The organism is Desulfobulbaceae bacterium (assembly GCA_015231515.1).
Lineage (GTDB): Bacteria > Desulfobacterota > Desulfobulbia > Desulfobulbales > VMSU01 > JADGBM01.
Genome location: JADGBM010000006.1, coordinates 1 through 57,671, shown reverse-complemented (window position 1 = coordinate 57,671; position 57,671 = coordinate 1). Strand labels below are relative to the sequence as shown.

The 57,671-nt window shown below is 42.7% G+C and carries 51 protein-coding genes and 2 pseudogenes; 20 read left to right on the top strand and 33 right to left on the bottom strand.

All coding sequences use genetic code 11. The features are described 5' to 3' along the window. The first annotated feature begins 77 nt into the window (after nt 1–77). Together HQK80_02255 and HQK80_02250 are read left to right on the top strand one after the other, a co-directional pair. A complete protein-coding gene (locus HQK80_02255) occupies nt 78–1,163 on the top strand; it encodes a hypothetical protein (GenBank protein ID MBF0221042.1) in 1,086 nt (361 codons plus the stop codon). A 132-nt stretch (nt 1,164–1,295) separates the two neighbouring features. Then, nucleotides 1,296–2,708, top strand: a complete 1,413-nt coding sequence (locus HQK80_02250) for an MFS transporter (GenBank protein ID MBF0221041.1) — start codon at nt 1,296–1,298, stop codon at nt 2,706–2,708. Between the two features lie 417 nt (nt 2,709–3,125). Here HQK80_02250 and HQK80_02245 read toward each other — a convergent pair whose 3' ends face one another. From HQK80_02245 to HQK80_02220, 6 genes are all read right to left on the bottom strand, one after another. Next, entirely contained in the window at nt 3,126–3,434 is a 309-nt protein-coding gene (locus HQK80_02245; GenBank protein MBF0221040.1) for a hypothetical protein, read from the bottom strand. A 155-nt stretch (nt 3,435–3,589) separates the two neighbouring features. After that, nucleotides 3,590–6,760: a DEAD/DEAH box helicase family protein gene (locus HQK80_02240; GenBank protein ID MBF0221039.1), complete on the bottom strand. Its 3,171-nt coding sequence runs from the start codon at nt 6,758–6,760 to the stop codon at nt 3,590–3,592. After that, nucleotides 6,750–7,334 (bottom strand): class I SAM-dependent methyltransferase, encoded by a 585-nt coding sequence (locus tag HQK80_02235; protein MBF0221038.1) that lies wholly within the window; start codon nt 7,332–7,334, stop codon nt 6,750–6,752. The genes HQK80_02240 and HQK80_02235 overlap by 11 nt, the downstream gene beginning before the upstream one ends. 93 nt (nt 7,335–7,427) lie before the next feature. After that, entirely contained in the window at nt 7,428–8,306 is an 879-nt protein-coding gene (locus HQK80_02230) for an HNH endonuclease (protein ID MBF0221037.1), read from the bottom strand. Nucleotides 8,307–8,342: 36 nt separating this feature from the next. After that, entirely contained in the window at nt 8,343–9,143 is an 801-nt protein-coding gene (locus HQK80_02225; GenBank protein MBF0221036.1) for a phosphoadenosine phosphosulfate reductase family protein, read from the bottom strand. 77 nt (nt 9,144–9,220) lie between these two features. Beyond that, a complete protein-coding gene (locus HQK80_02220; protein ID MBF0221035.1) occupies nt 9,221–9,379 on the bottom strand; it encodes a DUF4007 family protein in 159 nt (52 codons plus the stop codon). An 871-nt stretch (nt 9,380–10,250) separates the two neighbouring features. Here HQK80_02220 and HQK80_02215 point away from each other — a divergent pair. The 4 genes from HQK80_02215 to HQK80_02200 all read left to right on the top strand — a co-directional run bounded on the left by HQK80_02215 (nt 10,251) and on the right by HQK80_02200 (nt 11,657). Next, nucleotides 10,251–10,487: a hypothetical protein gene (locus HQK80_02215; protein MBF0221034.1), complete on the top strand. Its 237-nt coding sequence runs from the start codon at nt 10,251–10,253 to the stop codon at nt 10,485–10,487. Next, nucleotides 10,484–10,897: a type II toxin-antitoxin system VapC family toxin gene (locus tag HQK80_02210; protein MBF0221033.1), complete on the top strand. Its 414-nt coding sequence runs from the start codon at nt 10,484–10,486 to the stop codon at nt 10,895–10,897. The genes HQK80_02215 and HQK80_02210 overlap by 4 nt, the downstream gene beginning before the upstream one ends. A 179-nt stretch (nt 10,898–11,076) precedes the next feature. Then, nucleotides 11,077–11,334 (top strand): type II toxin-antitoxin system Phd/YefM family antitoxin, encoded by a 258-nt coding sequence (locus tag HQK80_02205; protein MBF0221032.1) that lies wholly within the window; start codon nt 11,077–11,079, stop codon nt 11,332–11,334. Continuing rightward, nucleotides 11,322–11,657, top strand: a complete 336-nt coding sequence (locus tag HQK80_02200; protein MBF0221031.1) for a type II toxin-antitoxin system RelE/ParE family toxin — start codon at nt 11,322–11,324, stop codon at nt 11,655–11,657. The genes HQK80_02205 and HQK80_02200 overlap by 13 nt, the downstream gene beginning before the upstream one ends. A 679-nt stretch (nt 11,658–12,336) precedes the next feature. Here the strand turns inward: HQK80_02200 and HQK80_02195 are convergent. After that, complete coding sequence (locus HQK80_02195) at nt 12,337–12,609, bottom strand: type II toxin-antitoxin system RelE/ParE family toxin (GenBank protein ID MBF0221030.1); 273 nt, start codon at nt 12,607–12,609, stop codon at nt 12,337–12,339. Further along, nucleotides 12,593–12,817, bottom strand: a complete 225-nt coding sequence (locus tag HQK80_02190) for a TraY domain-containing protein (GenBank protein MBF0221029.1) — start codon at nt 12,815–12,817, stop codon at nt 12,593–12,595. Before HQK80_02190 ends, HQK80_02195 begins: the two co-directional genes overlap by 17 nt. An 86-nt stretch (nt 12,818–12,903) precedes the next feature. On the opposite strand from HQK80_02190, the pseudogene HQK80_02185 reads away from it, so the two are divergent. Beyond that, a pseudogene (locus HQK80_02185) lies at nt 12,904–13,192 on the top strand (HigA family addiction module antidote protein). A gap of 79 nt (nt 13,193–13,271) precedes the next feature. Here HQK80_02185 and HQK80_02180 read toward each other — a convergent pair. The 7 genes from HQK80_02180 to HQK80_02150 all read right to left on the bottom strand — a co-directional run bounded on the left by HQK80_02180 (nt 13,272) and on the right by HQK80_02150 (nt 22,643). Further along, a complete protein-coding gene (locus tag HQK80_02180; GenBank protein ID MBF0221028.1) occupies nt 13,272–13,703 on the bottom strand; it encodes a putative toxin-antitoxin system toxin component, PIN family in 432 nt (143 codons plus the stop codon). After that, a complete protein-coding gene (locus tag HQK80_02175; protein ID MBF0221027.1) occupies nt 13,700–13,987 on the bottom strand; it encodes a type II toxin-antitoxin system Phd/YefM family antitoxin in 288 nt (95 codons plus the stop codon). Before HQK80_02175 ends, HQK80_02180 begins: the two co-directional genes overlap by 4 nt. A gap of 170 nt (nt 13,988–14,157) precedes the next feature. After that, nucleotides 14,158–16,413, bottom strand: a complete 2,256-nt coding sequence (locus tag HQK80_02170; GenBank protein MBF0221026.1) for a GNAT family N-acetyltransferase — start codon at nt 16,411–16,413, stop codon at nt 14,158–14,160. A gap of 2 nt (nt 16,414–16,415) precedes the next feature. Further along, the gene (locus HQK80_02165) at nt 16,416–17,435 is read right to left on the bottom strand and encodes an ATP-grasp domain-containing protein (protein ID MBF0221025.1); all 1,020 of its coding nucleotides are present in this window, start codon (nt 17,433–17,435) and stop codon (nt 16,416–16,418) included. After that, the gene (locus tag HQK80_02160; GenBank protein ID MBF0221024.1) at nt 17,432–18,418 is read right to left on the bottom strand and encodes a D-alanine--D-alanine ligase; all 987 of its coding nucleotides are present in this window, start codon (nt 18,416–18,418) and stop codon (nt 17,432–17,434) included. Before HQK80_02160 ends, HQK80_02165 begins: the two co-directional genes overlap by 4 nt. Before the next feature lie 70 nt (nt 18,419–18,488). Next, the gene (locus HQK80_02155; GenBank protein ID MBF0221023.1) at nt 18,489–19,763 is read right to left on the bottom strand and encodes a KamA family radical SAM protein; all 1,275 of its coding nucleotides are present in this window, start codon (nt 19,761–19,763) and stop codon (nt 18,489–18,491) included. 210 nt (nt 19,764–19,973) lie between these two features. Then, nucleotides 19,974–22,643 carry a pentapeptide repeat-containing protein gene (locus tag HQK80_02150; protein MBF0221022.1) on the bottom strand — a complete coding sequence of 890 codons (2,670 nt, stop codon included), beginning with the start codon at nt 22,641–22,643 and terminating at the stop codon, nt 19,974–19,976. A 323-nt stretch (nt 22,644–22,966) separates the two neighbouring features. On the opposite strand from HQK80_02150, the gene HQK80_02145 reads away from it, so the two are divergent. Continuing rightward, on the top strand, nt 22,967–25,762 hold the full coding sequence (locus HQK80_02145; protein MBF0221021.1) for a penicillin-binding protein: 2,796 nt from the start codon (nt 22,967–22,969) through the stop codon (nt 25,760–25,762). A gap of 1 nt (nt 25,763) precedes the next feature. Here the strand turns inward: HQK80_02145 and HQK80_02140 are convergent, their stop codons facing one another. Next, the gene (locus HQK80_02140; protein ID MBF0221020.1) at nt 25,764–26,240 is read right to left on the bottom strand and encodes a YaiI/YqxD family protein; all 477 of its coding nucleotides are present in this window, start codon (nt 26,238–26,240) and stop codon (nt 25,764–25,766) included. 349 nt (nt 26,241–26,589) lie between these two features. Here HQK80_02140 and HQK80_02135 point away from each other — a divergent pair, with 349 nt between their 5' ends. The 5 genes and pseudogenes from HQK80_02135 (at nt 26,590) to vanZ (ending at nt 31,022) form a co-directional block, all read left to right on the top strand. Beyond that, nucleotides 26,590–27,570: a transposase gene (locus tag HQK80_02135; GenBank protein MBF0221019.1), complete on the top strand. Its 981-nt coding sequence runs from the start codon at nt 26,590–26,592 to the stop codon at nt 27,568–27,570. Nucleotides 27,571–27,836: 266 nt separating this feature from the next. After that, complete coding sequence (locus HQK80_02130) at nt 27,837–29,804, top strand: cation:proton antiporter (GenBank protein ID MBF0221018.1); 1,968 nt, start codon at nt 27,837–27,839, stop codon at nt 29,802–29,804. Nucleotides 29,805–29,920: 116 nt separating this feature from the next. Continuing rightward, nucleotides 29,921–30,169 (top strand): annotated as a pseudogene (locus HQK80_02125) (DUF3124 domain-containing protein). Beyond that, a complete protein-coding gene (locus HQK80_02120; GenBank protein ID MBF0221017.1) occupies nt 30,121–30,627 on the top strand; it encodes an SEC-C domain-containing protein in 507 nt (168 codons plus the stop codon). The pseudogene HQK80_02125 and the gene HQK80_02120 overlap by 49 nt, the downstream one beginning before the upstream one ends. Nucleotides 30,628–30,659: 32 nt before the next feature. Then, nucleotides 30,660–31,022 carry a VanZ family protein gene (gene vanZ / locus HQK80_02115; GenBank protein MBF0221016.1) on the top strand — a complete coding sequence of 121 codons (363 nt, stop codon included), beginning with the start codon at nt 30,660–30,662 and terminating at the stop codon, nt 31,020–31,022. On the opposite strand, the gene HQK80_02110 is transcribed toward vanZ, so the two are convergent. After that, complete coding sequence (locus HQK80_02110) at nt 30,969–31,577, bottom strand: hypothetical protein (GenBank protein MBF0221015.1); 609 nt, start codon at nt 31,575–31,577, stop codon at nt 30,969–30,971. The genes vanZ and HQK80_02110 overlap by 54 nt on opposite strands. Nucleotides 31,578–31,698: 121 nt before the next feature. Here HQK80_02110 and HQK80_02105 point away from each other — a divergent pair, with 121 nt between their 5' ends. Beyond that, nucleotides 31,699–31,917 (top strand): zinc ribbon domain-containing protein, encoded by a 219-nt coding sequence (locus tag HQK80_02105; GenBank protein ID MBF0221014.1) that lies wholly within the window; start codon nt 31,699–31,701, stop codon nt 31,915–31,917. A gap of 44 nt (nt 31,918–31,961) precedes the next feature. On the opposite strand, the gene HQK80_02100 is transcribed toward HQK80_02105, so the two are convergent. The 8 genes from HQK80_02100 to pgl form a co-directional block, all read right to left on the bottom strand. Continuing rightward, on the bottom strand, nt 31,962–34,262 hold the full coding sequence (locus HQK80_02100) for a U32 family peptidase (GenBank protein MBF0221013.1): 2,301 nt from the start codon (nt 34,260–34,262) through the stop codon (nt 31,962–31,964). Nucleotides 34,263–34,273: 11 nt separating this feature from the next. Continuing rightward, the gene (locus tag HQK80_02095; GenBank protein ID MBF0221012.1) at nt 34,274–35,650 is read right to left on the bottom strand and encodes a sensor histidine kinase; all 1,377 of its coding nucleotides are present in this window, start codon (nt 35,648–35,650) and stop codon (nt 34,274–34,276) included. A gap of 71 nt (nt 35,651–35,721) precedes the next feature. Further along, nucleotides 35,722–36,249 (bottom strand): bifunctional pyr operon transcriptional regulator/uracil phosphoribosyltransferase PyrR, encoded by a 528-nt coding sequence (gene pyrR, locus HQK80_02090; protein ID MBF0221011.1) that lies wholly within the window; start codon nt 36,247–36,249, stop codon nt 35,722–35,724. A 26-nt stretch (nt 36,250–36,275) separates the two neighbouring features. Then, the gene (locus tag HQK80_02085) at nt 36,276–36,851 is read right to left on the bottom strand and encodes a phosphoribosylglycinamide formyltransferase (protein MBF0221010.1); all 576 of its coding nucleotides are present in this window, start codon (nt 36,849–36,851) and stop codon (nt 36,276–36,278) included. A gap of 13 nt (nt 36,852–36,864) precedes the next feature. Beyond that, the gene (locus HQK80_02080; protein MBF0221009.1) at nt 36,865–37,479 is read right to left on the bottom strand and encodes an IMP cyclohydrolase; all 615 of its coding nucleotides are present in this window, start codon (nt 37,477–37,479) and stop codon (nt 36,865–36,867) included. After that, nucleotides 37,466–37,891, bottom strand: coding sequence for an RNA-binding protein (locus HQK80_02075; GenBank protein ID MBF0221008.1), 426 nt, complete (start codon nt 37,889–37,891; stop codon nt 37,466–37,468). The genes HQK80_02080 and HQK80_02075 overlap by 14 nt, the downstream gene beginning before the upstream one ends. A gap of 85 nt (nt 37,892–37,976) precedes the next feature. After that, entirely contained in the window at nt 37,977–38,336 is a 360-nt protein-coding gene (locus HQK80_02070) for a PilZ domain-containing protein (GenBank protein MBF0221007.1), read from the bottom strand. Nucleotides 38,337–38,467: 131 nt separating this feature from the next. Continuing rightward, on the bottom strand, nt 38,468–39,208 hold the full coding sequence (pgl, locus tag HQK80_02065) for a 6-phosphogluconolactonase (protein ID MBF0221006.1): 741 nt from the start codon (nt 39,206–39,208) through the stop codon (nt 38,468–38,470). Nucleotides 39,209–39,400: 192 nt separating this feature from the next. Here pgl and HQK80_02060 point away from each other — a divergent pair, with 192 nt between their 5' ends. After that, complete coding sequence (locus HQK80_02060; GenBank protein MBF0221005.1) at nt 39,401–40,258, top strand: HDOD domain-containing protein; 858 nt, start codon at nt 39,401–39,403, stop codon at nt 40,256–40,258. Nucleotides 40,259–40,277: 19 nt separating this feature from the next. Further along, the gene (locus tag HQK80_02055) at nt 40,278–40,628 is read left to right on the top strand and encodes a PilZ domain-containing protein (protein ID MBF0221004.1); all 351 of its coding nucleotides are present in this window, start codon (nt 40,278–40,280) and stop codon (nt 40,626–40,628) included. A gap of 295 nt (nt 40,629–40,923) precedes the next feature. Here HQK80_02055 and ppsA read toward each other — a convergent pair whose 3' ends face one another. Further along, nucleotides 40,924–43,365, bottom strand: coding sequence for a phosphoenolpyruvate synthase (gene ppsA / locus HQK80_02050; protein MBF0221003.1), 2,442 nt, complete (start codon nt 43,363–43,365; stop codon nt 40,924–40,926). 251 nt (nt 43,366–43,616) lie between these two features. Here ppsA and HQK80_02045 point away from each other — a divergent pair, with 251 nt between their 5' ends. Beyond that, nucleotides 43,617–45,347 carry a phosphoglucomutase gene (locus tag HQK80_02045; protein MBF0221002.1) on the top strand — a complete coding sequence of 577 codons (1,731 nt, stop codon included), beginning with the start codon at nt 43,617–43,619 and terminating at the stop codon, nt 45,345–45,347. A 30-nt stretch (nt 45,348–45,377) separates the two neighbouring features. Here the strand turns inward: HQK80_02045 and HQK80_02040 are convergent, their stop codons facing one another. The 3 genes from HQK80_02040 to HQK80_02030 form a co-directional block, all read right to left on the bottom strand. Continuing rightward, nucleotides 45,378–45,842, bottom strand: coding sequence for a 23S rRNA (pseudouridine(1915)-N(3))-methyltransferase RlmH (locus HQK80_02040; GenBank protein MBF0221001.1), 465 nt, complete (start codon nt 45,840–45,842; stop codon nt 45,378–45,380). A 5-nt stretch (nt 45,843–45,847) separates the two neighbouring features. Then, nucleotides 45,848–46,228: a YkgJ family cysteine cluster protein gene (locus tag HQK80_02035; GenBank protein MBF0221000.1), complete on the bottom strand. Its 381-nt coding sequence runs from the start codon at nt 46,226–46,228 to the stop codon at nt 45,848–45,850. 152 nt (nt 46,229–46,380) lie between these two features. Then, complete coding sequence (locus HQK80_02030) at nt 46,381–46,929, bottom strand: YqgE/AlgH family protein (protein ID MBF0220999.1); 549 nt, start codon at nt 46,927–46,929, stop codon at nt 46,381–46,383. Nucleotides 46,930–47,147: 218 nt separating this feature from the next. Between HQK80_02030 and glgB the strand changes: the two genes are divergently transcribed. Both glgB and HQK80_02020 read left to right on the top strand, forming a co-directional pair. Then, complete coding sequence (glgB, locus tag HQK80_02025) at nt 47,148–49,346, top strand: 1,4-alpha-glucan branching protein GlgB (protein ID MBF0220998.1); 2,199 nt, start codon at nt 47,148–47,150, stop codon at nt 49,344–49,346. A 3-nt stretch (nt 49,347–49,349) separates the two neighbouring features. Continuing rightward, nucleotides 49,350–49,550: a hypothetical protein gene (locus HQK80_02020; protein MBF0220997.1), complete on the top strand. Its 201-nt coding sequence runs from the start codon at nt 49,350–49,352 to the stop codon at nt 49,548–49,550. Here HQK80_02020 and HQK80_02015 read toward each other — a convergent pair. Next, nucleotides 49,547–51,280 carry a PAS domain S-box protein gene (locus HQK80_02015; GenBank protein MBF0220996.1) on the bottom strand — a complete coding sequence of 578 codons (1,734 nt, stop codon included), beginning with the start codon at nt 51,278–51,280 and terminating at the stop codon, nt 49,547–49,549. The genes HQK80_02020 and HQK80_02015 overlap by 4 nt on opposite strands. A gap of 127 nt (nt 51,281–51,407) precedes the next feature. Between HQK80_02015 and HQK80_02010 the strand changes: the two genes are divergently transcribed. Continuing rightward, nucleotides 51,408–52,739, top strand: coding sequence for an HDOD domain-containing protein (locus HQK80_02010; protein MBF0220995.1), 1,332 nt, complete (start codon nt 51,408–51,410; stop codon nt 52,737–52,739). A gap of 61 nt (nt 52,740–52,800) precedes the next feature. Here HQK80_02010 and HQK80_02005 read toward each other — a convergent pair whose 3' ends face one another. The 3 genes from HQK80_02005 to HQK80_01995 all read right to left on the bottom strand — a co-directional run. Further along, complete coding sequence (locus HQK80_02005; protein MBF0220994.1) at nt 52,801–53,889, bottom strand: alkene reductase; 1,089 nt, start codon at nt 53,887–53,889, stop codon at nt 52,801–52,803. A 65-nt stretch (nt 53,890–53,954) separates the two neighbouring features. After that, nucleotides 53,955–56,669, bottom strand: a complete 2,715-nt coding sequence (locus HQK80_02000; GenBank protein MBF0220993.1) for a PAS domain S-box protein — start codon at nt 56,667–56,669, stop codon at nt 53,955–53,957. A gap of 7 nt (nt 56,670–56,676) precedes the next feature. After that, on the bottom strand, nt 56,677–57,671 hold a 995-nt coding region (locus HQK80_01995), incomplete at its 5' end, for a hypothetical protein (GenBank protein MBF0220992.1).

Genomic DNA, 57,671 nt, shown 5'->3' with positions numbered 1-57,671 from the left:
AAGCGCCAAGTAACAGCTCACCACGATCTGTCAACCCTGCGCCAACAAAACAAAATATCAAGCCGGAGAGTAAAACCATGCCAAATGATATGGAAAATGTCGATACTGCGATTGAAGCATCAAAAAAGGCTGTAGTATCACGAGAAAAAGAGATTGGAGAGTCAGCCGAAATACCTAAAGGCCCCGTTGGACTTGACATTGGAACAAGTCATATTGTCATGGCTCAGAACAAGGGCCGACAAATTCACACGGTTAAGCAGCTAAACGCCTTTTTCACAATTCCCTATTCAAAATTTACCAAGAAAATTCTGGTTGAGAACGATGTTTCGTTCTATGAAAAAGATGACCAATTTTACATCCTTGGCTTTTCAGCTGAAAACTTCGCTAAAATGTTTAATGCCAACACCCGAAGGACCATGGAAAAAGGGTTACTGAGTGCCAAAGAAGATGAGGGCATTACCGTTTTACAATCAATTATAAATACCCTTATAGAAAAAAATCCTTCTAAAGGAGAGATAATATGCTTCAGTGTACCGGGTGACCCTATCGACAGCCCCAACTCGGTCGTTTACCATGAATCAATTATAAAGATGTATTTGACCAGTCTCGGCTATAAGCCCACTTCTATCAATGAAGGCCTGGCAACTGTAATGTCCGAACTTGCTAACGACAATTTCACTGGGATTGGCATTAGTTTAGGTGGCGGTATGTGCAATATCTGTCTTGCCTACCTCTCGGTGCCGGTTATCACCTATAGTATTCAAAAAGGTGGTGATTTCATCGATACCATGGTCGGCATGTCTGTCGGTGAAAAGGCTACTACCATTAAATCAATTAAAGAGAAATCATTTAGTTTGAACAAACCGCCAAAAGGTCGTGTGGAGACTGCCTTAGAGATCTACTACATCGAACTGGTAAGCAGTCTCTTACACAGCCTTAAAGATGTGTTACTCAAAACTGATAAAATTCCTAAGATTAACACATCAATTCCGATTTCCTTAAGCGGCGGAACTGTTTTGCCCGTTGGTTTCAAAGAGTTGTTTGAAAAAACTTTAAACGAAGTTGATCTTCCGATCAATATTTCTGAAGTACGAATAGCCAAAGACCCTCTCAATACTACCGCTAAAGGTGCCATGGTTATGGCCTTATCAGAAGAAATCTAGCTTAAATATTTTCTTTTTTTATCAGGAGGGGGATGTCTCGCATGGGGCATTCCCCTTTTTTCGTCTCTCAAGAATTCTTTCATACGGAGTTTACGCCATGCTGTTAAAGGGTGCTTATTAAAATGACACATCATGAGCGATAGTCAAAACCCACCAGAAGAAGGTACAGCCAAACCGCTTACGGCATCGATCAATGATGGGATATATCATGCCATTATGCTCGGTGCTGGCGAATCCTACCTCGGCGCTTTTGGTATTTTCCTGCGAGCAACAACACTTCAGATCGGGCTACTTGCGGCACTGCCTCTCCTATGTGAAGCAATATCGCAGTGGATAAGCGCCCTTTCACTTGATCGTTTTCAAAGCCGCAAAAACATTATTTTTTTCTGGTCACTCTTCCAGGGCGCAATCTGGCTACCAGTGGCACTGCTTCCTTTTCTTTTTGGGCCGGGCAATTTTGGCACAATTTCACTTATCTGCCTGGTAACCATCAATCATATAGCAACCGGTTTCATATATCCTGTCTGGAGCAGCCTCATGGGCGACCTGGTTCCTATTAAAATTCGAGGTAGATTTTTCGGCAACCGCAACCGACTAACTGGGATGAGCAGTTTTATCAGTCTACTGCTGGCCGGCAGCATCCTCCATTTCTTCAAAAATGCCGAGCAAGCCGCCCTTGGTTTTCTTGTCATTTTTATTATTGCCATGTTGGCTCGTTTTTGTTCGGCATTTTGGATACATCGTTATGATGACCCACCATATCGCGTTCAACCTGAGGATGTTTTTTCGTTTTGGCAGTTTTTGCGACGCGCACCAAAGTCAAACTATGCCAAATTTTCTTTTTTCTTCGCTATAACAAATTTCAGCGTCTCTTTCTCATCACCATATTTTGCACTGTACATGCTCAGAGACCTTAATTTCAGTTACTTCGAGTTTACTGCCATTTCAGGCCTTGCTACTCTTTTTCAATTTTTGACTTTCCGTTATTGGGGCGAAATCAGTGACCGTTTTGGTAACAAAAAGATTCTCACTCTCTGTGGTTTTGGAATCGCAATTGTTCCGATCTGTTGGGTTTTTTCAGAAAACATCATCTACATCTGCAGCATACAGATTTTCGCTGGTGCTGTGTGGGCAGGTTTTAATCTGGCTGCCGCCAACTTCATATACGATGCCTGCTCTCCCCCCAAAAGAGCACGCTGTGTTGCCTACCGAGGAGTTATCAATGGTTTCTTTGTGCTGGCTGGTTCCATGTCAGGTGGTGTGGTCGCCAAACTTCTACCCCCTGACTTTTCTATCGGACCCTTTCACTTCAGCCATGCGCTGTTGTTTGTATTTCTTGTTTCAGGCCTTCTTCGACTAATGACCGCTACTTTTTTCCTGAAAATTTTCCATGAAGTCAGAGAAGTAGAGCCCATTAGGAGTCGAGAACTCATCTTTCGTGTCAGTCATATTAAACCAATTGCTGGTGCAACTTTTAATTTGATGACATATTTTTTCCGCGACCAGAAACAGCATACCGAAAAAGACAAGAAGCTAATAGAGTAAGCCAAGAAAGGTGGGTGCTATTTACCCCCTTACTCCTCACTGCACCAGAAACCCATAAACAAATTATCTGATTAGCGCTAATCTTCCGCAAGCCGTCACCCCGGCATGCTTTAAGCCGGGGTCCAGTGAAGAGAATAGAATGGATCGGAGTCGGAGTTTATGCCCCTGTCTTTAAGGGTGCTACCTCCAGCTGACAACATACCGGAATGAACGTGTAACTTATGTGTTAACTTGAAAATTATCATAAAAAGTACATGGGGTGAGAGTATGACCTATCAAACTCTCCAACAATAAGAAGAACAATGCTGAAACATGACAATATAAGGGGTAACCAGCGTAATATTTGATCCATTTTTCCATCGCTTGATTAACAAATTATTTCCTGATTAGCACCACAACTTGTCTCGTATAAAGACATTATAATGTAAACTTACCTTTACGAAAAAATGTCGGCACATCAATGTACTCATCATATGACAATTCAATATTCTTATATACTTTTTGACGCTCTCTGATTGTAATTCCGAACACCTCCATGTTGGTATCTTCAATCACTGATTGCACTTCTTCATTGCTCGCAAGTTCTATCGATACACCAGCATCAATAAAACCATTGATATAATCGTCGCGACCCTCGGGTGTAGATCCTTTTTCTCGCAATTGAAGATAGGTGTCTTCCATAATTTCTTTAAGGTGCTGTAAATATTTCAACTTTAGATTTGGCATACTAGCCCTTTTAAGAGGTTTATTTATTACCTGATAATCAAACACAGACATGGTTAGAGCCCGTGGTTCTGACCATTGACAGCAAGCTCTCTGTCATCATTTTATTCTAAAAACACCTAGTCTTTCTGGATAAGCCTGGGCAAACGGCACATTCGTCAACTCACAACCTGTTTTCCGGTTAAAACCTCTACGAAGAAGGCAATAATTTTGAAATCATCAGCTTCATCTATCGGAATAATAATTTGTTGATAGTCGGAGTTTGCCGGTTGCAAAGTAATGTTTTCATGTTGCCAGCCAGTGTGCTGGTCTTCTCTTTTACTCGAATGGTAAGTCTTAACCGTGAAACTAGCGCCAGTATCCTGGTCGGAAATATCTGCTTTCTGGGCCAGCACAATACGTCCATTTCTCGTACCTCCGACTTCAAAAGTAAATAGGCAATATGCACCATCCGGAATAACTGGTTCCATAGATTTCCCATGCACTTGGGCAACAAACATTGGTGTTGAAAGTGCTCGTCTGGTAGTGAGACCTTCCACACTAAACCATGATTCCGGCTCATCTGGAACAGATAAATCACCAAACTCACCAGCCGCAATACTGAGCGGATAAAAAGGAAGTACAGTGGAATACTTTTGTTCTTCAGTTGGCTGGTCGACAAACAATGCCAGGGGTTTTTCTTGCTGGGGTTCAGGTAAAAGAAAGGCATAATCAGACACCGATAGTGATACTTGTAATTTATCAAAATAATTACGCAGATCTTGCACCATCTGCTCAATAATTTTCTGATGATGACCAGGTGTAAGATTGTTAATAAGCACAGGATCCATGGCCAGATAATTCAAATCCTTACAATGATAAAAGAAGCGTTTTCTCTCAAACTTCTCAAAAGGATTTTCAAGAAGACTACGTTTAAGTAAGGTCAAATCATCTACATATTCCAAGCGGTTGTAGGGGCATGATTCCCGCTCATTTTTACTGTTACTGGCAAGAAGGTTCTGATAAAATTGTTGATAGAGTTCAAGCAAGTCTGGCAGGAATGCCTCATAGCGTTCATTGCGTATTTTAAAAAAACTAAGCAGGAATATTATCTTATATGAAAATGTGTAATCCCGACTTTCAAGAAACTCAAGAAAATCTGTTACCCTTGTTTCGGCATTGTGTTCCCGCAATCCCTCTTGTTTGCGTATCTTTGGTACCTGTATGGGGTCAAAAAAATGAAGGTTCCTCCGCCCGAAGGGGTATTGCACATCGGAAAAAATTCTTCTTTTGCGGAGCCACTGCCGAACTGTCCCAGTGGAAACGAAGAGTTCTCTCGCCAACTGCTCTTCATTCAGAAAAGAACCATACATCTCCTCGAAACTGAAAATATCAACTGGCTCAATCCGCCGCTCACCCTCATAAAGGCCATCAAGAATGGTAATCTCTTCGGTGCGGCTTTGCGACCCTGGTTCAATCAAGTTCGTGAATGGCTGATAATTGGGAACTTTTAGCAGTGAATGCAAAGACATAGGGTGAAGTTTGGCCCCATAATTATCAACAACATCGATAACATAAAGAGCCTCCTTGTCTTTATAATTACGAAGACCACGTCCAAGTTGCTGCGAATAAAGCACTTTCGAAAAAGTTGGCCGTGCCATGACCAGAATAGAAGTTTGCGGTGCATCCCATCCTTCGGTAAGGAGGTCGCAAGCGCAGAGAAAACGGATCAAACCTTCATCATAGGCTTTTTGCGCCTTGGCCGCATTTTTTCTATCTCTGCCATCAACAGCACCGGCTGTTATACCTTGATTTCTTAAAAGATCCGCCATCCTTCTAGCGTGTTTTATATCAACGCAAAAAATAACTCCCTGCTTGCACGAAAATTCACCACCAAAATATCGGGTCAAGAGATCGGCAATAAGTTGGTCCCGCGAAGGAACCAGTAGGGTTCTTTGCAAATCATTTTTAACAAATTCACGACCATTGAATCGAACTTCAGAGAGATCAATATTGGACTTGGCTCTATAACATCGAACAGGAGGCACAAGTTGTTGGCAGATAGCTTCCTCTAGTGAAAGTTGAGGTTCATACTCACCGAATATCTCTTCAAGACTTTGCTGATCAAAACGCTCTGGAGTTGCAGTGACACCAAGAAGATGGGTAGGGCTGAAATGTGCAAGGATACTTCGCAGGCCTTGGGCCGCTGCATGATGAGCTTCATCAACGACAATATAGTCAAAGCGGTCTGCCGCAATTTTATAGTAATGACGATGAAGATAGGCTGTTGTTTGCACGAAAAAGTCGGCCGTATTTTCATCTAGAAGATTAATGGAGATGCTATTTTGGAAATGATAAGGTAGTCGGAGTTTGAACCTGGCAAGAGTCTGCTTCCGTAATTCCCTGGTAGGAACAATGACCAGTGCTTTCAAATCGGGAGCAATTTTTTTTAATCGAACCAAATCTTCAATAAATATTTCTGTTTTTCCTGTTCCTGTCGGCAGAACAAGTAAAAATGTATTCCGTCCTTCTTCTCTGGCATCACTCAATTGTTCCAGCGCTTGTTGCTGATGATCTTTTAAAGAAAAAGCTTGTGTAGAGTGACTTAAAGTCTGTACAGAGCGACTTAGTTTAAAAATTGACTTATCGAGGAAAGGCCCGGAATGCCCCATGAATCTTGAAAGCTCTAGGATAAATCGTTCGCGATCCCGCATACCGTGTAAAGACCAGCGAAAAACTTTGAAGCCATCAGCAACCAGAGAATTTTGTTTAAATAGCTGAGATCGGTACCGCTGTGGACCAATTACTGCCGGGTGATGAAAACTTTCGCCATTAAGCTCAATAGCAAATTTTGCTGACAGAGCAAACAGGGCATAGTCGACATAGCGGATAACACCTTTAAAATCGACATAAGAAAATTCACGGTGTAAAGCCATTCGATCCCGATCACCAAAGGCATCCAAAAAACAATCTTCAAAGGTAGCTTCTGGTAGCGTCGGATCGGGTTCCTGCTCTGTCCGGTTGCCACCAAAGCGTCTAATTAGTTCTGGATCACTCTCGCCCTCAAGAAACATAGTGATCTCTCGTTGAAGGTCAGTAACTGGGCTGTCCTGATCATAGAGAAATCGAAAGACCTGGCCATGAGTAGTCATCAACTCATTCTGTCGGCTGGTATAAGCTACATAAGGATAGTCGGAAAGTTCACAGATAACAGTGTCAAGAACAAGGCAGATGTCATCATCTTTCATGTGAAAAGTGCAGCCTGAATTCTCCTGATTAATTTGCTCAAAACCAAGATCAAAAAGCCAATAATGCAGATCATCCAGGCAACAATGCGATTCACGGCCCATTATTCAGCCTCAACACGTACCCAAGCCAAATATCATTTGATCGTAATTTTGAAACCTGCTTGGAAAAATCTAGGACTTGAATGTTGTGTGCCGCAAAAATTTTCTCAATTTCCTTTCTCGACCATAAAGTAAAAACACGACCGTCATCTGCACAGGAAAAGCCACGGCCTTCTTTCAGAGTGATGAGCAGCAAGCCATCTGGGGCAAGGGCCAGACAGGTTGACTTAAGTATGAGGGGGAGAGTCTCTTTGGGAAGGTGTACCAAGGAACCCACAAAAACAAGGGCGGAAAATCGAAGAGCAGAAAAATCATAGTGGCAAAAATCACCTTCTATTACGGGACAGTTGGCATGTTCGCGTGCCAGGCTAGCAAGTTTTGGGGCCAGTTCAAAACCGGTTGGAGTATAACCACGACTGGCAAGCCACAGAAGATCACGGCCAGAGCCACAACCAACATCAAGTATTGTTGCCGGTGGCCGCAGCCGGTCGGCAAGAGGTTGCAGGAAAGCGGAAGGATCAATACCAACAGTTGAATCAAAGTACTGCCGGTAGTTTTCGTCATAAAAGTTACTCAAAGGTGAAGCCTTATAATGGATAGTTTAGTTCTGGCGTCACGTCAACACGTCAACAGTACAGGTGGGTTTGTAGGCACTGTGCTTATTGATAAGCTATAATAATTCCCTGGAGTATCCTTTGAAAACCTCTGCGGAATGCCATTTGGTAAATTCACTCTTTGGATAAAAAGTTTGACGTTGGGGAAAGTATATTTTTCTGCCATGATAATCCAAAAGCCATTCTTTAAATCCTTGCGCGCCATTAGCCTTGTCGGAAACCAGAATTTCTAAGTTTTCAGACAAGGAAAATGCCCCTCGATCGAATAATTTATGGTGCAGTGCGCATAATGCCAAGCCATTAATTTCTTCGTCAGGCCCACCAGCTTGGTGCCATTTGATATGTGCTGCCTCCAGTGCAATTGGCGTGTGGCCCAATCTGACATCAAAACCGCAGACAGAACAGCGGTATTCATACGCTTGTAAAATTTTGCTCCGGAAATCATAACCTCTTTTCAACTTAACCTGAACATTCAGAGATAGGTCAATGCCAATACTTTGCAATATATCTTCATGAATGGTTGCGGGGAAATGGGCATTCAATATATTTTGGACTATTTGGGGGAATAACTTGGGATTACGGGTTAGCTCTTTTCTGATTTCCTCGGAAAGTGAACCGGTAATATCTCCCTTGATCAGATCACCTTTCCGTGCATCACCACTACTTGTGAGCACAATTTTATCCGCGCCATGTACTTCCCATATCCCATCTTTCTGGAGCCGCCAAAATGGATATTCCGGGTGGTAGTTGACACGGTTTGGACCAAATTCTTCAAGCAACTCCCTAAGTTTTTTATCAACCTCCAGGTACGGTATAGACCGGTGAGGGGTTCGAAGAAACTCACCGAGTGCAAATAATATCAATAAAGGTTTATGGGGTGCTCTCTCCCCATTTCTTTCCCAAATCGCTAATGTGTTAAACTTATCAATCAACAGTCAAATCTCAGATGATTAGAACTCATATGTGGGGGCTCACAACGCGCAAATTAAACACGCTTGGTCCTCAGGGTCATCATCTAACCCATCTTCAATTAGTTTTTGTTGCCAACTTCGATTGTCCTTCAACTGCCTTTTCTTGTCAGCCAATTCAAAAATCTTATCTTTCCTTTCCAATAAATCTTTGAGACACATCCCTTCAACCCAGGTGTACCCTTCTTTAGTTACCGGGTCATATTTTTCAAAAGCCATTGCCTTTTCAAAAAGGTCAGGATGGTGCTTATAAAGGCCAAGCCACTCTTCCTGTCGTTGAAAAAAACAAAAATAACAACCGGAGCGGCTGCGCCATTTGTAATACTCAGGAATTCCAATTGATTCTTCGAGAATCTGGAAAATATCCTTTCTGGTGAGTCCATCTTGAATGAAAGGGAAAACTGGTTTTATATTTGGTTTTGTGCTGATATATCCTTCCCGGTACTCATCAGCTCGTATACCGATGTAACTCACAACTTCATCAGTACCGACAAATTTCTCAAATGGCTCCAATTTCATCTTTACCGTACACCAGCGCTGGCGGGGTGAAGGCAAGAGATTGCCAAGCATGAAAAGATGATGTTCAAAAGGTGCATCGTTACCAATACGAGTTATTTTTTTACCGAGATACATCTCCAGTTTATCGATAAACTCATACGTTTCGGGCAACTCACAGCCGGTATCAGAACAGTAGTATTCCATTTCCGGGATATTGCCTTGTTGTTTGAGGTAAATCGCTAGGGCAGCACTGTCTTTGCCGCCTGAGATGCCAAGCACATGCCGGACTTTTTTTGATTTACACATTTACATTGCCACCATCGCCACACTCTGCCAAGCAATCTCCAATCAGGCTGGCTAACAGGTAAAGCCGAGTGTCTTCATCATCGAATGATCCAGATTGTGGCCTCGTCTTCAAAGCAAGGGTCCCAGCCATTTTCTTTGGAAAAGATTGCTTTGCCGAGTGGGAGAGTTTTTTTCTCGTCCGGGGTAATCACAATAAGTCGAGCAGCTCGGAGCCAATGCCGGATGGCGTTAACCATGTTTTTTATTTTATATACGGCATTTGGCTAAAGTTGACAATCAATATAGGTGCCTCACCCTCAAAGTAATACTGTCATTTCACTAATTAATTTCGCCCTACAAGGTCAATTTTGTTGTCTGACTCCTGCCTTATAGCTTCAGAACGTTAAACCTATTAGCACACGCCTTTGCGAGTTACTAAATTCAAGAGTAATTCATTACCTAGGACAAATATTGTCATAGATATGTTTTTTTTTGGATTAAATTAATTCCTGTATCAAATCATTGCCATTCCACAGGATGACAGCAACGGTTCTCCAGAAAAAACCAAGAAACCCGGCCTTCAACCGGAAGGAGGAAGAACCGGCGTGATTGAAGAATCGAAAAAACCAGGCGATACTCGATACCCCTTTATCGCTTTGAGAATGGGGCATAAAAAACAATTTTTTTATTTATCTACAGCCAGCATTAGACGCAGAGCTTATTGAAATGGCAATCCCTGATAAGCCAAGAAGCAAATTGCAGAAATACCGGTTGACCAAACAAGGACAGAAAGTGTCGAAGCCTAACAATTTGGATTGATATGAGTGCCAACCTCCTGATTTCTTTTTACTCAACTTTCCGTGTTGGCTATTTGTGCATAATAACAATTCCTTATGCGACACCTACCTCTTGATTCCTCCCTTACATGCATATTCTAAAACTTATCTTTCAAGACCTCTGCCCCCAGAGGCACCGGCCCCAACTCCCGTTCCCCGCAAAATCTGTTTGACTTTGCAGTGCCTTTTGGTCTATTCTTTTGTACAGACAGCGGAGATGGCAGCTTGGTCAAATGATGGCTCCTCATCTCTGTTTGCGAAGCAGAGCACACAGACAAACACGGAGCCCGACATGAACATCCAACAACAATTATGCCATGAGATCGAAGCATTACCTCTTGATGCGCAAAAAAAAATATTGAAAATGGTGCATTTTCTGAAAACTGAAATCTTTACGCCAGTCAAAACTAAATCGAAAAAAAAACAGGCAGCCACCCTTGCTGATCTTGATTCGCTGGCACTAGACACCGGCATTACCGACCTCGCCTCGCAGCATGACCATTACCTGTATGGGATACCGAAGCAATGACAAGCGCTACCTTTGTCGATACAGTTGCCTGGCTTGCGCTTGTCAACAAATCTGACAATTTACATAAAGCCGCCTGCGCTGTACGCGATCAACTACTCCAACAAAAAACCAAATTGATTACCACAAATTTTGTCGCTGTCGAAATCGCAAACTCCCTGGCGCGCCCTCCTCTGCGTGATGTTGCCATCAAATTGCTCAACTTCATTCAAACATCTACCGCTGTTGATCTTGTGACGATCACACCTGAACTTTCCGAAATGGCATACAAACTTTACTGCTCCCGTCCTGATAAAGAATGGGGATTGACCGATTGCACCAGCTTTGTAGTAATGAAGTCCATGCGTTTACAGCGTGCCTTTACTGCGGATAGACATTTTGAGCAGGACGGGTTTTTACTTTTATTGAAATGACTTACCTTCCACACCACTCAATTGGAAACAATCGGAACAATTGGAACAATTGGGGACCACGATTTATGCCAAGATTGCCTGGGAAATCGTGGTCTGTCCCCGTTTTACAAGTCTACCGTGTCTGACAACCCGGATAAAAAAACTTGCAAGACTGGAAGTGACAGTATAGTATCACTATTATGAAAATAGAAATTGTTACAACACTAAAACGCCAAGCTACCAAGATATTAGCCGAATTACATGACACCAAAGAACCAGTCTTAATAACTGAGCATGGTAAACCATCTGCATATCTCATTGACGCCAATGACTATGATTTAATGCAAAGGCGCATGCAAATTTTAGAAGGACTATCTCGTGGAGAAAATGCTGTCTTGGAAAAGAGAACATGTGGTCATGATGAGGCAAAAGCAAAATTGAGTAAATGGCTCAAATAATCTGGACAGAGCCTGCTTTAGCTGACCTCAATGACATTGCTGAGTATATTGCTCTTGATAAACTTGGAGCTGCGAAATATTTGGTAAAAAAAGTATTTTCAAGCGTTGAGCGCCTTGAGGATTTTCCTGAATCAGGTCGTGTTCCTCTTGAATTGATGAAATCAAGATACCGTGAAGTCATTGTTGGGCCTTGCCGTATTTTTTATCGCTATACTCAAGACAAAGTCTACATTCTTTATGTTATGCGCAGCGAAAGAAAACTTCGGAAATATCTGCTTGCTGATAGAACGTATAATATCAACGCTCGATCCAGTGACTTGTGACAGAAGAAGGTGAACTAGGGGCACTTCCCACATTCTTGTTGTTAATATGAAAATCGGACGGTACTATCTCGCCCATGATGCGGCAAGTTCATCGGCCCGCGCCTTATTTCCTGCGTTGTGCTCCAAAAAAAGAATATGAAAAGAATATGGGACAGACCAGGTTTTTTACTTGGCGCCGATGTGAAATTGTGGCTTGACAGAAAGCATGCCAAGACGAGCACGCCTTATATATTCCGGAGTTCCTTTTCACATCATTCAGCGAGGCAACAATCGCCAAGCATGTTTTTTTTTGCGGATGACGATTATCTTTTCACATGCTGGTTGTGAACACCCAGGCGAATACCCTTGGTCCAGTTACCGCGCTAACGCTCAAGGAGAAATCTGTAAGGTCACAAAACCTCATACTCTTTACCGGCAGCTGGGTGCAAAAAAGTCAGAAACACAAACAGCCTACAGAGAATTATTTCGATATCAATTGGAGTCTAGTGTGGTAAATAAAATTCGCAAAGCTACTAATGGTAATTTTGTTCTTGGCAATGACCGATTCCAAAAAGAAATTGCACAGGCACTAGGGCGACGAGTGGTACCTGGAGTTGCCCGGAGGCCGCGTAAGCAATAAGTTTGCCTGTAAAAGCGTGGTCTGCCCCCGTTTTATTCCGAGAAAGGCATGAAACATAGATCAATGACCGCCGTAAATTTTACATCGGTGCCCGATCATTAAAACGAGGACAACAACGTCCTCTTCTTGAATTTCGCAGATCAGCCGATAGTCTCCGACTCGATATTTCCAACGACCGGTCAATTCACGTCGCAATGCTGCGCCAAAGCGGCGAGGGTCTTCAATTGTAGAGATTCTCTCTCTCATATATTGAATGATCTCTTTTTGTGTTTGTACGTCAAGCTTGGCTAACTGTTTTTTTGCAGTTTCCGTAACTTTAACCTTCCAGGCCAAGTTCCTTCTCCAACTCGTCAAGAGTGTAAGTTTGCTCAACTCCGCTGTCGACGCGGTTAAGGATTTTAGAGGAAAGATAGGTCGCCTCTAAATCGTCTAAGTGCTCAAGAATAGCCTCCCGCGCGTAAAACGACTTTGAACGGCCGGATTTTTTGGCCAGGCTCTCAAGCCGTTGTTCGATGTCTTTGGGTAAACGTAATGCTAACATGGTTTCTTCCTCCGAATGCTATACATGTATACACAATTATAGTGTTTTAATGATATTTATCAACCAGCAAATCAATAAACTGATTAATATCACGAAATATTTTCGTCAAAAGAGCTCGTTTCCTCCCCTTATATCGCCTTTTTTGTAGTCAAAATGGGGGTTATAAAAAGAGGAAGACTCTATCTAAAATTATCAACTGCCGTGGTGCTGTTACACCTGACATGGCCTTGAGGTTATCTCGTGCTTTCGACACCACCCCTGAGTTATGGCTGAACCTGCAAAAAAAATTATGATCTTTGGCATGCAGCGCATGATTCAAAATCTTGGAAAACCGTAAAACCTATTTTCCATGAAACTATGCCAAATCACATATAGACAAAAGCGAACCATCGCATTGAGCTGAGCGGAAGATGATCGGGATTTTTTTTCTGCACGAGGTCAGGGGTAGGGCCTCTCAATGCAATTGTTCTGTATCTTCCTTTTTCCCTCTATAGTATTTGAGAAAATCGGTGGGAGAAAAAAGCTTCATACCTTGCAAATAACTTTTTGGAAAATGCGCTTTATTACCTGTGCCCAGACAAGATACCTTTCCTGCAATGGCTACTTCTAAAAATGGCTCGTCATCTTGATCAGGTAATGGATTTGGTAATGGTTGGGTTGGATAGACTTGACCAGCATGTTGTATGTAATCAAGCAGTGCGGAAATATGCTCAGGGTCGAACTGAAAGCGGGGACGAAGAAGAACATCTCTATATTCTGCCAAAACCCTCGCATCGTAGCATAAAACAAGTTGCCCCGATGAAACCATCCTTATGATTTCACCACTCGTCCCAAATGGGGTGAGCAGGCCGGAAACCAGAACGTTCGTATCCAAGACGATTTTCATTTTTTTCTCTGTTTTCGAACAGCTATGATTTCTTTGTCAATTTCTTTCATTGTGAGATTGCTAGTGCCTTTGACGGCTGATTTATATTGAAGCGCTGCCACAGCTTCTATGGCGCGAGCCCGTCTAAATGCCGACAATACCTGTTCTAAATTATCTTCATTTATGGAGCTAAGAATTGCGATGGGCCTCCCATTGCTGGTCAGAACCATCTCTTTTTCTTCAGGCAACTCCTTCCATATTTGAGAAGATTTTCCCTTTAAGTCACGCACACTCAGGAATTTCATAAAAAGACCTCCTTTTTGAGTCTCAATAGTATATTCATTTGTATTCTCAACTGGGATGCAAGTCAAGGTGCATAATTATTGTAAAATCATGAGCGAATTCGGACGACTTCAAGTGAAGCATATAGTGAATAAGACAAGAAGCTTATAGAGTAAGCCAAGAACGGAGGATGTTATTTTACCAATTTCTTACAATAGATGACTTTGCCATCATCGGGGCCGTAAAAATCAGCCAATATGGTCTCAAGATGGTAGCCGAATCGTTCATAAAAGGTTCGAGTGGATATATATTGGGGGCGCTGAGAGGTATCAATATAGATCCGCTCACCACCATTTTTTTTAATATTACGCTCTGTGTTCTGCATTAGCTGGTTCCCAACTCCCCTTCCCTGGTAGTCTGGATGAACAGCTATCCAGTAAAGGTCATAACTGTTTTTTGTGCATGGAATTGGGCCATAACAGGTGTATCCAACAACACGCCCATAATGTTCAGCTAACACGAAGAAATAACCGCTGGCATCACCCTTCGACAGCCTCTCCTCCGCGAGTTCTACAGCCAGTTCGACTTCATCGTCATGAAAGAATCCTGTCGAGGCGACGATCTGCTTAAGGCGCTGGCAATCTTCTGCTGCAATTTCATAGCGTAATTTAAGACCATGCAGCTTGTTTTTCTGTTCATGTTTGGAGTTGGCCCATTTACGGACGGCATCACTAAGGCCAGAGAAAAAAGAGCGCGCATTTTTTCCCAATGTTGCCGTACGATAGCCACCTTCCTGAACGACTACGGTGGGCAACCCAAGAGAACCAATCACCTCACCATTAATTCGAAAATCACGAGCTAAAAGATTCCAGGTGCCGGTCGGATCACCCTTGGCAGGATCAAGGCCAAGAGCAACAACCAGAAAAGCTGGATGAAAGGCTTCAATACGATTAAGTGCCTTAACCAGGGCCTTGCGATACCCTTCGCCGTCGAGTTTTTCCGGCAAAGGTAAATTGAGATTAAACCCTTCACCCTCTCCCTCGCCTGTCTCTTCGGCAAAACCAGCAAAATACGGATACGCAAAACTTGGGTGACCGTGCAACGAAATAGTCAGGATATCCGAACGACGGTAAAATATATCCTGCTGTCCGTTGCCATGATGATAATCGATATCGAGAATGGCTACTTTGCCATATTGACTCAAATATTGGGCGGCAACGGCGTTGTTGTTAAAGTAGCAGAATCCACCAAACACACTGTTTTCGGCATGATGCCCCGGAGGCCTTACCAGGGCATAGGCAAGTCTCCTGCCATTAAGAACTTCCTGGGCAGCGGTAAGAGCACAGTCCACAGCTCGGCGGGCCGCCAGGTAGGCATTTTTGTTAATTGGTGTAAAAGTATCGAAACAGTAATACCCGCTGAGAACTGATGGTTCCTTCGGGGGGCGGGTCTTATTTCGAATTGGAAAGATATAGGGATAGAGAGATTTCCCCTCAGGAACCTCATTACAAGCACGCTTAAGGTAGTTAACAAAGTCAGGGGCATGAACTTCGTGGATATGTCTCTCAGGAAAGGCTTGAGGGTTAATTTTACTAAAAAGACCGCTTTTATCGAGCTCAGAGACAATATTTTTTATGCGAACAGGAGATTCGACATACCCTCTATCGCTTATATGATGAATATCGTGCTTATCATTAATGACCAGGGCAATATGTTCAAAGTCCAAAGCATCAACATTATTGACAACGGCATCGGGCTTGACATAGCGAAATTCTCGTAAAGAAACCGGATTTTCCCGGAACCCATCGACCACTTTCGTAACATATTCTGCCGGGCATAACTCTGCATATTTACGTTCCAAAATTGCCCGCACCACCTTACGTGCAAAAGCACGATGTGGTGGTTTCTGCTCTTTTAGTCCGTCATAAACCAGGTACGGCATGCAACTATCACCGGGGTTAACCGGAAGCTCATAGCCAGTATTTATTAATGGCCTTGCCCCATACTGTTCATAAAAACGAAGCCGTGCCCGATTTTCTTTAAGCAGATTTTTATCTGAACATTCCTTTTCATCATCAGGCAGACATTCGAAAAAAAGGCCCTTTACTTTAAGGGCCACTGATTCCTTGCGAATCTGTTCATAAAGAGCGCCGCCCATGCCGGAACCGCCACGTCCGGTTTCCATGGCAATCCAGTCAAGATAAGTGAAACCGATCACGGGCTCATGAAGCAAAAGCGCAAACCCCACAACTTTGCCTTTTCCCTTTTCAGCTACAAAAAGGACTGAGCGAAAACGTTGCTTGAATGGATTCCTGAGTTTCTCGCCGATAGATTCAATTTCCTCTGCGGAGACTGCGTTGAATCGGGAGCGTAGAATATCCTGAACCTGGCCGATACTATCTTGATTACCCGGCAGGATATCATCATAGATACGTCGAATGCGAAACATTGCTATTTTCTCCCTTGTGGAGATGCAACTCCTGCAGATGAAATAATATGACCAACTGCATCATCATAATCGATCCCGGACTGCTGAATAGCTGCCGCAAAACCGGCATCAGGAGAGAGACAGGGGTTAGCGTTGACTTCAAGAATAAACGGCTGACCGTCATGATCGACTCGAAAATCAACTCGAGCATACCCTTTAAGCCCAAAGACATGCCAACACTTTAAAGCAATTTGGGTTAAATTATGTAGCAGATCAACGTCAGTTTCATCAAAATCAAAGCTGCGCACGGTATTACTGTAACCAAAAGAGTCTTCCTGCCACTTGGCCTGATAGTCAACAATACGAATCATCTCTGGAGCGTAGTCCTTAAAAACAATCTCAGCCGGTGATAGAACTCGTACCCCCTCCGTAAAGTTTAACAACGAAAGGTTAAACTCTCGCCCATCAATATATTCTTCCGCAAAACAGCTTCCGCCCAGCGCTGCCGATCGTTTATTCATCTCTGATTTCAAGAAATTTCGAGATTCAGCAACAAGCACTGAATCGGCATCGAGCCCAAGCGAGGCATGTTCCCAGAGAGATTTTATGATCCAAGGCCGTGGCACAAATTGCTTAGACGATTCAGCTAGCGGTGCAAAATGTGAATCAACACCAAGCCACATAGGAGTTGGCAAGGCATTCTGCACCATGATTTCCTTGGCAAGGGTTTTATGTGAACTTAAAAAAATCGCTTCAGCTGAGGAACCTGTGTAAGGAATCCTTAAGGCATCAAGCAGTGCAGGAAAAAGATGAATGAGGCGTCCATGGCCCTCCAGATCCTCTACCAGGTTAAAAACAAGATCCGGTTTTTCTTCAAACAGCCGTTTGCTAATTGTTTCAAGGTTCAGACTGCAAGTAAGAGTAAGGGTTTGGTGACCAAGCGCAACCAGAGCTTTATCAATGGCGTCAGCCTGAACCAGAACATCAGTGGCATCAGGGGCATCTTTACTCTGTATCTGATTATGAACTATTGCAATTTTCACTTAGCAATTCTCTTGCTGGCCGATTCAATGATGTCAGCAATAAGGCTCTTGTAGCTCTTGCCAACTTTAGTACAGATGATCGGCAGATCAGAATGTTCAGGATGAATACCGGCCAGAGGATTAACTTCAATAAATTGAGGTTTACTGTTTGCATCACACCGAATGTCAATCCTGCCTGCATCACGACAACCAAGGGCTTTCCAGGCATCCAGAACAATTTTTTCCGCCCCGGCCACAATAGTATCCGTATCACCGTTGACCAGTCTATATTCAACAAGCTCTTCACAGTTCTCTTTGTTAATGTACGAGTAGACTCCCTGTTCAGCGTGGCTTAAAAGAATTACCTCCATTGAGCCAATAACTCTGGCATTCCGGCCGGTACCAACAACCCCCACTGTAAATTCCCTACCGGAAAGATACGGTTCAATCAAAACAGGTTGATGGTACTGTTTGAGTAAGTTTCTGACTCCGACAGCAAGGTCAGCCCCATTGCGGACAATTGACGAAGGCGTAATACCTTTACCTGTACCCTCGGCAACGGGCTTGATAAAATATGGCGCTTCAAAATGAATCTGCTTGGCGTCATCTTCAGTTGAGGCCACCAAAAAATCGGTAGTTGGTACACCAACGTTACGCAGAACCCCCTTGGTCATCCCCTTGTGCAAGGTCAGGCTCATCACCAACGGATCAGAAAAGGTGTACGGTATACAATAGGCATCCAGGAGTGCTGGAACCTGGGCTTCACGACCAATGCCGTACATGCCTTCAGCGATGTTAAAAACCAGATCCCAGGTTTTGCCCTCAACCAAAGCTTTCGCAAGCTGCTTGATGTGACCGATACGCTCAGTTACATGGCCAAGCTCGGTCAAGGTGCTGTCAACCGCCTGGATGGTCTCGTCACGATCAAACTCGGCGGTCTCATCCTCGCTATATCCCATTGCTAAATATTCAGACCGCAGATCGTAGGTAATTCCAATATTCATTATTCACAACTCCATAAACAGAAACAGCCCGCCAGAAGTGACGAGCTGTTTCGTGAGAAATTTATCAATCTTATTCGCTGACGTCAGGATAGCTGAAACAGCGCTGCTCGTAGTTCTTCAGTATAAGGTTATCTCCTTCATATCCAATTACAGAGTCTGGCATAAGGGCAATCTTCCCTCCACCGCCAGGGGCATCAATAACATAATTAGGCACTGCATAACCACTGGTATTCCCACGTAATCCTTTGATAATCTCCAGACCCTTGGCAACCGGCGTACGAAAGTGTGAAGAACCAGTAATAGGATCACATTGATACAGATAGTACGGACGTACCCGCATTTTCATCAGACCGTGCATCAATTTTTTCATGGTGTCTACATCATCATTGATACCTTTCAGCAGAACAGTCTGAGATCCGAGCGGGATACCGGCATCGGCAAGCATACTACAGGCATGGAGCGTTTCCGGGGTACATTCATCTGGATGCATAAAGTGCAGGCTCATCCATAAAGGGTTATAGCGTTTAAGCATCCGCACCAGCTTAGGAGTGATGCGCTGGGGGAGTACAGCCGGAATTTTGGTGCCGATGCGAATAACCTCAAGATGAGGTATCAGTCGCAATCGTGCCAGAAGCCATTCAAGCTTATCATCATTTAACAGCAGAGGGTCTCCTCCTGAAAGCAGTACATCTCTCACCTCAGGATGCGCAGCTATATATTGGATGGCTTGCTCCAGACGTTTTTGACTGGCATTAATTGAACCATGACCCACCATTCTCGATCGCGTGCAATACCGACAATAAGTAGAACAGAAATCATGCACAAGGAGCAGCACTCTATCAGGATAACGATGAACCAAGCCGTGAACAGGACTCTGGTTATCTTCTCCCAGAGGGTCGTCAGCTTCTCCGGGTCCTTTTTGCATCTCATTAACTGTGGGAATAACGGCGCGCCGAATCGGGTGTGTCAGATCATCGGCCGGAATCAGGCTCATGTAGTATGGTGTCACGGAAAAAGGTAATTTTATCTCACCACCGGAAATTGCCAACTCTTCCTCAGCGCTCAGGGAAAGCATAGTTTTTAGCCGATCAGCCGTGCGAATACGATTGGCAACCTGCCATGTCCAACTGTTCCACTCTTTGGAGCTAATAGTTGGGTAGAATTTATTACGAAATTTCCGGGAAATCTGGTTCTTTCTAACAACAGGTCTTCGATGAAGAGGAAATGGAATGATGGTAGGAGATACTGCAGGGAGAGAATCCTTAAAGATCAAGTTACTGATCAATAGTTCAGATTGTATAGATGGAGGTTCATCAATTTCACTGCTTCCAAGTAACTGTTCCATGGCTGGTTATCCCTATGCTAAAATTTACTAAACGTCTGTCACCTCTGCACACCTGATTTTGTTAAAAATCAACACGTTACCAGGTGTAAAGTCAGGACCACAATTTTTGCTACTTCACAATCTTATATGTACAGGAATAAAAGAAAGCAAGACAAATAATTAACCAGTGAAAATATTTTTGATATGCCTCTTTGACGGACTGAAAGATAGTTATCCCTGAGGCAGTTTACTGCTATTTCGAGCCTGATATTCCTGCTCATTTAAAACCTCAATTTTCTGGGTGCCGATTCTGTTCTCGTCATAATAAAATTCAACATTCCATATCCCGAAAATTTTAGAACTTTCCTGGGGCAACTCATAGGATGTCACCACATGCTGCATATACTTGACCTTGGTTTTTTGTGCATAGATTGAGTTGTCGGGTGAAATCCAGCGAACTTCCACTGGAATTTCCACATTACCAGGCATAAAGTTTATATTAAATAACACGCCTAGAAAAGCCCCAGCCTGGCCAAGGACACCAGAATCACCCTCAGAAAACATCCTGTGCTTGAGCAGGTTGGCCTCAATATCACTCAAGCCCTCGTAATAATTTATAAGTTCAGTATCATTTTTAAATTTCATAAGAACCCGACCATGCTTTTCCACCATAAGATCCCAGATCTTTACCTCACGTTGATCGACTTCTGTAGATCGTTTTGCTGTATCTGATAAATTTTCAGCAAGTTTTTTTTGCCGCTCCGTAATCACTGCGGCTATTTTGCTGTCAAGTCCCTTGGCACTCTCGATATTTCGCGTTTTTCCGCTGTTTTTCACATTATCAAATTTAATCTTTGCTAATACCGCCAGATCAAAATTCGCCCTATTGACATCAGCATCATTTAAATTTGCTGAGGTCAAATCAGCCGAGGTAAGATCGGCGTCAGTTAAACGTGCCCAGCGCAGATCGGCATCTCTCAAATTAGCGTTATCAAGTCGTGCCCCTGTCATATCAGCATTAGTCAAATCGGCATTGCTTAAATCAGCATAGGATAAATTGGCATTACTTAAATCAGCGTTGCGCAGATCGAACCGTGTCAACTTCGCCTCGTTTAAAAATGCATTTTTAAAGTTTTCAACTTTCAGGTTCAGGGAGGTCGTTAGATTGACACCAGTTAAGTTGGCCCATTTCAAATCAGCATTGGTCAAATCAGCATGGGTTAGATCAGCCTTAGTCATATTGGCTTCATTCATATAGGCATAGGTGAGATCCGCTTTCACCAGAATAGCTTCTCGAAGATTAGCATTGGTAAAATTGGCTTTAGTCAAAACAGCGTTACTCAAATTCACTTTATTCAGGTTGGCATTGGTGAAGTTTGCCTTAAGCAAAATTGATTTATCAGTAATTAGAGCGTTCTGCAGGTCAGCCCCGGTCAAATTTGCTTCACTTAAAACGACATTATTCATTTTGGCCCCAGACAATGTGGCACCAGTAAGGTTGACACCGGCCAGATTCGATCCTGACAAATCCACATTTTTCATTGTTACTTCTGTCATATTTGCTTCCGACAGATCGGTGTACTTAACTGTGGCATCCGTAAGATCTGCTTGATGCAAATTGGCTTTTTTTAGAATTGCACGACTTAAATCAGCTTCAACGAGTATGGCTTTGCTTAGATCGGCAAAACTGAGATCGGCCATGGTTAAATCAGCATGAGATAAATCCGTTTTATACAAACTAGCCATGCTTAGATTTGCTTTAGATAATGAAACCGCGCTTAAATTTATGCGAGACAGATCCGTTTTTCTTAGAATCGCCTCTGACAGGTCGGCACCACTCAGATCCACAGTTGACAAGTCAGTGTTGGTAAAATCAGCGCCAATAAGATTGGCCTTATGCAAATGAGTTCTGCTCAAATCAGCGTTAGCAAATTGGGCTTTAAGGCAGTTGGCACTCGTCAAATCGGCCTCAAAAAGTATTGCCGCTAAAAACGATGCCTCCAAAAGATTAGCATCGGTAAAATCTGTCTGGCTCAAATTTGCATTGGAAAAATCAGCCTGCTTTGCATTAACCTTTCGCAGATTCGACTTACTTAAATCAGCCTTAACGAAAACAGCATCGTATAGATTTGCATCACGAAGATCAGAAAGTGAAAGGACAGCACCTGTCAAATCTGCTCCACGCAGATCGGCTTTTCGTAAATCAGAGGTATTAAAAATGGCCCCCCTTAGGTTGGCATCCTGAAAATCGACTCCTCGTAAATCCAATCTAGAAAAATTATAGTTACTTAAATCTCGCCCGCGAAATGATTTTGTCGTCTGCAAGATATTTTCAACTGAAGAGATTCGCTTTAGGTCTGAGGTATCTGCACGTGAGATTGAATCGGCGGGAATTTTACTCGAAGAAATAGTGTTGATATTAGTTGCAAATGGCGTTGAATTTTTCCCACTGATTAAAAGATACCCGCCTACAATTACGACAAGAATAAGACATGATGCAGAGGTTAAGGCCAGCATCCTTTTTTTCAAAAAAAGAACTCCATTAAACGAGGGTAAAACTCTTCTTTTTGGCGGTATTTTGTTATCAACAACAGTCGCTTTTAACTCTGCGACATCGATCATTTTCCAGGCTATTAACACCGAAGTTTTGCAACGAGGGCACTTAACAGTTTTATCTAAAAACTTCGAGACAGCCTTTTTTTTCAAACCACACGTCGGGCAGTCAAATAAGGCTACACCTCGTTTTTCCTTTAGTGCCAAGGTTGAAGATTTATGGTCTGGTTGTCCTTTCTGACCAACGACGACAGGCGCCTTACATTTAGGACACGGCACTGACTTGCCTGCATGCCTCGACTGAACCCCTTGGGTAAATCCACAACTAGAGCAATGAAATTGAATCATAATTGGTTGTCCTGATAATGTAGCTGTTATAAAATCAGAGTGAAAGTATATAATGGTATCAGTTCAATACCATTATATACTTTATTTGTTTTCATCAAACAAATGTCGAACATCATAAATCCTTTACACTATAATCGGCTGATAGCTCAAATTACTTAACCATCTGTAAATTTTCATATTTTTTGCCTTTTTAATAATTTATAGTTACTATTCACTCAACATGCAGGTAGGTATGTCGATTAGTTTGCTGACAGGATGAACCCAATTTTCTTCATATCGTAACAACATTCCACCATCTAACGATGCTTGATTAGCCATATATAATGTCAGAACATAACGACCATAAATCACCTGAACAGCCAGATAATGACCTTAAGAAACAGGCCATAAAGTATAAAGCTTTTCAACATACATTTACCTCTGCTGAAATTGACAAAGGTATCAGTGAGAAAGTCGTACTCAAAAAGCTCAAGGAAAGCCAACACCTGGAATCAAGTTATGAGAACTACCTCAAGAACATAGAAAACAACCCATTAAAAACCGCTATGTTCCCCTGGGACAGTCCTGCTCGGCAGTTTTTATACCTATTTTCCTCGAGACTACCTTCGATTCTGCGCTGGAGTTTTATATGTTTGCTGCTCTTATTTTTTATAAATTTCATCCCTGGACCCACCCAGCATATTGCCGAATTTATTTTTGCCAGGGCTTTCTACGACACTGCCGGAATACCACGCCTGCCGGAAAGTCTTGAAACATACGCACACTCAGCCGAAATAGTTGACGACAACGGGTCAACTATTAAATCGTATGGTAAGCGCAAAGTAACTCAAAGCATACCACCCAATGTAAAAATGGCGCTTCTGGCCTGTGAAGACCATTACCTGCTTCCTCACCCTCAAAATCCCTGGTACATCAACTCCTTTTTTATTCACGCTGGTGTGAGCTGGATCAATCTGTTCGGAGCAGTAAAAGATACCCTCATGGGTGATAAACGTGGCGCCAGCACAATCATTATGCAAAATGCAAAAAAAATACTCGGCAACGAAAATCGTACTATCTCCAATAAACTTGAAGAGATAATTTTCTCGTACATTCTGGTCGCAAAATTCGGCAAGGAGCTGAACCTTGACTTTTATATTAACACCGTTCCAGTTGGCAGTAATATGTATGGGTTTAATTCGGCTGCCGAAAACTATTTCAAAAAAGATCTCGCAGAACTTAACTACCAGCAGCTGGTTACCATTGGCTCTTTTATTCCAAACCACAATCGTCAATTAGCGCTTTATGATATCTGGAAAGGGAAAAGCTTTGCAGATCTTAGCCCAACTCGACTTTTTCATGCAAAAAGTGCAATTGGCAAGATTAATATGGCCCTCAATTACCTTCTTTCATTAAAGGAAATTTCTGCCGAACAACATACATCCTGGCTGATCAGTGATGAAGAGTCCATTCGGCGCATCGGCTTTCGTGATTTCAGATCACCTCTTTATGGTGAAGAAGAGTGGACTTCATGGAATGTAATTCGAGAAGTGACATCAAGGAGTTATATGGTCAGAGGCAGAGAGATCAGCGGTACAAAACTTATACTGGATGAAAAAGGTGACGTCGTTATCGAAACAGGGGTCAACATTGACCTGGTAGAAAAAATTAAAGATATAATCAACCAGTTTATTGAAGACAAAACATTTCGCCAGGCCTTAGAAAGGAAAAACGAAACCCTCTGGAAAAAGGATCTTGAGCTTTACGAACAAAAACGAATTTTACCCCCATACAACAGCTTTGAAGAGTTTATGACATACCTCTATAAGAATCTCAACATTGGCGTTATCATTACTAACCAGAAAGGTCGATTCCTTGCCTATATTGGCGGCAAGGAGTTCTTGAAAGGTTCCCGTGATTCGGTTGATGATGTTCAGCCAGATCCAGAATCCAAATCAGACTCTAATCATGCGGTTATTATCGACCTGATGGATAAAAAAGCAACAATTCCCCCTTCCTCGACTATCAAACCGATTATCGCCTACTATACAATGCTGGCAGGCAACGCGACCCTGCAAAGTATGTTTCAAGACAAACCTCTTGAGTACAAGTATGTCGAAAGGGAAGAGAAAAAGATATGGCTACCCCGAAACTGGTACCCATATGATGGCAAGGGACAAAACAACAACCGTTATTTAGGCAGGAATTACTCTCTCCTTGAGGCCCAGGTACTTTCCGTTAACACTATATTTGCTCGCTTATACACGAAACCAACAATTCGCAGTGCCATGCTTTCCGGTTTCGATCGTATCAATCTTGAGTATGACCACGAAAATGCAAAATACTGGCCGTTCGGCATTGGGGCAGATGAAGTACCGGTTCAGCAATGGCTTGGTGTCTACAACGCTTTTTACGATGGCTATTACCGCCACCCCTCCTTTGTAAAGCGGATCAGGGTTAATAATGAAGTTATCTTTGACGCTGACAGCGAGGAGAGAAAGAATGAGATCCTCCTCTTTGACTCAAAAAAAGAACGTGAAAACGAGATGCAGGCTTTGTATGAAGTCTGTAATCGTGGTTCCGGTGCCAGCATGAAAAGTCAGTTCAAATACCATAAAAACCTTGTTTCTGGTAAAACCGGAACAGCCCCAAATGGCAGAACTTCCTTATTTGTAAGTCATTTCAATCCCTACCTTAACCGTGCTAAGCACGCCGACCAGAATATTTCAATGATTGTAATCGTGACAACCAATACCGGGGGCTATAAAAGCGTTGGCGATTCGACCCAGGGTCCAACCCAGATTGCAGGCAAGATTTATGACTACCTATTTAACAGCGAGCTTCAAAAAATGATGGATACTCAAGTTGACAGGGCCAAACGGGACAACGCTCACTTCAGAAATAATCATATTTATTGGGCCAACGTTAACACCTATATGGACACCCTGCTCAATAAAAAATGTGGGAATGAACCTATTTATAATTTTATCGAGGGCGTTGACAGTTACCAGGAGGCCTTAGAACAGATTTTAAATCCCAACATTCAGATTTACACAGGTAAAAATGATATGTTTGACAAGCTTGTCGAATATTATTGTGATGAGAAAAAACTGATTCGAATGAACTCATTAGGCCAATAAATCATAGCTCGGCTGAGCCATCACCTTTCTGGCTGAGATATTTTGTCAGTATTTTGTCAAGCTGGCCGGCAAATTGTTTTCGATCGTTTTGGCTGAGGGCAGATGGCCCGCCAGTATCAATTCCACTGCCGCGCAAACTATCCATAAAATCCCGCATACTCAGCCTATCTCTCACATTTTCAGCTGTATAGAGTTCACCTCGTGGATTAAGAGCAATCGCGCCCTGATCGACTACTTTGGCAGCCAAGGGAATATCGCTGGTAACAACAAGGTCGTTGATCGCAACTCTTTTCACAATTTCATTATCGGCCACATCAAGACCGGCAGTCACTTTGAGAAAACCAACAACACGTGACTGCGGAACGCGCATAAAATGATTGGCAACAAGAGTTAGTTGCACACCAGTGCGCTCTGCCGCTTTACATAATATATCTTTAATCACGGCCGGGCATGCATCAGCGTCTACCCATATTTTCATGAAACACCACTCACAATTGACACTCGCTATTAAATTAGGTTATCCGGATTAGTATGTTGAGTGCCCTTATCAAGAAAAAAGTCTCCAGAATTTCGTATAAATGATAATACCGTAACTTTCCCTACTTACTCAAAGGAAAAAATCTTTCTAAAATTATGTTCACCTCTATTGATTTCAAACCAGTTGATCTGTGCCGAAAAACAATATTCATTACAAACAAAACTAATATTGATATATTTGCAAGGGTGAGGGGTCAGGGTGAGGGGTCAAGTCCGCTCTTGACTTTAACACAGGGTGAGGGGTCAAGTCCGCTCTTGACTTTAATGGCTATAGTTGATATAGATTTTTTATGTCGAGACCGTTACGCATAGAATATCCTGGAGCCTGGTATCATTTAATGAATCGGGGCCGGAGGGCTGAAGCAATATTTGAGGACGATGCAGATCGCAAATCATTCATCAAAGTTCTTCAAGAAACGGTTGATAGTTGGAACATTAGAATATCGGCTTACTGTCTGATGTCAAACCATTACCATATTTTGGCTCAAACGCCGGACGGAAACTTAGCCCGCTGTATGCGCCATATCAACGGGATATACACTCAGCGGTACAATCGGCGGCATAAGAAGGAAGGACAGTTGTTCCGGGGGCGTTATAAGACAGTGCTTGTGGAGGCAGACAACCACCTCTTGGATGTTCTGAGATATATTCATAGGAATCCCATTTCGGCAGGTATAGTGGAAAATCTCAATGACTACCCTTGGAGCAGCCATCATGGTTACGTGTCACCGGCGAAAAATTGGCAATGGCTGAACAAAGCCTATTTGCTTTCAATGCTTAATGATAAAAAAAGCAGGCGGAAGGCCGCATATATCGATTTTGTATGCAATGGTGACTCTGAAGAGATCAAGCGTTTTTATTCTTTAAAGAACCTGCCGTCGATTCTAGGCGACGATTCGTTCAAAGAATTCATTAAGGAGAAATTCTCTCACTTGGGCTTCCGGGTCGAAGTTCCAGAGTCGAAGATTCTAGCGCCAACGGCAAACGCGGTAATTGCAGCGGTGTGTAAATACTACAAGACAAATCAGGACAATCTTTTTGCTTCAAGACGGGGGAGTGAGAACCTTCCCCGGAATATTGGGATTTACCTGGTTCGTCGTCATTGTCGGGAAACGCTCCCGTGTGTTGGTCGATATTTCGGCATCAACAATTACAGTACGGTAAGTACTGCTGTCGAGCGGATTAAAACCAAGCTGAGTGGGGATAAGAAATTACAAAAATCTATATTGGAAATAGAGAATATACTACATAAGAGCCAAGAGCGGACTTGACCCCATTTCTTTCCAAGAGCGGACTTGACCCCATTTCTTTCTCCATTTCTTTCTCCACCCATTTCTCACACATTTCCACCCATTTCTCACATTTCTACATTTCTAATCCATTTCTCCATTTCTGCACATTTCTGCATTCATTTCTGCATTTACTGCTTAAATAATATTACACTGGAACACCAGTTTGCATATTCTGTAAGTACTTGATATTATAAGACCGCATTACAGGTCGTTGTGAATTATTTCTTTGAAGTGAGGTAAACTGAGTGGGTATAGCTGCTGATATTATCATCATTGTGGTTGCCGCCCTGATTGGCGCGCTTATTGCCCAGCGGCTCAAGCAACCGTTGATTCTGGGTTATATCGTTGCTGGGGTAGTAGTGGGCCCACACACCGGCGGATTTACAGTTGGTGATATTCATGAGATCGAACTCCTAGCTGAAATAGGCGTGGCCCTTCTTCTCTTTGCTCTTGGGTTGGAGTTTTCTATCAGTGAGTTAAAGCCGGTTAGAGATATTGCCCTCTTTGGAACCCCGATACAAATTCTGCTCACTATCGGTTTTGGCTTTTTTCTTGGCAGACATTTAGGATTTTCTCCAACCCAGGCATTATGGTTTGGTGCCTTAATTTCACTTTCAAGCACCATGGTGACCCTGAAAACTCTTATGAGCAGAGGGCTTGTTGGCACCCTTTCCAGCCGGGTAATGATCGGCATGCTTATTATCCAGGATCTGGCCGTCATTCCGATGATGATTGTCCTCCCTCAACTAAGTAACCCAGAGGCCGGTCTGCCTATCTTGGCCGTCGCCATCATCAAATCTATAGTTTTTTTGGCCTTGATGTTTTATTTGGGCAGAAAGCTGCTCCCTTGGTTGCTGGCCCATGTCGCGCAGTGGAACTCTAGAGAGCTTTTCATTTTATCCATAACCGCCATAGGTTTAGGGGTAGGCTATGCCACATACCTTTTCGGGCTCTCTTTTGCTTTAGGCGCCTTTGTTGCCGGAATGGTTTTGAGCGAGTCTGATTATGGTCATCAGGCCCTGAGCGACATTACCCCCCTCAGAGATATTTTTGGTCTTTTGTTTTTCACATCGGTCGGTATGCTTCTCGACCCGATATATCTATTCCAAAACTGGGTACAGGTCCTCTCCCTCTGTTTAGCCATCGCTGTCTTCAAAGGTGCAATTTTCTCCGTGCTGGCGATGCTGTTCCGCTATGTCAATATTGTGCCAATCGCCGTCGGTCTCGGTTTGTTTCAGGTTGGTGAATTTTCCTTTGTGCTTGCCCGATTGGGTCTTGAAACTAAATCTATTAACCAGGAGATGTATTCTCTTATACTGGCCGTGTCGGTATTGAGCATGATGCTGACCCCTTTAGCGTCGGCAATGGCCGCCCCCCTTTACAAACTAAAGAAGCGCCTGTTTATACATGAGCAGTTGCAAACAGAGAATATCCCTCATTCCGGACTTAAGGAGCATGTTATCATTGCCGGTGGCGGACGAGTAGGACAACACATCGCCCAGGCCCTCTCGCAACTCGCTATCCCTTTTGTCATCATTGAGTTTAATCATCAACGAATGCTTGAATGCAAAGCGGCAAAATATCCGGTCATTTACGGTGATATAAGTCACTCAACTGTTCTTGAACTTGCCAAGGTGGATTCTGCCAAACTGCTACTGATTACCACCCCAGAGGTCACGACATCGCAATCCATTGTACAACAATCACATCAGCATAATCCCAAACTGCATATCATCGCCCGGGCTAATGGTATCGATCAAACTCGGGCATTATATGAAAGTGGAATATATATGGCTGTATTGCCTGAGATGGAAGCAGGGTTGGAAATTGCGCGGCAAGCGCTTCTTCATTTGGATATCCCGGTAAATGTTATTCAACAATATACTGACGCTGTTAGACAAAACCTGTATTCACCAATTCATCAATCTCAAGAAGGACATGAACTTTTAACAAAACTTGGCAACATAAGAAACATGATGGAAATCTCATGGGTAACTATTCCACCCGGAAGCCCCCTGGCTAATACTAATTTAGGGGAGGCCGCCGTTCGAACCAAAACGGGGGCGTCAATTGTGGGTATTGTCCATGGAAAAGAGTTTTATTCAAATCCTAAAGTTGATTATATCTTCCAAAGTGGTGACCTGGTTGCGGTGGTTGGCAATACATTAGAACGTAATGCATTTAATAAATTAGCGGGAGCTTCAGAGGTTTAATGAAAGGGAGAAACATGCGAAGATTTTATTTTTTAATGCTGTTGTTCATAGTTTTTGAGGTTGACAGTAACAGTGAGTATCAGAAATATTGACCCAAAGTACTCGGTTAAAGTTACGACGTAGATTATTACGAAACGCAGGGGAAGCTCTTGAGAAAGTTCTTGAGCTCATCGGTTGTTTTACAACCATTAGAATCAATACGACAATTATATCAGGCAATAACACAACGAGTCGTATCATTCTTGCATTTTTATGAGTTTAGAATATATTCAGAACTGTTAGCAAAAATTATTAAAACTATACTGGGTGAATTTACATGGCTAAAATTGGACGCAATCAACCCTGCCCTTGTGGCAGCGGCTTAAAATATAAAAAATGCTGTTTAAAAGATAAACCGATAACAACTACTGCTGCTCCCAAACAAAAGATTTCGGTTACCGAAGAGATTAAGCATCTTCAAGAATTAGCTGTAAACCGGAAAGAGTCAATTAAACTAATTGGGGTTTTTATTTTTGTATCTACTGCCAACGGCGATGGTTGGCTCTTTGAGCTTTCAGAAAAAGATGCCGTACTTGTAGCAAAAGATGGCGTTACGATTGATGTGGATATTGAAGAATCAGACGAAACGATTGAGATAAACTGGTCGCATCAATTTGTTGTCAGCAAGGGTAAGGTCATCACCACCGCATACGCCGACCAACAAGAAGAAACACATGACAACTTGCCTGCTGCAGCAATTAAAGACGCCCTTCTACAGATGGAAAAAACCTTTTCCTCCGATCTCCTCAACAGTATTCATCTGAGTGATGACAAAAAAGAGTAACTGAACAGTACCCTCCCCCGCCTAACGTCCCCATGACATCAGGAGTTCGCTACCTACCTGCGCTTGGTGTCATGGTCACCATATTTATCGCCTCTCACATACCTGGCGATAAACTCCATCCCCCTAGTCTCCTTGGATACGATAAATTTTGGCATGCCCTTGAATATGCTGTTCTTGCACTAACACTACTCTATGCAGGCAAAAAAAAACCGTCATCACGACAGAACATATTTATTTTGTTTTTTTGCGTCGCCTATGGCATTTCAGATGAGATCCATCAGCTGTTCATTCCATTACGCGATGCCAGCATTCTGGATGTCTGGGCTGACAGTGTAGGGGCTTTACTGGCCATTTGTGGATGGAATTTCTACCATCGGCGGAGGCGCTGTCCTTGAAAATTGTTCAACATATAAACTTACCACACAGGCGCTTTGAATCGGCATCACAACTAACTGTAACAATTTCAGAGGAGGCAGAAACAGAGCCAGGAGATTAATGATAAGCGTTGGCAACACTGCTAACATAGCGATGAAGACAAAATGCCTAAAAAACCCTTTTTCCTGAACCTTCTTTCTACTTACCGCCATAGCTTGTGATAATGGCATATTGGTATCTATCATCAGAAGTAGTACATAGATCCACCAGGTCATCATTACCAGACCAGGAATGACCAGCAACAAAAAACCAAAAATAGTAAGAATACTCACCAGTATAAATGAGAACAGATAGCCCAGGCGCTGAAAACCAGCAAACAGATCGTTTAACACTGGTTTCTGATCGTCTCTGACAAATTTCAGAACACCAATAAAGTAGCCGCCAATAATCGGACCAGATAAGAGTCCAATGGTTGCAACATTCATTACTAAAACTATTAAGCTGCCAAGAATCGCATATAAGGGCTCTTCTTTAATAAAACGAAATGCATTACGCAGATGAGTATCAATATCCATTTTTTGCTCTACCTACAAAAATGTTTTTGAAGTTGACAGCTGAGGTGGACATTCATACTGTACAAACTCACAAGCTGTCGACCGGGTTTCAAACATAAAGCTCAAATTTCAGAGGGGAAATATGCCTATATACGAATATCACTGCAATACGTGTGAAGTTAATTTTGAGAAGATCGTTTCATCATCAACTGCAACTGAGCCAATCAACTGCGAAAAGTGCTCGAGTCAAAATGTAGTTAAAAAAATTTCCGTTGGTAATTATCGTCTTTCATCATCAACGGCAACCACCATCCCGTCTGGTGCCCTCTCCGGCTGTTCATCCTCATCGGGATTTTCCTGAGCATAATTCACCTGACTCGTGTGGTCAGAAATACAAAACAGGGGCTAAAACAGTGTTCCATTATAGTTAAACGTACTCAGCCTTCGATGTCTTTTTTTACCTGCAATGCGGCTCAAAACCTCTCCCAGGGGATCACGAACCTGAGCCGTATTGGTAAGATCGACAACACCGTAACCAACACCAAGTTCATGAAGTTCCCCGATATAATCAAGCAGCGAAAAAGGCTGCTGTGAAATCACCTGGGTCACACCTTCAACCTCTTTCAGGAGAAATGACTCCCCTTTTGGGCTGATAAGCTCTGCTGACGTTTTAAAAACATCCAGACTAGCGCGCGCAGTGAGTAAGGACGGAAAGCCATAAACAGTCACTCCTTTTTCTATCCTGCCATTTGCAGCTAAAGAGGAAACAACCTGCCGATCTGCTTCTATGGCAATTTGAGCCGTTCTTAAACCCTGGCGCTGGAGCTCTTCTAATGAATAAGAATTTATACAGTTAAGGGTATAGTTACCGTGATAAGTAACCTTCTGATAACGAGGTTTACGACTTTTAATCTTTTTACCAGGGAAGCTCACTGGCAACGGATCAGCCCCCTGACTCCTGGAGTAATCTTCAAAAAAACCACTCTGGCTAAAATGGCCCAATTGCCAGTCACAATAGCCTTTATTCAACAATAGGCTAATTGCCTCACGATAAAACCTGACATTTGCTTCATGAATTACCGGCGGCAGAGACCAGCAGATCATTTTTGGAGAAAGGCCGGACACACCACTTCTCTTGAATTGGGAAAAGCTGTCATGGGTCAACAAAACAACGATGCGAGAAAAGAAATGGTCTCTGGGCAGTTTTCTCAGCTGTATAAAACTATCTACCTTAAGCCATAGCGGCAACGCAGGTCTGAAGAGTTTTTTATCAATTTTATGCGAGACATCTTTTTTTCGAGAAAAGCCTTTGCTCATGTGGCGCTGTGGAGTATCCACTCTTCTATTGGGGGTTGGACGAGGGAGTGAAACTACCGAAGAGAGCTCATCAGTGATCGTTTTAATACGCTTCCGACTTTTTTCTTTAACGATATCTTTTTTAAACTGTTGCCAATTGACCTGTTGTGGTTGGGCCGCAACGAGACGTGAATCTGCCGTATCAACTTTATAGACTGGATCACTTGATTTGGCAGAAGCGGGTACTTCGATGGAAACCTGCGTTTGTTTGGTGGCTGAACTAACAGGTTTCTGGGCAAGCCATATATTACGGACAGTAAAAGAGTTTCTTTCACCGGAATCCTCAGAATGAATCCTCAGCCTATCTCCAACCTCAATATCTGCCTGTAAATCCAGAACAGCTTTATTGCCAGATATTTGAGAAATACTGCCCATAAAAAGACCAATATTTCCAGAATGATGCGATGAAATAATATCTTCCTGCTGGGGCAGGGAAAAAAATCCGGCTGAGGTTTTCCGCCCCATAGCCCGAGCAAGGTAGCCCTGAGCCGTTTCAAGGGAATCAGCGGATGAGTCGTGGTCAATGACGAGGCGATAGGCCTTAACAACATTTTTAATATATTGAAGACTGCGCATGCGACCTTCGATCTTTAAGGAGTTCACCCCAGCCTCTTGAATTGCCTTCAGAAAGTGGATGCCGTTCAGGTCGTTCATGGAAAAGAAATAACCATTCGGACTGCCCTTGTGTTTGCCCTTCCAACTATATTTTCGTCGGCAGGGCTGAACACATCTGCCGCGCAATCCACTTTTGCCCCCCAGAAAACTACTGGCCAGACACAGACCTGAATAGGAAAAGCACATTGCCCCATGGACAAAGACCTCAAGCTCTGCCCGGGAAACACCACCGGCGGCCTCTATTTCAGAAATGCCCATTTCACGAGCCAAAACTATGCGAGCAAAGCCCATGTCGGCCATTTTCTTAACGGCAAGGGAGTTATGCGCGCCTAACAAGGTACTGGCATGGAGTCGAAGTCGCGGGAAATAGCGTCGGGCAATCGAATAGATACCAAGATCCTGAATAATAACTGCGTCAACACCAATCCCCTCAAAGATAGAAAGAGAAGTAACTACAGCACCAAGTTCATCATTTTTAATCAATGAATTCATCGCCACATACACCTTAACACCATTCTTGTGAGCAAATGAAACAAGGGCAGCTATCTCTTCAAAACTAAAGTGCTTAGCCAGGGCGCGGGCATTTGCCATAGGTGCACCGATATATATAGCATCGGCACCACTTTGAACTGCGGCTTCAAAAACCTCAATGGTTCCTGCCGGGGCAAGCAGTTCGAGCTTATCCAAAAGGTGGCTGGGTTTCTGGGTTTCAGGAAAGGGCTGGGTTTCTAGCAAAAAGAACCTTCTTATTTGGGAAGAAGCGGCAGAACGAAGAAAAAATTGTTTCCTCCAGGTGTAGGCTCATATCCAACTTGACCACCGTGAAGTTCAACAACATATTTAACAAAAGCCAAACCATGGCCACTACTGTTCAGATTATAACAGTTATTCCCCATAAATCCGTCTATGAAAATTGATTGTGCGTCATAGTCATTAAGAGTTGGACCGGTAGAAAAGACATTGAGTTTAATTCCGTCATGACCAGGGGCAAAATGATCCGGCATAATTTTACGCCCATAAGCAATCGCCTTCCTGGGTCTATTGTTGTGATCAATTATGGTCTCAGTATACTTAACAGCATTAGAAAAAAGATTGGCATACACTTGAGATATCAGGCCTAAATCAACGTGCAGTTCAATCTCCTCACTATGCAGATCAACTGGTGTTTCAATATAGATGCCTCGAGATATCATCCTCTTCCGGTAATGCTCCAACTGAGGGTGAAGAATATCTTTGTCGAGTCTACAGTTTTGGGGGTGAAGTACTATTCTACCTTCCTGAAAATGATCCCTTCTGAACAAACTTTCCAGGAATAAACTTTGGTTTCCGTGATGTTTGTCAATCTCTTCATATGATGAGGACAGGTTTTGTTCGATTTGAGTTATCTGACGGATCATCTTGTGACACATATCAGTGTCGCTACCAGTTGAGTTTTTATACTCCTCGATTGTCTTAACAATTTTACTCAGTTCGCCAATCTTATTCCTCAACTGCTTAAACAGGTGCTTATAATACATATTGGGCACGATAACATTGTGCTCGATGTCACTGACTAAATTGTTAATAAACTTAATGTGCGTAATATTCTGCTGAGCAAGAAGGCGTTTACGGAGATTATAGCCAATCCTGTTGGTGTATTTAGTAAAGAAAAATTTATCCGATTTTGTCAGCTTGGCTAAAGGAAAGACTTCAAAAATCCCAATGACACCAACTGAGTCAGATTTTTCATTATTTTCGACGGAGTGAAGAGGTTTACTGTAGATCGGTACCAGGTATGAGTTCGCATCTTCATAGGCGGCATCCGTCAACTTAACATAGGACGGTGGTGACAATGGCGGCTCATGAATACCGTATTTACTGTCACAAACAAGGGACAATCCATCACGCATATCATTTAAGAGATACAGTCTGCTATCAACGTCAAAGAACTCAAAGGGAACTGTTACGCAAATCCTATATAAATCTTGAAGTGAATCAAACTCCTGAGATAAGTCAAAAAAGGTTTTTAATATATCATTTTTCTTTCGACTGAAATCGTAGACGATATAATCATGACGTTTTTGTTTAACCCTTTCTTTGATCTCAGCCAAATCAGGATGCGCTTCTTTTTTATTTATGCCCATAGGAGTGTTCAAAAGACAAATAATAGCGTTATGTTTTGGACAAAATGTATCGAATCGTAAATGAGATATACCTATCTCTTGTCATCCCAGACAAGAAGAACTTCGTCATGTCCATCCTTCTCCTTGAGTAAAACATCAACATGCTCATTTATGTTTTCCAGCACCTCATGACCGACATAATTAGCCTGTACAGGAAGTTCACGACCGCATTTACGATCAATAAGCACTGCTAACTGTATTGACCGCGGTCTGCCAAAATCCATAATAGCATCAAGGGCAGCCCGAATAGTTCTTCCGGTAAAGAGAACATCATCAACAAGCACAATGGTGAAATCTTCAACGGTAAACTTAATATCGGTCATTTTCACCATTGGGTTCTGGGCTGCAAGACTCCAATCATCTCTATACAGCGAAATATCCAAACTACCAATAGGCACATCTGTTTTTTCCTGCTCATAGATAAGATTTTTAATCCTATCAGCAAGATAGACTCCACCGGTATGAATTCCGACTATAGCAAGATTTTTGACACCATTATTCTGCTCAATAATCTGCAGTACAATTCGAGCAAGAGAACGATCCATATCAGGAGCAGACATTATCTGCCGATTAAAAACTGTCACAGTTAGTTGGCCTCCGACCAGAAATAATCTATACCTTTTTCCGTTACTTTATTAACAGCTTCGGGAAAAGCACTACACTCCGCCTCAAAAACTTTAGCGGCAATATCCTCGGGCGTATCCTCATCGGCTAACGCCACACATTTCTGCACGACAATGGGACCATCATCATATACCTCATTGGCAAAATGCACGGTACAGCCGCTAACCTTCACCCCTTTACTTTTAACGGCACGATGCACTTTCATACCATAGAAACCATCGCCACAAAATGCTGGTATCAAGGATGGATGCACATTCAAGACGGACTTCTTTAGTTTTTCCGGTGGCGTATATAATTTCAAGAAACCAGCCAAAAGAACCAAATCGACAGCATAGTCGTCAAGAATATCGTTAATCGATCGATTATCTGCTGCGTGAAAGGCAGGATACCCATACTTCTCGGCCTTTTCTAAGCCAAGCACACCAGCCTTGTTTGAAATAACTACCTCGATACTGCCCTGCATTGTGCCGTTTCTGATACACTCATGAAAATTATCAAGTGTACGCCCTGTCCCGGATAAAAGAACCGCCATTTTCATACTATCACTCCAATTAAGAAAAGTGTGGGTTCGTATCAACATCTACCTTTTTTAGCCACTCAATTATTGCAGTGTCATATTTACTGGTAAGATCAAAAACCTTACACATCAAATAAAAACGTGTTTTCAATGTGGTGTTACCATGCGCCTTAATCTCAGAAATAACCAGAGGATAATCAGCAGGATCGACAATTACGGTGATATCTTGAAAGTTCTTGGCAGCTGCCCGAAGCATAGTCGGGCCACCTATATCGATATTTTCAATGGCATTGGCCAAGGTACAGCTGGGATCAGAAGTTGCCTTATCAAAGGCATACAGATTGACCGCAATCAAATCGATTGGTTTGATTCCATGCTCAGCCATTTGCTGCTGATGTTTTTTATTATCCCTCTGGGCAAGAATTCCTCCGTGTACTTTAGGATGTAAGGTCTTTACACGACCGTCAAGCATTTCCGGAAAGCCGGTGAAATCGGAAACACCAACAACATTGATACCATGCTCACGAATTTTCTTAGCAGTTCCGCCTGTTGATAGAATTTCTATACCAAGATCATCGAGGTCTTTGGCAAAACCTTCTATTCCAGATTTGTCTGTCAGACTAATTAGTGCCCTTTCAATTTTCTTCATCGCGTAACTCCATTATTTCAGATTTTCGGGTAAAATTTATAATAAGGCGCCTATCACGCTTACTCGGCCTTTTCTGGGGGCCATAATTTCCATTGATAGTTCGCATCAATCGCTTTTGCTCACTACTCTCCTCTCGAGACTTAATGCTATCGGGAGTTTCGGTGTAAAGCGCAACAGCTTCTTTTGCGGGTCTCCTTTTATCATTGAGTCCATCAACAATCACAGTACATGTAACCTGGCCCCGTTGAATAACCAGTTCATCACCAATCTGGACTGTTTTAGCAGCCTTAACACGTTTAGCGTTACAATGAACCTTCCCGCCATTTACGGCCTGAGTGGCAATTGAACGAGTCTTGAAAAAACGGGCAGCCCACAGCCATTTATCAAGTCGTACCGTTATCGTTTCGCTCATTTCAGACACTATCAGACTTTAGGTAAGCGAGAGTTGCCAGGTGCCAAAAGGATCTGACTTGAGTGTATAAAAAGCCAAAAATCATTCATTCAGTCCAGCGTCCCAGTTCCTTAATCATTCGATCACGGTCTGGTGCGTTATGAAGCATCATCTCCTTAAAAACTTCATAATATTTGATTAAAATAAAATCAAATTCAAAACCAATTCCTCTCATATTTGAATGAATCAGCTTGCAGGTAAACTCAACACGCGACAACAAAACCAAACTTACATAATCACCTTTCTTTAAAGGCGGAACTGCCTCTAACTCAACAAAGGCTCCGCCAAAACTAATATTACGTGTTTGTCCGGATAACACAATATCGTGGGGCAATTTCAGTTTTGCCTTAAACGGTACCGACAGTCGGGAATGTCGCCGACGCTCTTCGCTGTCTTTCTTGCTCATGCTCCTACTCGTTAATTGGCATTGCCTGATTGATCCACTCGAAACATTTATTCGAGCAGCCTTTCATGCAACCCTGGTTATAATTATAATCTGTAAAAAGGTTACCCTGCTTAACTGGGTCAAGTCACTATTTAAGCAATATACCAGATGAGCTGATTTTGGGGAGCAACCATTGATGCTGGAATCAGGCAATTTTTAACGTTTGAACCGATAAAAGACTCAAGAACTTTAATTTTATCTTTACCATTTACCATAAAAACAACTGTATCTGCACTATTTATAAGTGGAAGCGTAAATGTCAACCGGGGAACCGGCGGGTTGGCAAACTCCGACTCTACAGCAGCGATAAGATTTGCATCCTGAAGGGCTGGATGCCCTGGGAATAATGATGCCGTATGGCCATCAGCCCCCATACCAAGCAAAATAAGATCAAACCGGGGATACCTGTCTGCCTTTATATACTCTGAGCAATCTGCATCTTGAGCTGAAAAATAATCGCTTATAATCTGTTGATACTGAACTGCTGCCTCTGCACAGTTTTTAGCCTCTGTCGGCGCCCTGAAAATATGATTTTCAGGGACAGGCAAATGCGACAGCAACGAGTCAAAGGCCATTAAAAAATTACTGGCTGGATCAGTTGGAGGCACAAATCGTTCATCACTCCAGAAGAAACGTACTTTCGCCCACTCAATCGAATGTCGATACCTATCATTAGATAACACTTTAAAAAGACCAACTGGTGTTCTCCCTCCTGACAAGGCAATTGTATAGCTGTCACTTTTGGTCAGCACGTCTTTAGTGTGATTTTCAATAAAAGTTGCAATCGCGTAATGACATTCATCTAGAGTTGAACGGTTAACAGTTTTTTTCATTTTCTGGAAAGCCCCTCAATCAACAGTTACACATGTAAAGATCCTTATTTGCGGTTTATCCGGATTAGGTCTTAATTGACATTGTTAATTTCTGTATGGTAAACATGATACTGTTTAAAATACCATTGTTGCAGAACTTAAACAATACGGTCGTTTTGCCGATATCGCCAACTCTAAGAAAGACAAGTAGCCATGTCAATAGAACTAGAATTTATAAAAAAAATAGACAAGTTAATCCCCCGCCCGGAGATAGCACTTGAGGTTTTAAAGACGGCCAATGAGTCTGAGTGCAGCATTCCTGCTTTATCAAAAATTATCAAGCAGGATCCAAGCCTTATGGCAAACATGTTAAAGCTTGCCAACTCTGCCTATTTCGGCCATATGCAGGAGATCAACTCAATAACTGACATTATTGTCAGGCTTGGTATCGACACTGTTAAGATGCTGGCGATCACCTCCGCCTCGGTTGGTGTTCTGAACTCTCCCCAACAGGCCTACAACCTTGAGCCAGGCTTTCTCTGGAAACATTCCTATGCCTGTGCCATGCTTTCATCTATTATTGGAAAATGGGCAAAGTACACGGCTGTTTCAACTCTCTATACCTCTGCCTTGCTGCATGATGTTGGCAAAATAATTCTGAACCGACCACTTCAGATTGAAAGCATGAATCGAGGAGAGGAACTTGACCCCAAATCATCCATTCTGGAACTTGAGCAGTTCCTACTTCACACAAATCATGCCAAAGTCGGTGCGGTTTTGTTAAAAGAGTGGGGCCTTCCAGCTGACATAGTCAGTCCAGTCGAGTCCCACCACAACCTGAAAGCGTGCGGCAACAGCTTGAACAACCAGATTGTCTACCTTGCCAACTATCTCACCGAGTCAATGGGCATTAAGGCATCAACACCAGACAGTTATTTCTTTACGGTTGAAGAGGATTTTTCAGCTAATAAAGATCTGCCGAATATTCCATCTTTTAAAGAAAACATGGAATCAATTATTTACGAGTTTTATGAGAAATTTAACGACACAAGTACATTGCAGTTTAGCTGATCTGGATAAAGGAGTGTCAATGAAAGACAAAAAAAACAAAGAACGTCGAGTGGCAAAACGAGTTCCTGTAGTATTTAACGTTAACTACATCCATGATGGTGACTATATAATCTCAAGCACCAGAGATGTATCCGCCGATGGCATGTTTTTGTATACAGAAAACCCACCCAGCGTGTCCGAAAAAATAAAACTGAAATTCAAATTAGGTACGTTGACAAATCTTGAAGTTGACGCAAAGGTCATGTGGGTTAATACTTCAGCTGCTGACCCGAAAGATCATGGCATGGCGGTAAAGTTTATAAAACCAGGGGTACGAGTCAAAGAAGCTGTACTTAAAGTCGTAAACAGAGTTGCGGTTCTCGGTCAATAAGCGAAAAACTGTTCAGCCGGTCGTTTGCTTAGAAAATTATCTCATCTTTTTTCCCGCAACGGTCACACGAGACTGTGCTGTTCTTATCATTTGCCCTCCACTGCTCCCGCATAACCAGATTTTCATAATCTTTTTTTGAACACCCCTCACAGAGACAAACAACTGTTTCATCCTTTAATATCCATTTATGCATAACACCTTTCCAGACAATACTGATTTTTTGTACTAGAGCTAAAATAAAAAGAGCCCAAAATGGGCTCTTTCCACATAATTTAAGAACCTGAAAGCTACTAATTTAAGGGGCAACCCCCATCTCTTTTTCCTTTTTAGCTACCGCCAGTCTTGTTTTCACGGCAGTATCAGGAATAAGACTCATCGAGTCGATACCTAATTCTACCAGGAAGGTAGCAAACTCAGGAAAGTCAGATGGCCCCTGACCACAGATACCAATTTTTTTACCGCGTCGTTTAGCGGTCTGAATTACCATGCGGATCATCTCTTTGACAGCAGGATCTCGCTCGTCGGCAATACCTGAAATAAGTCCTGAATCACGATCTAAACCGTAGGTTAACTGTGTCAAGTCATTAGAACCGATGGAGAACCCATCAAATATATCGGCAAAGGCATCAGCGCAGATGACATTGCTCGGTATTTCACACATAACATAAAGTTCCAAACCGTTTTCGCCCTGAACCAGACCACACTCTCTCATAACTTCGATAACTTTTTTCCCTTCCTCCGGAGTACGACAAAAAGGAACCATCAACTTGATATTGTTGAGTCCCATGTCATTCCGAGCTTTCAACAACCCCTGGCACTCAAGCTCAAAAGCCGGCCTATACTTAGGGTCGTAGTAACGAGAAGCTCCACGCCAACCTATCATAGGATTTTCTTCATCTGGTTCATACAAGCTACCGCCAAGTAAATTGGCATACTCATTACTCTTGAAATCAGATAGTCGAACAATGACATCTTTCGGATAGAAACCTGCGGCAATTCGGCCAACACCTTCAGCAACCTTATCAATAAAAAACTGTTTCTTATCTTTATGTGTTCCGGTTTTAGCATCAATCTGGCGAGCAATTTCCTGTTCTGCAGGGTCATTAGATTTCTTAAGATCCTCATAGTTCAACAGGGCCAGAGGGTGCATTCCGATGTGAGAGTTAATAATAAACTCCTCACGAGCCAAGCCCACACCATCATTTGGAATTTGACACTCAGTAAAAGCTTTTTCAGGTATCGCCAAATTCATCATGATCTTGGTTTTGGTCGCAGGCAGATCACCAAGATCAACTCTCTCTATTTCAAAATCGAGCAGACCGTCATAAACGTAACCCGTCTCACCTTCTGCAGATGAGGCTGTTATTTCCTGGCCTGATTTAATTTTTTTCGAACCATCACCGGTCCCAATAACACAAGGAATACCAAGCTCACGAGAAATAATTGCAGCATGACAGGTACGACCGCCACGATTGGTAACGATGGCTGCAGCAATTTTCATAATCGGTTCCCAGTCGGGATCGGTCATATCGGTTACCAGCACTTGTCCCTTCTTAAAGCTGTGTATATCAACAACATTATCAATAACATTTGCGACACCCTGGCCAATCTTAGAGCCAACAGCAAGACCTTCGGCAACAACCTTGCCGGTTTCCTTTAGCTTATAGGTCTCCATTACTCCTTTAGACGTTTGAGAATGTACCGTCTCCGGTCGAGCCTGGACAATAAACAACTTACCGGTGCCGACCTCTTTGCCGTCACCATCTTTTGCCCATTCAATATCCATCCCTTTCTTGTAGTGGTCTTCAATTATACAAGCCCATTTAGCAAGCTGTAAAATCTCATCATCACTAATGACGTACGAGTTGCGTTCTTCAACGGTGGTACTGATATTTTTAACTGGTTCTTCAGTGTTGGGATCGTTATCGTAGATCATCTTGATCTCTTTTGAACCGACCTTTTTCCCGACAATAGGGCGTTTTCCCTCTTTCAAGGTTGGTTTAAAGACATAATATTCGTCCGGGTTGACAGCACCCTGGACTACATTCTCCCCAAGACCCCAGGCGCCGGTAATAAAAACGGCATCTTCAAATCCAGATTCAGTATCAATTGAAAAAAGAACTCCAGAAGAAGACGAATCGCTTCGAACCATTTTCTGAACGGTAATAGAAAGATATACGTCAAACTGACCAAAACCCTTGTCATGACGATAGGAGATTGCTCGATTGGTGAAAAGAGAGGCAAAACATTTCTTACAGTTGTCAATAAGGGCATCCATACCATGGATGTTCAGATAGGTTTCCTGCTGACCCGCAAAAGAGGCATCTGGAAGGTCTTCAGCAGTTGCTGAAGAACGAACAGCAACATCAACATTAGCACCGTATTCTTCTTCCATCTTTGCATAACTTTTTGCAATTGCATCAACAAGATCCTGAGGAAATTGAGCATTACGGATAATGTTTCTGGCCTTCTCACCACGAGCCTGGAGATTGTGAAGGTCATGGGTGTCAAGACCGTCAAGCGCATCTTCAATAGCTTGAGCAATGCCAGCAGTCTTCAACAAGTGTCGATAGGCATGAGCAGTAATTGCAAAACCATGTGGTACAGCGACACCTTTTGAGGTTAAATGCTGATACATTTCACCTAACGAGGCATTTTTTCCACCGACGAGGGGCACATCCTCAATTCCAATTTCATCAAACCAAAGAATTAATTTTTCATCATGCTTCTCAGACATTACCTTCTCCCTGTTAAGTAATATTTATCGAAAATAAAAAAAACATCTCATTCATCCTGAATACCAATTCATTGAACTTTTTACTATATTATAGGTGTACCTATAGGTCAACTAACTTTAACCTTAGAAAAAAAAGTAACCGGAATCAATTAATTTCTTTTTATAATAACTTTATTTATGTCATTCTATCTGAAAGGTAGAAGATATACAACGTTTCTCAACAAAGATCCTTATCCTCAGCTGGAGTACTCATGATTTCACCCCACAAAGCCTCTGAATCACTCACCGAAAACTTTATCACTAACTCTTCTTCAACCATTACTTATTTCGACCAGATACAAGAACTTGTAAAGTTGCGGAATCAACAACCGGCAAAAAGCCAGTCATATAGTTTATATCAGGAACATATCAACACGGTATACGGTCGCGTTCGCAAAAAAATACTGTCCAATACCAATCCCCCATCTACTTCCATTAAATTCGGCACATCAGGCTGGAGAGGTATTATTGGTGATGATATTTATTGCCATTCTGTAGGTATTGTCACACAAGCAATAATCAATATGTACCAGAGCATTGGCAATAATGCCCAACTCGACTCTGAACTTAACGTAGCAAGTTTTGAAGAAACACAGCGTCGAGGCTGTGTTCTGGGCTTTGATAACAGGTTTGGCAATGAGATGTTAGCAATCAGAATAATTGACGTCCTTACCTCAAACGGCATAAAAGTCTATTATGCCGGCGAATCATCAACCGGCCTGTTGTCGGCCTCGGTCCTTCAGCGTCAAGCTGCTTTTTCCATCAACCTGACCCCCAGTCACAACCCATTACAGTACGCGGGTTTCAAGTTTAACGGCGCTGATGCAGGCCCTGCGAGCCCTGTTTTGACCGAGGAAATCACACGGCGCGCAAACCTTCTTATTTCCAGCAACACAACAGAATCATTTTCTCGCAATAATTCGCTCATCTGCCCAATAAAATCACTTCAGGACTGGGTTGATCTAACTACTTCCGGTGAGCAGAAACACGGTCTTAATTATAAAGCAATCATTAACGACTTCATAAATAATGATGCTATTTGTGTGGTAATTGACTGTGTGCATGGCGCAAGTCGTGTAGACATAGCGTCGTTTTTCAACTCCTTTTCATCCGATCGCCTACAGTTTCTCAGAACCAGGGAAGACACGACTTTTGGGGGAATTGCCCCTGAGCCCTCTACAACGAACATGATTCCCGTAGTTGAAGCATTATCCACCATGCGGGGCCCATTGAAACTTGGCGTTATTATGGATCCCGATGCCGATAGAATTCGCTTCACCGATGGTACCACAGAAATTAACATGAATTATTTCGGTGCTATGGCCTACCATTACCTCCACGAGAAAAAGCATAAAAATGGAATGGTCGCCAAAACAGTTGCTACAAGTAATTTTGCTAACGCTATTGCCGAACAACTTAACGAAACGGTTTTTGAACCAAAAGTTGGCTTTAAAGAGTTTAAACCGGTTATTGATAAGGCCCTTGTCTGTTTTGAGGAGTCTGACGGGATAACAATAATCGGACACACGCCTGAAAAAGATGCCTACATTGGTCTACTGTTAGCCTTGGACATGACCATTACTTTGCAGATGAATCTTGGCGACTACCTAAAGACGATTCAGCAGGAATACGGAGAATTCTACCCTGACAAAGACGGCGTTGAGGTCTCAGAAAAGGGCGATACCCTCATCAATACCCTTTCAGGATTGAGTAAGTACACAAAAGGCTCTGTAATTAAAGTTGGAGAAAAAGATCTTGCCATAAAACAGGTTATTGACATAGACGGCTTTAAATTTGTTTTTGAAGACCAATCATGGCTGATGATCAGACCATCAGGAACTGAACCCAAGGTCCGGTTCTATGTTGAAGCGCGTAATGAGAGACAAAAAGAAGATCTATTCGCTGTTGCAAAAAAGATCTTGTCTGATCTTGGTCTTGTCTAAAAGGGGGTTTGATCAAGCAGCGCGACTTAACTACTTATGATATTTGGTACCGGCAATTATTGAGTGTGCTCTGTAAAGCTGTTCGAGTAATATCAAACGTGTCATGTCATGGGTGAATGTCATTGGTGACAGTGACAATTTATAATCAGCCTGCTCCTGGACTTCGGTAGAAAGGCCGTTAGAGCCACCCACAATAAATGAAACTAGTTTCCTGTTTTGCTCCTGCCACCCAGCAATCTGCTGGGCCAGTCCTTCAGATGTTAACTTAACTCCACGGGGATCAAGCACCACTAAGAAAGCATCTTTTGAGACCGCTTTCAGTATCCCCTGCCCCTCTCTTTTTTTTATCTCAGAATCACTGGCTTTAGACTTTACATCCCTGATAATTTTAAAAGAAACATCGGCATAAGGCTTTAGGCGTTTGTGAAAATCGGCAATGCCGTCCTCAAGGTAGCGCTCAGAGGTTTTACCGACAAAAAGGCATTCAATTTTCATGTATCTTACTGGAGCAGGATTTTCAATTTCTCACAAAACTCTTCATAACTTACACTCTTAGAAATTCCAGGACATGAGGCCTTGATTGTTTCGAAGTTGTTCCTGTCCTGAAGAATTGAAGGGTGAAGAGGCCACTGAGTACACCGCCACGGCTTCCCGGGGTGAATAGTACAACCGCCATTAAAAAAGATACAATGCCCGTCAACTATTTTCATCTGGACAACGTTGTCTGTTTCTCTGAGATATCTCTTCTTAAGTTCGCCAATCGGCAAGCCAATATAAGACGCCATAGTATTCAGATCATTTTCATCAAGTGAAACGGTAGTTTCACCATGGCAACAAAAGCCACACTCACGACACTGGAAAATTCCACCTTCATTCGTCATATAAAAACCCTAGATCAAAATTAATGTTCTGCGGACGGGATTCAGAGATTAAAGCAGCGACAAATTATGAGATAGTCTCAGCCTTAACAAAAAAAAGACTATTAACACTCAATAATGCCATTTCGCAACGAAAACCTCTGAAAAAAAACATCTCAAGCCGTACCGATCTCATCAGAATACAGTGAAATATCAATACCAAATTGCATCGCAGCATTTTTCCATTTTTCAGAGTTTTCAGTGTGGAAAAGAATTTCGTTTTTGGCAGGCAGGGTTAACCACCCGTTGACAGTGAGTTCAGCCTCAAGCTGTCCCGGTGCCCAGCCGGAATACCCTAAAATAAACATATACGACTGAGGGCCGACACCTCCTGCTATATCATGCAGAATCTGCGGATCACGTGACAAACTGACATCATCAGAGATTGACAGTTGATTTTTCCCGACATAATCCGAAGAATATAAAAAGAACGCCGCTTCAACTTCGACAGGCCCACCAATATAAATTTGAGGAAAATCAGTCCCGCTAACCTCGACATTAGCGCTTAAAAAGACCTCAAGAAGTGAAAATTCACTGGGATGATTAACAATAAGCCCCATAGCGCCCTCATCGTTGTGAGAGCAGATATAAATAACCTGCTCCCTGAAGCGGGGATCCGGCATCTGGGGTGTAGCGATTAAAAAGTTTCCTTGTAAAGATTCCATGTTTTTTCTAATTTCATCTAATTTAACAGAGCGACATTTTATTAATTTTTTAATGATACATTGATATGCTATATTAATACAGATAGAATATTGAAATTATTTTCCTGAATATTTTTTTTGTGCTAAGCTCATAATACCGATATAAATTCTTTTCAACTTGGTTGTAATTTCAGTTTTATCGTTACAACACACTATAAATTCAAAAAAAGAGAAAAATCATGTCACTTGATGTCGTTAAAGAACTCGATCGAGTCTTAAACTCTGACCAACACGACCCATTTTGTGTGCTCGGCTTCCATGTTATTGACAAAGAGGCCCGTACCGCTGTCGTTCGCTCATTTCAGCCTTTAGCTGAATCTGTTCGCCTTGTAACCGGCAACACCAAAACAGACATGTATAAGATGCGTGATGACGGCCTGTTTGAAGCGGTAATTTCCGACTACCAGGAACCTTTCAAATATAAGTTTGAAATCACCCTATACAACCAGGAAGTTAAACTGATCAATGACCCGTATCGCGCCTTACCACGATTGACAGATTTTGACCAACACCTCTTCAATGCCGGTACACACTACAACATCTATGACAAACTCGGAGCACAGGTTCGTGTCATTGACGATGTCAAAGGCACTTTATTTCGGGTCTGGGCCCCTTCAGCCAGACGAGTCAGCGTTATCGGCGATTTTAATTTCTGGGACGGTCGTGTACATCAGATGCGTGTCATTGGCTCATCTGGAATATGGGAACTTTTTATTCCAGACATTAAAGAAGGCGATTTATATAAGTACGAAATCCGCACTCAACAAATGAACATTCTTGAAAAAATTGATCCTCTGCAATTTACCTCTGAAATTCGTCCGAAAACTGCCTCCAAGGTTCATGAAATGAATACCTATGAATGGAAGGATTCAGCCTGGATGAAGAATCGGTCACAATTTACTCCGTATAACAGTCCAATGTCCATCTATGAACTTCACCTTGGTTCATGGAAGCGTGATCCTGCCAATCCTGAACGTTTTTTGACCTATAATGAATTGGCCGACAGCTTAGTACCCTATGTTAAAGAGATGGGTTTTACCCATATTGAGCTTATGCCGGTTATGGAGCACCCGCTAGATGAGTCCTGGGGATACCAGGTAACAGGGTATTTTTCTGTAACCAGTCGGTTCGGCACCCCGACCGATTTCATGCATTTCATCGATAGATGCCATGAGGCAGGTATCGGCGTTATCCTTGACTGGGTCCCTTCTCATTTCCCAACAGACGGACACAGCCTCGGTCGGTTCGACGGTTCATCACTTTATGAGCATTACGATCCGAGACAAGGTGAACACCCAGAATGGGGGACATATATTTTCAATTACGGCAGAAAGGAAGTCAGCAGCTTTCTTATCTCCAACGCATTGTTCTGGTACGACAAATTTCACATTGATGGAATGCGTGTCGATGCAGTTGCCTCGATGCTTTACCTAGATTACGCAAGAACAGCCGGACAATGGGTTCCAAATCAGCATGGCGGTAAAGAGAACCTTGAAGCAATCGAGTTCATGAAACACTTAAACACGATAATATACGATCGTTATCCTGGCGTAGTCATGATAGCTGAAGAGTCGACAAGTTTTTATGGTGTTTCCAAGCCGGCGGTAGCTGGCGGTCTGGGTTTTGGCTACAAATGGAATATGGGTTGGATGAATGACACCCTTTCGTATTTCAGCAAAGACCCTTTGTACCGAAAATTCCATCACAACGCCTTAACCTTCTCCTTACTGTACGCTTTTTCTGAAAACTTTGTGCTGCCGCTTTCACACGACGAAGTCGTACACGGCAAGCGATCTCTGCTTTCCAAAATGCCCGGAGACGAATGGCAGCAATTTGCCAACTTACGATTGCTGTTTTTCTATCTATGGACACATCCAGGCAAGAAAACACTATTTATGGGCTGTGAATTTGGTCAGCTGTCGGAATGGTACTGTAAGGTCAGCTTAGACTGGCATCTTGTCGAAGAACGCCCCAAACATAAACAAGTCCAATCCTTCGTTAAAACCCTCAACAACTTCTATCGTGAGAACCCTTCTTTATGGGAAAATGATCACAATTATGATGGTTTTCAATGGCTGGACTTTAAAGATGTCAACAATAGTATCATCGCTTTTGCCAGAAAAGGTAAGAATCCTAAAGATCACTTAATCTGTCTGCTCAACTTTACCCCGGAGGCACACCACAATTACAAAGTAGGTGTTTTAGAAGACGTGAACTACAGGCAGATCTTAAACTCTGACAGCAAAGAATTCGGTGGAAGCGACCTGAACAATCCTGACCTTAAAAAACCCTTCCATGAGCCGTTTGGCGAAGCGCCCATGCATATACGAGTCTCCGTGCCACCACTTGCAGGGGTAATTTACAAACCGGAGTATTAATCAATGGAAGGCGTTGATTCACTGAGCCCCAAGGGTGATAAACTAAAAAAAACCCTGCGTTGGATCACTGAAATGGTGATTACGCATCCAGAGATGGAGCGCCGGGAAATCATTGAGAAAGCACAGATCCGCTATAATTTATCACCAAAGGAGTGTGCCTTTCTCAATGACAATTTTATCAAGCCTCATTCTGCCAACGACTAGGTTTTACTATCACCAGGAAACATCTGCTCAGCAAACTCAGGATACAACGACTTAGCACAATCAGGACAAATGCCGTGGGAAAATACGGCATTTGAGTTGCTTTGAATATAGGCTTCGATATTCTCCCACAACCCACTGTCATCACGAATTTTCTTACATGATGCGCAAATAGGCAACAGCCCCTGCAAGGTTCTCACCTCGTTCAAGGCTGTTTGCAGCTCTTCTATCATTCGTTCTCTCTCTGTCACATCACGACCGGTAAAAACCACTCCTTCAACACCTGGATGATCCAGTAGATTGGTGACTAGACCCTCCACTCTAAAGACTGAACCGTTTTTATGACAGAAACGAATAACGCTCGTTCTGATAGATTTTTCTGGAACTTCCATTGACTGCTTAATGGTTTCCGTAATTAAACTCTTATCTTCATCAAGGACAAAGTCCTGGGGCAGTTTGCCGATCATTTCATCAGGGAAATATCCAAAAGCAGAAACAGCCGGGCTGACATACTTATACTGTCCGTCTTTATTCAAAATAACAACGATATCACTGGATTTTTCGATCAAAGCCCGAAAGCGCTCCTCGCTTTCCCGCAAGTGTACTTCAGCCAGTTGGCGCTCCTTCATCTCTAAATTAAGCTGATCATTGGTTAGCTTAAGCTCATTTTTGGCTACCAATGCGCTGTTTCGACTATCTTCCATCTGATTCGTTAAATGACGAATAAAGCCCCAGGCAAAGATAGTTACACCAAAAATGACTAAACAAACAAAAGCAGCTACCAATGAAGAACGCTTGACTAAGGTACTCATATTGCCGGAAAGTTCATTAAGATGAACATTCTCACCGATTTTTTTAAGATTTATCAGCAGTGTCTCCCTCAAGGAAGCTATAGTGTTTTCATCAGTATCTGCCTGTGTGATTTTAGTTTGAAGTTCATTTACCAGGGTTCGATACCTCGGTATTTCTTCGAGAATATCCTGAACATGAACCACTATTTCACCTGAGGCAGAGGTAATTGTTTCGAGTGTTCGCTCCATAGTTGTGATTGAGTTAACAATTAAATCTGATATCAATAGTTCAGGGACAGTATGTGGCAAAAATCGATTACTTCGAGCTGCGGTATCATCCTCCAAAAAGATGCTTGCCCGAAGAACCTGTTCCCGACAATAAGGAATCAGGCTATAGATCTGTTGCAAGCCCTTCAAATCCGCACCAGCCAGGACGCTCTCAATCATAAGCTCTCCTGTTGCAACCTCAATAGCATTAAGTTTGTCCAAGAAACTGCTGTTCATGACATGAAGCTGCTCATGAGTTAGTCGTAATGTTTGATTTAAACTCAGATACGATGCCAGGGATTCTTGATATTGTAATACAGTCTCAAAAACCAAATCTCTCTTTTCAAAACTGGATAAATGCTCCAAATCATTCACCACAGCGTTTAAAGATGTAAGCAGAGCCGAACTAACACGATCTAGCTCCATAGGTTCATGGACATAAAACCGTATGTCCCGGACATCACTTTCAACAGTGGCAACTAATTCACCCACCAGCAAATGTTGCCTCATCAGCAAAGAGTGTTTTTCTGTCTCACGCGTGAGCACCGTTTGAAAATCACTAAACATTTGAAAGAGGCTAAAAAGGCCAATGCCTATGACAAAAAGAGTCAGCAGACCAACTAACAAAAGTTTATTAGTTTGACTTGTTGTAGAATATCGTTCTCTGGCGTTCATATATTTGAAGATTTGACCTGAAGGACATAAAAATGATTGTGAAAACAACAATTGACAGTCATAGTAAAATTACTGATATTTGTCAGGCATAATTTACAATTAATCGCTAAAACATAAGAAATCGAATATGGAAAACAAAGTAGTCTCAGCCGGTGAGTATAGAATTGAATCATCAGGAAAGTCATTGCGCCTTGAAGCCCTGCTTGGCACGTGCGTCGCAGTGGCAATTTATGACTCAACAGCCAATGTTGGGGGTTTGTGCCACATACTCTTACCGGATATCGATTCTCATGACAATGCCTGGCGCCCAAAGTGCTATGCCTCATCCGCCCTAGCCCTTTTCCTCGACGACCTTGTTAAGGAAGGGGCAGCCATAAATTCCCTTACCGCAGTGGTTGCCGGAGGCTCTCTAGGTTTCCCTTTTTCGGAGCACGACTTAAATCTCGATATAGGTGGTCGTATTGCAGAGTGTGCCAACCAGTTTCTTGTCCGTCACAAAATCCCGATAAAAAGTTGCGAGACAGGCGGCTACTATGGCATGAAAATGGGGTTAGACACTTCGAACTGGCAGGTTAAGATTGCGCAGATGCTTCCCCCGACCACAAAAAAAACCGAGACAGTTACACCTCCAACCGAGGAACAGATCCAAAATGCAATAATCACCGCCAAGCCAATTCCTCAGATAACGCTACAGCTGATTCGCCTTTTGCACAAAGACTATTATAAATTATCCGAAATTACCGACATACTTGGTCATGAACAGCTACTGACCGCTAAAGTCATCAGCTATTGCAATACAGTTCATATAAGCTCCAAAATAAAAATTGACACACTTGAAAGAGCCGTTTTAATCCTGGGAGAACTGCATCTTCTCGAACTGCTGATTAGTACATCGTTAAAAACATTTTTTGATCAAATGGCAGGCGGCTACTCACTGGTTCGAGGAGGACTTTTCAAACACGCCATTGCTGTTGCGCTTTTAGCCCAGGTCATTGCCGACAAAACTCAGCAGGTTGACCCGCAAACTGCTTATACCGCAGGCCTTCTCCATGATATAGGCAAGGTTGTGCTCGACCAGTACGTAGCGTTAAGCATGTCAGATTTTTACAATACCGACGCTGAGACCAAAAAAGGGTTACTCCATACAGAGCAGACTATATTTAGAACAGACCACCAGCAAATAGGTAAAAAGTTAGCCGTTCGTTGGAATATACCTGAGAATTTAAGTGAGGTTATAGCATCTCACCACTACCCTGAAAACGCCAAAGTCGACTCCGAACTGCTCTATGTAGTAAATATAGCTGATATTGTTGCCTCGTGGTTCATGGCCGGCGTTGAACTTGAATCGTTATGTTCAACCGTTGGTTTTGAAAAAAAACTCTCTCACCTCAACCTCAAGGTCACTGATCTCAACGACATTATTTCTCAAGTAGAGTGGAACAAAATAACGTCTCTTTAGCCAAGTCGGAGAAGGAATCCTTCTCGGTCTATAATCGAAAAATATCGTCTCGCCCAGAAAATCAAGGCCTATAAGGCTCATAGTCTGTGTACCCTTCCGGTCCCGAGGTGTACCACAGGCTCATATCTTCACAGGGGTTCAATGGCCAATTATTCCTGAAACGCTCCACCAGATCAGGATTGCTGATATAGGGCCGACCAATAGCGATAATATCGGCTGTTCCTTCTGCCAGACGTTTTTCAGCCATATCCCTGCTGTAACCACAGTTGCCGATAATGACGCCATCGTAGAGGGGACGGAACTCAGCTAAAGTCATGGGCTCCCCCTTCCCATGAAAACCAAAGGCCAGACCATCCATGATATGCAGGTAACCAAGTTTCAGTTTGTTGATTTCTCCGGTGACATAAAGAAAAAGCTCACGGAAATCGTCACAGCCCATATCATTAAAAACACCATTTGGTGAAATTCGTGCTCCAACACGCTCTGCCGGCCAGACCTCAAGCACCGCCTCGAGCACCTCGCGGAAGAATCGGAATCGATTTTCGAGACTTCCGCCATATTGATCTGTTCTGAGGTTCGTGCTGCCGTCTAAAAACTGATTGATGAGGTACCCGTTAGCACCGTGCACCTCAACCCCATCAAAACCGGCTTTTTTGGCATTTTCCGCTGCTCGGCGATAATCATCAACCGTTTTATGGATCTCATCAACTGTCATGGCCCGAGGTGTTTCGTAGGGTTTATTGCCCCTCGGAGTATGGATATGGTCGCCATTCAATTTGACCGCCGAGGCCGATTGAGGAAGCGAGCCGCCATGAAAATCGCTATGGGAGGCCCGACCACAATGCCATAATTGCAAAAACATGGGAGTGGCGGTTGGTTTCACCCTCTCCGTCACCATACGCCAACCGTCTACCATGGCAGTGCTATAGATTCCAGGTGAGTCAATCCAGCCGATTCCCTCCGTTGAAATTACCGAGGCCTCAGTGATAATCAGCCCCGCTCCAGCCCGCTGCAGATAATATTCTGCCATAAGATCTCCGGGAATACGAGCACTCCCGGCCCTGCCACGCGTCATGGGCGCCAGAGCAACTCTATTGGATACAGTCAGTTCACCAAAAGATAGTGGTTTAAAAAGATGCGTTGTCGTCATAATCATTCCTCATTTCTCATGCGGATTTCAAAAAAAACAGAAAAGGCCTTATTGCCTTTCATACCTCAAACAAACTCTTGTATATCGCCCATAAGAACTTGCGAAAGCACCTTTGACAGATCCTCCGTCTGGAAAGGTTTTACCAGGGTCGCACAAAAACCGTATTGGGTATAATTTGCCATGATTGGATCATTAGAATAGCCGCTCGTAACAACGACCTTGGCATCGTGGTTAATTTGCCGAAGTCGCTGAACCGCTTCCGCACCGCCCATCCCTCCTGGTATAGTGAGATCCATAATTACCAGATCAAAAGAGTCCCCGGAGTCTATAGCCTTTTGATACAACTCAATAGCTGTATTTCCATCATTGGCGCTTACTACCTCATGACCTAAATAGGTTAACATCTCTCGAGCAATATTTCTGACCATCTCGTCATCATCCATAAATAAAATTCGAGCAGATTCAGAATCTGTGGGTGTATCAATTGTTGATGATAGTTGAGCTGGGGGGGTAACAGAGACTGGCAGATAGACGTTGAAAGTCGTTCCCTTCCCTGGCAGCGAATCGACCGAAATATACCCATTATGTTTATTGATAATCGAGTGACAGATCGCCAGCCCTAATCCGCTGCCCTCACTCTTGGTTGAAAAGTATGGATCAAATATCTTGTCAATCAATTCACTTGAAATTCCAATGCCGGTGTCATGAAAAGAGATCTTCACAAACTTTTTATTTTTACCATGATAAAGTGATTTTTGATCCATGGAGTCCAGATTCTTACACTCTATCTGAAGCACCCCACCTTTCGGCATAGCATTTCTGGCATTAAGCACGATATTCTGTACAACCTGACTTATTTGACCTTTATCGATATCGGCTAGCCATAAATCATCAGGAATATCATATTGACAGGTAACCTTGTCTCCACGTAGAACAAATCCTGCCGACTCCATTATGACATTCTTCAAGGAAGAAGTTTCCTTGATTGGATCACCACCCCGGGAAAAAGTCAATAACTGCTGGGTAAGACCCTTTGCTCTTAATGATGCCTTTTCAGCTTCTGCCAAAAGCTTTCTTGTCCTCTCCGTGAGAGTTTCGTCAAACTGGGCTAGATTAATATTTCCTAAAATTGCGGCCAGGATATTATTAAAATCATGGGCAATGCCACCTGCTAAAACTCCCACAGACTCTATCTTTTGCATTTTCATAAGAGTTTGTTCAGTTTTAATCTGCTCTGTCACGTCTCTAAAGACCAAAACCACGCCAATAATCCGGCTCAGATCATCCTGTATAGGTGCACCACTGTCGGCAATCGCAATTTCTCGACCATCCTTTGCTATGAGTGCTGTATGGTTTGCCAAGCCGACAATTTGACTGGAGGCCAGTACTTTATTAACAGGATTTTCACATACAGCCCTGGTTTTTTCATTAATTATGTGGAAAACTTCTTCTAGATGGCGGCCACAGGCCTCATCACTGCTCCATCCTGTAAGATTTTCTGCAACTTTATTAAGTAAAGTAATCTTTCCAGAGATATCAGTAGTAATGACTCCATCGCCAATACTTCGCAAGGTTACAGATAGTCGTTCTTTTTCTGCTGCGAGTTCTGCCTGGGCCTGTTTGCGCAAGGTAACATCAATCCCATACTCAATCATCTGAGTAAGATCTCCATCTTGGTTGAAAACAGGATATGCGTGAACCTCAATATTTCGAGGTGAACCATCCGCATCATAATTGACATGCTCTACCATTGCCGGTTTTTTGCTTTGGCGTATACCCTCAAGCGGACAAGGTTGTTCATCGCTATTACAAGGACTATCGCCCTGTCTAATATGACCATAGCAAGTATACTTGTCTCCTGCTTTAAAGCCGCTGGCAGAGTTTGCTAACTGGATGGAATAATCATTAACATCGATGACATAAAAAGGGTGTGTTAAGGATTCAATGATATTGTAGATATACTCATTTTGACGACTAAGTGTCTCTTCAGCCTTTCTTCGTTCTGAATTTTCTTTGATTAACGCAGAAATTTTTTGCTGAATCGAGTCTCGCATATTAACAAAACTATGGGCCAGAATACCGACTTCATCTTTACCGCCACTATCAATTTGCTGATCAAGTTTACCTTCGGCAATCGCTTTAGCAGCCCTGGTCAAATTAGTGATTGGTTGTGTGAATCGTGTCACAATCAGCGACAAAACCAGCAGCACGACAAAAGTTATGCCTCCCATAATAAAAATGAGAAGCTTGCGGAATTTACGGGCATCACCATATTTTAAGTCCAGAGGTACGGTGTAGGCGATAACCCAGTTCCACTCAGGAAAATGTTTAAAAACACACCACTTTTTTTGACCAAGGTATGAATAATTAAACTCACCCTGATTTTCAGCCAGCATCTTGCCTGTAACCTCAGACCCTACCAAGGAGATATCACCTGAAGGCAGTTTCGGATGCATTACAACAATCCCGTTGGTATCGATAATGAACGGATAAATCAGCAGATCAGAGCGGTTATAGTTGCTCTTTTTGAGAATTTCTAAGGTTGAGTGCTGAAAATCATTAAAATACGCCTCCACAAGACCTGTTTTCTTGAGTTGTTCATTTTTCCGCTGAATGAGCCCATAGATTGTCTCGATCTTTTCGGCAAAAGCGATTTTTTGACTTCTGTCGATTATCTTAGTAAGTTCTATATCGGCCATAAGCAGGATGCTTATGGTAGTAAACGAAAAAGCTGCAACAATAAAAAACAGCAATTTGAAGGTGATAGAATCTTTCTTCATACTATCCTTATTCGTCCTCGACTGTATTCAAAAATGTCGCTTGCTGCAATAAATCCATAGGGAAGACAATGCCCATCTTGTTAGCCAGCTGCATATTGAGAAATATTTTGGACTGCGAATTGGTGGCTATCGGGATCGCCTCAGGTGAAATCCCTTCCAAGACCCTGAGAGCTGTTTTTCCTAACCACCAACCCTGCTCCTCAGCAAGCTTCACTTTGCCCAGTAGGGCAAAACGGATATTGTTATCACCAGTTCCAGCAGATGGGATTTTCGTGTTTTCCAGAATAAACTGATCAGCCAGCTTGTCATCCCACCCGACAATACCCATAGGTGTCAGCCAGACGAGCATGTCCACGGTGTTTTGAAGTTTGACATACTCTTTTTTCCATTGGTCAAAATTGATCACAAGTGCGCCACCGGCAAATTTTATATTTAAAACCTCTTGCAAATACTGCAGTTCTTTTTCTTCGGATAAAACTTTTGCACCAATGTACCCTAACCGATCACCATTGGCGTACTGCCTTAAGATATCAATCGTTTCAAGAACAGGATTAATTTCGACCATCCCTGTTATATTTTCCCGAGGAAACCCATACAGGCTCGCATCCCAATTCAAACCACAGAACACAAATGGAATTGAAGAGTTTTTATAGTAGGGAGCAATCAGGTATTTTGCGGCATTATCATCGCTTGTCAAAACTATATCAGGCTTCCACGTATCAATAAGATTTTTGGCGGAAAGAGCGGCACTCTTTTTAAAATTTTCAGAAGTATTAAGCTTAGTGTCCATCCTGAAAAATTGCACACTGATACCACTGTGCGAACCATCAAACGTGCCATCAGGATTAGTCTTGACATTTAAGGCCTTTAACAGCCCTTTTTCTATAGTATCACTCCAGATATAGCCCTCATGATACGAGTTCACATACAAAATCTTTTTTGGTTCAGCACTGATCAGGTTGGCTGTATCGAGGAGTTCTAAGGGGAATTTCACCCCTAAAT

Coding starts and splice junctions, on each gene's coding strand:
- HQK80_02255 (MBF0221042.1), top strand. CDS start 78: ATGCCAAATGATATGGAAAATGTCGATACTGCGATTGAAGCATCAAAA.
- HQK80_02250 (MBF0221041.1), top strand. CDS start 1,296: ATGAGCGATAGTCAAAACCCACCAGAAGAAGGTACAGCCAAACCGCTT.
- HQK80_02245 (MBF0221040.1), bottom strand. CDS start 3,434: ATGCCAAATCTAAAGTTGAAATATTTACAGCACCTTAAAGAAATTATG.
- HQK80_02240 (MBF0221039.1), bottom strand. CDS start 6,760: ATGGGCCGTGAATCGCATTGTTGCCTGGATGATCTGCATTATTGGCTT.
- HQK80_02225 (MBF0221036.1), bottom strand. CDS start 9,143: ATGTGTAAATCAAAAAAAGTCCGGCATGTGCTTGGCATCTCAGGCGGC.
- HQK80_02220 (MBF0221035.1), bottom strand. CDS start 9,379: ATGGTTAACGCCATCCGGCATTGGCTCCGAGCTGCTCGACTTATTGTG.
- HQK80_02215 (MBF0221034.1), top strand. CDS start 10,251: ATGAACATCCAACAACAATTATGCCATGAGATCGAAGCATTACCTCTT.
- HQK80_02210 (MBF0221033.1), top strand. CDS start 10,484: ATGACAAGCGCTACCTTTGTCGATACAGTTGCCTGGCTTGCGCTTGTC.
- HQK80_02205 (MBF0221032.1), top strand. CDS start 11,077: ATGAAAATAGAAATTGTTACAACACTAAAACGCCAAGCTACCAAGATA.
- HQK80_02200 (MBF0221031.1), top strand. CDS start 11,322: ATGGCTCAAATAATCTGGACAGAGCCTGCTTTAGCTGACCTCAATGAC.
- HQK80_02190 (MBF0221029.1), bottom strand. CDS start 12,817: ATGTTAGCATTACGTTTACCCAAAGACATCGAACAACGGCTTGAGAGC.
- HQK80_02180 (MBF0221028.1), bottom strand. CDS start 13,703: ATGAAAATCGTCTTGGATACGAACGTTCTGGTTTCCGGCCTGCTCACC.
- HQK80_02175 (MBF0221027.1), bottom strand. CDS start 13,987: ATGAAATTCCTGAGTGTGCGTGACTTAAAGGGAAAATCTTCTCAAATA.
- HQK80_02170 (MBF0221026.1), bottom strand. CDS start 16,413: ATGTTTCGCATTCGACGTATCTATGATGATATCCTGCCGGGTAATCAA.
- HQK80_02160 (MBF0221024.1), bottom strand. CDS start 18,418: ATGAATATTGGAATTACCTACGATCTGCGGTCTGAATATTTAGCAATG.
- HQK80_02155 (MBF0221023.1), bottom strand. CDS start 19,763: ATGGAACAGTTACTTGGAAGCAGTGAAATTGATGAACCTCCATCTATA.
- HQK80_02150 (MBF0221022.1), bottom strand. CDS start 22,643: ATGATTCAATTTCATTGCTCTAGTTGTGGATTTACCCAAGGGGTTCAG.
- HQK80_02145 (MBF0221021.1), top strand. CDS start 22,967: ATGTCAGAACATAACGACCATAAATCACCTGAACAGCCAGATAATGAC.
- HQK80_02140 (MBF0221020.1), bottom strand. CDS start 26,240: ATGAAAATATGGGTAGACGCTGATGCATGCCCGGCCGTGATTAAAGAT.
- HQK80_02135 (MBF0221019.1), top strand. CDS start 26,590: ATGTCGAGACCGTTACGCATAGAATATCCTGGAGCCTGGTATCATTTA.
- HQK80_02120 (MBF0221017.1), top strand. CDS start 30,121: ATGGCTAAAATTGGACGCAATCAACCCTGCCCTTGTGGCAGCGGCTTA.
- vanZ (MBF0221016.1), top strand. CDS start 30,660: ATGACATCAGGAGTTCGCTACCTACCTGCGCTTGGTGTCATGGTCACC.
- HQK80_02110 (MBF0221015.1), bottom strand. CDS start 31,577: ATGGATATTGATACTCATCTGCGTAATGCATTTCGTTTTATTAAAGAA.
- HQK80_02105 (MBF0221014.1), top strand. CDS start 31,699: ATGCCTATATACGAATATCACTGCAATACGTGTGAAGTTAATTTTGAG.
- HQK80_02095 (MBF0221012.1), bottom strand. CDS start 35,650: ATGGGCATAAATAAAAAAGAAGCGCATCCTGATTTGGCTGAGATCAAA.
- pyrR (MBF0221011.1), bottom strand. CDS start 36,249: ATGTCTGCTCCTGATATGGATCGTTCTCTTGCTCGAATTGTACTGCAG.
- HQK80_02085 (MBF0221010.1), bottom strand. CDS start 36,851: ATGAAAATGGCGGTTCTTTTATCCGGGACAGGGCGTACACTTGATAAT.
- HQK80_02080 (MBF0221009.1), bottom strand. CDS start 37,479: ATGAAGAAAATTGAAAGGGCACTAATTAGTCTGACAGACAAATCTGGA.
- HQK80_02075 (MBF0221008.1), bottom strand. CDS start 37,891: ATGAGCGAAACGATAACGGTACGACTTGATAAATGGCTGTGGGCTGCC.
- HQK80_02070 (MBF0221007.1), bottom strand. CDS start 38,336: ATGAGCAAGAAAGACAGCGAAGAGCGTCGGCGACATTCCCGACTGTCG.
- pgl (MBF0221006.1), bottom strand. CDS start 39,208: ATGAAAAAAACTGTTAACCGTTCAACTCTAGATGAATGTCATTACGCG.
- HQK80_02060 (MBF0221005.1), top strand. CDS start 39,401: ATGTCAATAGAACTAGAATTTATAAAAAAAATAGACAAGTTAATCCCC.
- HQK80_02055 (MBF0221004.1), top strand. CDS start 40,278: ATGAAAGACAAAAAAAACAAAGAACGTCGAGTGGCAAAACGAGTTCCT.
- ppsA (MBF0221003.1), bottom strand. CDS start 43,365: ATGTCTGAGAAGCATGATGAAAAATTAATTCTTTGGTTTGATGAAATT.
- HQK80_02045 (MBF0221002.1), top strand. CDS start 43,617: ATGATTTCACCCCACAAAGCCTCTGAATCACTCACCGAAAACTTTATC.
- HQK80_02040 (MBF0221001.1), bottom strand. CDS start 45,842: ATGAAAATTGAATGCCTTTTTGTCGGTAAAACCTCTGAGCGCTACCTT.
- HQK80_02035 (MBF0221000.1), bottom strand. CDS start 46,228: ATGACGAATGAAGGTGGAATTTTCCAGTGTCGTGAGTGTGGCTTTTGT.
- HQK80_02030 (MBF0220999.1), bottom strand. CDS start 46,929: ATGGAATCTTTACAAGGAAACTTTTTAATCGCTACACCCCAGATGCCG.
- glgB (MBF0220998.1), top strand. CDS start 47,148: ATGTCACTTGATGTCGTTAAAGAACTCGATCGAGTCTTAAACTCTGAC.
- HQK80_02020 (MBF0220997.1), top strand. CDS start 49,350: ATGGAAGGCGTTGATTCACTGAGCCCCAAGGGTGATAAACTAAAAAAA.
- HQK80_02015 (MBF0220996.1), bottom strand. CDS start 51,280: ATGAACGCCAGAGAACGATATTCTACAACAAGTCAAACTAATAAACTT.
- HQK80_02010 (MBF0220995.1), top strand. CDS start 51,408: ATGGAAAACAAAGTAGTCTCAGCCGGTGAGTATAGAATTGAATCATCA.
- HQK80_02005 (MBF0220994.1), bottom strand. CDS start 53,889: ATGACGACAACGCATCTTTTTAAACCACTATCTTTTGGTGAACTGACT.
- HQK80_02000 (MBF0220993.1), bottom strand. CDS start 56,669: ATGAAGAAAGATTCTATCACCTTCAAATTGCTGTTTTTTATTGTTGCA.